We start from the raw sequence: 57,671 nt of genomic DNA, 5'->3' as shown, positions 1-57,671 counted from the left end.
GATCAGAGGCCGAGACCTAATGACGGGTATTCCTAAGGTGATCAAGATTTCATACTCTGAAATTGCCTTCGCGCTAGATAAGTCTGTTTCTAAAATTGAAGAGGCAGTCCTTAAAGCCCTAGAGATTTCACCGCCAGAACTTTCTGCCGACATTTACGACAGAGGTATTCACCTAACAGGTGGCGGTGCATTATTGAAAGGCTTAGACAAGCGTTTGGCTTTGAAAACCAAACTGCCTATTCACATTGCGGACGATCCGTTAAGAGCGGTAGTGCGTGGTACAGGCGAGGCGCTTAAAAACGTTAATTCATACAAGGCTGTATTAATGATCTGATGATGGATGGGGCAGCTATTAGCGTTTTTATTTAAATACCGTGCATTTATCGTATTTCTGTTTTTAGAAGTGCTCTGTATTTGGATGATCGTTGGCAACAACGATTATCAACGCACAGCTTTCATCAATGGCGCATCGGGTTTTATCGGTTCGGTAAACAAAACATCGCGCAATATTGGCGACTACTTTGAGCTTAGCAGGGTAAACGAAGAACTGGCTACAGAAAACGCGCGTTTAAGAGCGTTGCTTTTGAGCCAAATGGCCTCGGAGGTCACGCTAGACTCTACTGAGCAGGTGAGCATTGTAGCCGATACTACCGACACCGTTCAGTATGTTTTGCGCCAAGCCGAAATTGTTCAAAACAGCATTCGAAATGCCAACAACTTCTTTATGATTAATAAAGGAAGCAGGGATAGCATAAAGCCGAATATGGGAGTAATGAACTCCTTTGGTGTGGTTGGAAAAATTCGCTCGGTTTCAGAGCGGTATGCCGAAGGGGTTTCTGTTTTGAACACTAAAAACCCAGTTTCCGTAAAGCATGTGCCATCGGGCAGGGTTGGTACGCTCCAGTGGGGCGGCACAAACCCTAAAGTTTCGGACCTATTTTACATTACACCCGATGTAACCGTGCAAGAAGGCGACACCATTGTTACCTCTAGCTACAACGCCATTTTTCCTAAGGAAGTAATGGTGGGCACTGTAGCATCCGTTACGGAAGATGCTAACAAAACTTACCTTCAGATTAAAGTAAAACTTAGCGTAGACTACGGAAAGCTGTCGTACGTGTACGTAATTGAAAATTTGCATAAGGCAGAGCAAGATTCTTTGGTAGAAACCAACCCAATAGATCAGCAATGAACAGGAGCTTAATTCGTATCATATTCACTTTTGCGCTACTATTACCATTACAGGTTTTGGTATTCCGCAACTTTGTGGTCTTTGGTACAGGTTTCTCATTCATTTACCTGCTATGCCTGCTTATGCTACCGGTAGAAATGAGCGTAATTACCGGAATGATAGTGGCGCTCTTTACAGGCTTGGCTGTAGACCTGTTTTACCACACATTGGGTATTCATGCAGCAGCAAGCGTTTTTCTAATGTTTTTGCGCTACCATTGGTTAAGAATGAATGGTCCGCGCAGTGGCTATGAAGTAAACCACCTGCCTTTGCTTAGCAATTATGGCCTTGGCTGGTTTATAGGTTATGCGTTGCCACTTATCTTTGTACACAGCTTGGTGGTGTTCTTTGTAGAGGCTGGTAATGTTGCCTTGTTTTGGCAAAGTACGTTTAGAGCCTTGATAACCACTATAATAAGCCTCATATTTATAGTCATTTCGCAATATTTTCTGTACCCTAGGGAGCAATAAATATGTTTGAAAACAGACGATATATCATTCAAGCCATATTCATCGGAGTTGGGCTAGTGTTTTTGGTAAAGCTATTTGCCTTGCAAGTGGCCGATGATACCTATCACATTAAAGCCGAAAGGAATATTATTCATAGAATTATTGAATATCCTTTTAGGGGTTTGATGTATGATAGGAATGATGAACTAATTGTTTACAACGAACCTATTTATGACCTAATGGTGGTTCCGCGCGATGTGTACATTGCCGATACTGCCGACTTTTGCAACCTCTTTAAAATTACCGAAGAAGACTTTTTAGCCCGAATGCAAAAGGCCAGAAAGTATTCTTCCGTTAAGCCTTCGGCTTTTTTGCAGAAGATTTCGCACGAAGAGTTTGCGCTTATTCAAGATCACTTATATAAGTTCAATGGCTTTTACGCCAACCCAAGAACAATTCGAAAATACAGCCAACCCCTTTTGGCAAACGAAATCGGCTACACGGGAGAAATTAGCCCAAAAGAACTGGAAAGAGACACTACAGGCTACTACAAATCGGGAGACTACGTAGGTGTAACCGGTCTTGAAAAGTACTATGAAGAACAACTTCGTGGTGTGCGTGGTGTTAGCAGAAAAGTCGTAAACGTAAATGGCATTGAAAAAGGCTCTTTCAAAAATGGCGAGTACGACACTGCTGCTGTTCCGGGCAAAAACCTTATCACCACAATTGACCTAAAATTACAAGCCTATGCCGAAAAACTGCTGGCTGGAAAAAGAGGCAGTGTGGTGGCAATTGAACCCTCTACTGGTGAAGTACTGGTAATGGCTTCGGCACCAAGCTACGACCCTAATTTGCTTACGGGTAGAGAGTTTGGCAAAAACTTTAAAAAGATTGAATCGGATACTACTTCTCCACTTTTCAATCGGGCTATTCAGGCGCAGTACCCTCCTGGCTCTATTTTTAAAACAGTACAAGCTTTAATTGCTTTGGATGAAGGCGTGATATCTGCGGATGAAGCCATTATGGTTTACAACATTCATATGGGTGACCACGCCCCTTCTGGTAAATACGATGTGACACGAGGCATAGAAAACTCTTCGAACAACTACTTCTATGAAGTGATGAGAAGAACCGTTAACCAAGGGCTCTCATCAAGTATATTTACCGATACCCATTTAGGCATGGAAAAATGGGCCAGAGCAGTTGAAGGCTTCGGTTTTGGCAGTCCACTAGGTATAGATATTAAGGGTGAGGCGCCCGGCCTTGTACCTGACACTGAGTTCTACCATAAAATGTACCCTAAGGAAAAGGGCAGCTGGGCTTATAGCACTATTTACTCCCTTTCCATTGGGCAAGGAGAGTTGCTGGTTACACCACTACAAGTAGCCAACTTGGCTGCAACCATTGCCAACCGAGGCTATTACATTAAACCGCACCTGGTTAGTGGATTTAAAGAGAACGGTGTAGTTACGCCAATAGAATACGAAAAACACTACACGGGCAAAGGTGACGAATACTATCCCGCCATTATTGAAGGCATGAAGCTAGCCGTGGAGAAGACGGCAAAAAGAGCAGTAATCAAAGACATTCCTATAGCGGGCAAAACGGGTACTGCCGAAAATGGCGTGAAAAACGAATCGCTAGACCACTCGGTGTTTATGGCCTTTGCCCCTGCTGACGACCCTAAAATTGCCATAGCAGTTTACACCGAAAATGCCGGTTGGGGAGGTGGTGCCTCTGCATCCATTGCCAGTTTGATTATAGAAAAATACATTAGAGGGGAAATCAAAAAGACTTGGTGGAACCGCGAGGAATATGTCTTGAAGAAGTTGTACCTGAAGGGGCTTGAAGGAGTTGAGAATTGAGAAAAGAAGGAAGTCTTTTTGGTAGCATAGATTGGCTTATTGTCATTATTTATTTTACCCTAGTTGTACTGGGTTGGTTCAATATTTTCGCTTCGGTTTACGATCCCGTAGCCAACCAGAGCATTCTCGATATGAACCTAAACAGCGGTAGGCAGCTAGTTTTTATTGGTGTTGCACTAGTACCCATTTTAGTGATACTCCTCCTCGATTTCCGCATTTACGAATCCTTTGCCCCGCTTTTTTATGGTATTATGATACTGCTGCTAGCGGGGGTACTCGTATTTGGGCGAGAGGTAAACGGTGCTAAGGCTTGGTTCGAAATTGGCGCATTTAGATTTCAGCCTGCCGAATTCACCAAAATGGCTACAGCCATGCTGCTGGCAAGATATGTTTCTTCTACCGGGGTTAAGCTAACCGATTTCAGCTCACAGCTCAAAGTATTTCTAATTCTTGGGCTTCCCATTGGGCTTATTATGCTCCAGCCAGACTTTGGTTCGGTAATTATATTTGCCTCGCTCATTATCCCAATGTATCGCGAAGGCTTTCCTTCCATTTACCTGATTCTTGGGCTTACCATCGGGGTGCTTTTTGTACTCACTTTGCTGGTACCTCAAAACTACCTGTTCATTGGCATTGGTGCCGTTACGCTTATCGCGGCTATTATGCAGTGGAAAAAACCAAAGCGACTTATTCCCGTGGCGCTTATTGCCATTGGTATAACTTGCTTTGTGCTGGCCACAGATTTTATTCTGAACGAAGTGATATATGAGTATCAGAAAAAGCGTGTGGAAGCCATTTTCCGCCCTGAACTGGTAGACCCACAAGCCGAAGGATGGAACCTAGAACAGTCTAAGATTGCCATTGGCTCGGGTGGCTTTGCCGGCAAGGGCTTTTTGGAAGGCACCCAAACCAAGTTTGGTTATGTGCCCGAACAAAGTACTGACTTTATCTTTTCTACCCTAGCCGAAGAACATGGTTGGATAGGGAGTTTGGTACTTGTAACACTATTTATTGCGCTAATTTTACGGGTGATATTTATTGCAGAAAGGCAAAAGTCAAAGTTCGCGCGGGTGTATGGCTACAGTGTGGCTTCTATACTGTTCTTCCACTTTTCTATTAACATCGCCATGACGATTGGGCTCTTCCCAGTAGTAGGCATTCCATTGCCGTTCTTTAGCTATGGTGGTTCATCGCTTTGGTCATTCACCATTATGCTCTTTATTCTGCTAAAGATAGACATGCACCGCTCACAGGTGTTGATGAGGTTTTAAGTTGAATATGGACCTAAACCTTGGGTTAGGATCCGAGATATTCGAGCAAGACTTCATCTAGTCGTTCTCCTTCTGGTCCGGGCGCATTATCCTCAATCACTTTGCCTTCACTATTTAGAATAATGTAGCGGGGTATGAAGTCTATCTTTAGGTCTTTGATAAACTGCTGCGCTTCAGGGTTAATCAATAGGTAACTGTGCTCATATGTTTCTAGGTGATGGCTTAATGAGGCGGTCTCCCATTTTTGCTTATCTCTATCCATAGAAAGATAAATGAACTTTACCCCCTTATCTTCGAACAAGGCGCGCTTTTCTTCAGAGAATGGCATGGCCTGTCTACACGGAGCACACCAGCTTGCCCAAAAGTCCACATAGTATAATTGTGTTGAATCGGAAGCTTCCTTCACCAATTCAGACAAGGTGAGCATCGAACCAGCGTTTGACATCAGCATTAAATCTGCTGTTGAATTTATCTCCGCATCGTAAGCCAACAAGTACCTTTCTTCAAATGAGGCTACAAATGCAGAGTCTTGGTGATCGACCAGAAATTTGGACAGGTACTTCCTTACGTTTATGTTGCTCTCTTCGAAAGACACCATTTGTTCAAGACAAATTTTACGCGCATACGCTAACAAATCACCTTCCAAATAATCCGGCAACTTATCATAGGCCTCTTTGTAATTGATGTATGATTTGTTTGTTGACCTATCCTCCTCCCCATTGAGCACAAGCTTTATAATCAAGTAACTCAAATAACCACGGACAAAAGGACTCTTTACAAAAATGTCGGTCTGATAAAGGTTAGAATTGAATATCTGATCATAAATTTCTGGTTTATCGAACTGACTGGCAAGAAAACTCAACCTCAAATATGCCTCTCTACGATCAATTTCATACTTCAAACCCTGAATTGCTTCTAACTCTGGGCTACTGATTTCCAGCAGAGGTGTAGGTGTGGCTTCCAATTGATAGATAAGTTTTTCCACCAACTTATCATAAAGCTCAGGATTACTCTCTAGGAGCGGTTTGTTAATAGATAAACCATATACTTTCGAAACGCTCAAACCATAATCGACACCCTTGAAGGCTAAACTAGAGTCTACAGCTATTAGTAGATTAAAGAGTGAATCCGTCTCCGATAATATTTTACTTCTTTCTTCCACAATCTTTTGTGCATCCAGCCTATCAGTGGATCTCACATTCATTTTAGTAGAATCCAGGTCTATTCTTAGTGTATCTCCCCTCGAAATGAACTTGGTTTGACGGTAGTCAACCAATGAGTGAACAGTGGCTCTGGCAGGATGATTTAGTTTTAAAGCAATGGTATCGACACTATTATAATTTACAATCCAATTATCTGGCCGATGCGCTATGGAATCGAGCAATTCAATTGAAATTGGAGAATCTGTAGAGTTGCTAATAATCACCACAGCCTCATTAGGCTGCTTTTCAGCACTGGGTTCTAAAAGCGTGTTTTCCGCCTCTGTATTACAGGCTACAATAAGGATAAGGACTAGAAAAAGTAATGACTTGTTATTCATGTGTATTTATGAATAACAGTATAACTAATTTCTTAGTACAAAGCTAGAGAAGCCTCAAATATCTAATTAACACTACTAGGCTGAACTCCATTGAAAGACTTTAAAAACCCTTCTCCTAACCTGAGGTTATGAGAACCGCTTCTCCAGCACAGCCATTAGCGCCTCAACTTCCTCGCTTTCCATATCCCAGCCATTGTTATATTCATTGGCTTTGGCTAAGGCATCTTTTAAGTCGCTGGCATGGTCTATGGCCTGAAATGCCGCCTTCATTTTAGCCGCATCTCCTCCAAACAAATTGTTCTGAAACATGAATTTCTCATTGAGGGTTAAGCTGGCCTCAATGGATTTTTTCATGCTTTTCTGTAGCTTTTCTGCAAGCGTTAGGCTTTTTCCTTCTTTGTGAAACTGATCGTTAAGCGTAGCTGGCCCTTCGTGTTTGGACGCTTCGGTAGGTGTGGCAGCAGGGGCTGGAGCCGCAACCTTTGGAGCTTCCTGAACTGGCGTGGGAGTTGGTTCCGCTACTGGTGCTGGCTTAGGTGGCTCTATCTTTTCGAAAGCGCCTGCCAATAAAGCCGAAGCATTCAGCTTATCCATAAATTCGGTGGCATCAACTTCCTCAAACTTATCGGCACTTACCTGATCGAATGCGGCCAGCACAGAAGCCTTAGTATCGAAAGCACCAATGGCATCAACCACCTGCTTAAAAGCATCGCGGTTGGTTTTTATGTATTTGAATTGCTTGTTAAAATCTTGCGGCTTTTCCGAACGATCAAGTACACCTTCCAAAAACAGTTTGGGTGCAAAGGCAATCAAAAAAGCATCTGCTATGGCCTGAACCAACAACGGCTCTAAATGTGCTCTATCTATACTTATGTGGTTAGAAAGCACATTCATAAAGTCTTTGAGCGCCTCTTTTACCTTCTCATGCTTAAAATCGAAATAAGGACTCTCTAATTTTTCTATCTCTTTTTTCCACTGATTAAACAGCGAACGAATAAGAAAAGAATTAACCTGCCTTGAATTTGTAAGAGAAATCAGTCGCTCACCATCAATTTTTACATCACTTACAAATGCATTTGCTAGTAATTGTTGACCAATTTGCTGACTTATTTTACTTACAGAGTCTGCCTTAAGCTTGTAGGACATTGCTTATTTCTTTTGATTTGTAAATTGAGAATTATGCCTAGAATCCTGATTAGAAATCTGAACGACAAGGTAGTTACTGCTAAAGATAACTCCACAAGCATTCTAAATATTATTCATGAAAGCGGAATAGATTGGATGCACGCTTGCGGAGCCAAAGGCAGATGCACTAGCTGTAAAATGATTGTGCATGAAGGCTTGGACAAAATGGGCGAAGATAGTGAAGCGGAAAAACGCTTTAGGGCCATGGGGCGTTTAAAGGACAACCAACGATTGGCCTGCCAAAACCAACTAACGGCCGATTTGGAGGTAAGTGTAGCAGAGGAGAACAAGTTTCCCCATATGAATTATTCAGAGTAAAATGTTTTTAGAACCACAGTCGTACATATCGGGAGAACACACCACAGGAAGCATCGAAGTGGTTTGCGGTTGCATGTTTTCGGGAAAAACCGAAGAGCTGATTCGCAGACTTAGACGGGCAAAAATTGCCAAACAGCATGTGGAAATATTCAAACCGGCTGTTGATACGCGCTATCACGAGGAAGATGTGGTGTCTCATAATAGTACGGCCATCCGTTCCACTCCGGTACAATTCGCCTCAGACATACTCCTTCTGGCCGGTGACAGCGATGTAGTGGGCATAGACGAAGCCCAATTCTTCGATCAGGAAATTGTAAAAGTTTGCAGAACACTGGCCAACCAAGGCAAGCGTGTAATTGTAGCGGGCCTCGATATGGACGCCAATGGAGAGCCATTCGGCCCAATGCCGCAACTGCTGGCTATTGCCGAATTCGTTACAAAATTACATGCCATTTGCGCCATAAGTGGCTCATTGGCTTCGTTCTCTTTCAAGCTCTCCGACTCTGAAAAAACGGTGGAGTTAGGCGAATCGGAATTATACCAAGCCCGCAACAGAAAATACTTTTATGAAGGCCAAAAAGCCAAGGCTAAAGAAAAAGCTAAAAAGAGTGAATAGAACGCTGCTTTTTGTTGCATCACTATTGCTTTGTGTTTCGCTTTCGGCACAAAACATTCCCGTTTTTGGGTGGAAAACCCAGTTTAGCTATTACAACATTCAAGAAGTAACTACCGGTGCTAGTCAGCTATTCGCCCGCACCGACAATGCGCTTTACTATTACGACTTAGCAGACAACAGCATAAATTTGCTGAATAAGAACACGGGGCTTTCTGAGGTGGGAATTGGCGCCATTGCTTATTCCGAACAGCACCAAATGCTCGCCATTGGCTACAGCAATGGCAACCTCGACTTATGGTCTGAAAGCAGTTTTCGCAATATTTCGGAGATCAAAAGCTCCTCAAACTTGCAGCAAAAGGCCTTTCGAAAACTCCGTTTTAAAGACAATGAACTTTGGGGTGCCACAGACTTTGGTATGGTGCGCTATTCGCTCGAAAAGCTCGAGTTTGTTGAGGCTTATCAAAATATTGGCACTAACGGTGAAAGGCTTGCGGTTAATGACATGGCGTTTACCGCGGACAGGGTTTTTGCAGCTACTGAAGACGGTATAATTGACGCAAGCCTTGCCGATGACACGAATAGGCAAGACTTTAACTTTTGGAACCGCACGCTTACAGGCATCAACTTTGAACACATTATTTCAGTTGACAACACACTTTTTGCTGCGGCATCAAACGACCTGTTTCGCTATGAAAATGGCACCTGGAATTTTCACTCCAATTTTAGTGAACCAATTCAAGCCTTAGAAAGCAATCAAACACTATACATCATCACAGATAAGCACATCTATTCGCTTGAAGGTGATGCTTTGACCACGCTTTACACTGCCCCAACTGGCGAAACACTAAACGACATTAGCTTTCTCAACAATGAGTTTTGGCTTGGCTCTAACGAACTTGGTTTGCTGCGTTTTCAAGACTTGTCGGTTGAGCACACCACGCTAATTCCCGATGGTCCAGCAAATGATGTCTTGCTGTCATCAAGCTTTAAAGAGCACACACAATATTGGGTTTCGGAAAACTCCATTTCCGTAAAAACACCTAGTGAATCTTGGGAAAACTTAGCGGTAAGAGATCAAAGTAACAGACTCATTTCAGACCTGAACGATATTGATTTAGGCTTGAACCAATTAGCGGTGAGCAGCTACAGTAACGGGGTTTTTCTACAAACTGAAAATGGATTTGAAAACCTGGTTGACTTAAACCCAAATCACTTATTGAAAACCACCAATGCCAATGCTTATAATATTCCGGCCATTGCTACGGATACTGAGGCAACCCTTTGGATTGTACAGCGGCAACTTGGTCAACCCATTTCGTTCTACAATGAGGCTGCGAATGTTTGGGGAACGGTAACCATTTATAATCCGCGGGGCGAATATGCCAACGATATTTTTGTAGCGAGTAATGGCGACAAATGGCTGAGCATAGACGACAGCCAAGGCGGTGGGATTTTGGTATTTAATGAGGAAGATAATGCCGAACGCTATCTAAATATAAACGGTGGCCAAGGTGGTTTGCCTGGCAGCCTAGTAACCGATATAGCGCAAGATCAAGACTTATACATTTGGATAGCCACAGACGAAGGGGTTTGCTTTTTCCCCAACCAAAACGCCATACTCGCCAACACCTCGTTAACCGCCAGCGTGCCTATTTTTGAAAACCGCCTACTTCTTCGCGATGAGCACTTAACGGCCATTGCAGTGGACCCCGCTAACCGCAAATGGATTGGCACTTTGGACAACGGCATTTGGCTTTTTTCTGAAACTGGCGAAGAATTAATCTTCCACTTTACCACGGAAAACAGCCCATTGCCTTCAAATGAAATTACTGCTGTAAACATTACTCCAAGCACGGGCGAAGTATTCATTGCTACACCAAAAGGTTTGGTAACTTTTAAAGGCGATGCCACAGCAGGCACTGCCCAGCATGAAAACGTAAAGATTTATCCGAACCCGGTTGCCCCTAACTTTAACCGCAATATTGTAATTGAAGGCTTGGTGAATAATGCCAAACTGAAAATTACCGATGCCAGCGGCAACCTTGTGCGCGAAGTAAATGCCAATGGCAGCACGGCCATTTGGAATGGCCGCACTATCAATGGCGATCGCGTTTCTAGTGGCGTTTATCTGGTCTTCAGTACCAACTTTGATGGCACCGAAACCTTTGTAGGCAAAATAGTGGTAATCTGATGCTGAGCCATACCCGCGGAATCGTGCTGGGAAGCATTAAGTATAAAGAGACTTCCATAATTGTGAGAATTTTTACCGAGAAGTACGGCACACAAGCCTATGTGGTAAACGGGGTACGAAGTGCGAGGGCCAAGGGAAAATCTGCACTTTATCAACCCATGACTTTGCTCGATTTGGTGGTTTACTACAAAGAAGGCAAAGACATTCATCGCTTATCAGAAACCAAAATGGCCATGGTTTTTGGCGAAATTCCATTCTCCCCAATTAAGCGTGCCATTGGCATGTTTCTTTCCGAATTCCTATCAAAAGTATTGCGAGAAGAAAGCCCGAACGAATCACTTTTTCAGTTTTTATATCATTCAATCGAACTTTTCGATCATTTAAAAGAGGGTATAAATAACTATCATTTGCAGCTTTTGCTTAAGTCTGCAAACCATTTGGGCTACGGCCCTCAAGGCGATCAAGACTTTTTGCATCAACTATTGGAAGCAGGTATGCGCGTGCAGCCATTTGAAGATGAGCGCTCGGTCATTCAGCAACTAATAGAGCAACCTTATGGGGCTGCCATTCCAATCGGCAATTCGCACCGCAGAGAATTACTCGACCAAATCATTAAGTTCTATGCCATTCACATGCATGGAAACCTAGAAATCAAGTCGCTCGATGTGCTGAAAAGCGTTTTATCTGCCTAAAATCTGATTCAGAATTATTAATTTCGAACAAATTGATAATCATGAGTCAGAAATTATATGATGAGATTCCTTCATTAGATTTAGCAGATTTCACGTCTGGTGATCAGGAAAAGAAAGACAAGTTCGTACAAGCACTTGGTGCAGCTTATAACGACATCGGTTTTGTGGCCATTAAAAACCACGGCTTAACCGATGAAATGACTCAGAAACTATACAGTACGATTCAGGCCTTTTTTGCTTTGCCAGACGATGTAAAGCAGCAATACGAAGTACCTGAATTGGCCGGACAACGCGGTTACATTGGCAAGGGTAAAGAACATGCCAAAGGACGCAAAACCGGTGACCTAAAAGAGTTCTACCATGTGGGACAAGATGTAACCGATAACGACCCAATCAAAGAACAATACCCTGACAACATTTGGCCAAAAGAGCTTCCTGAAATGGAAGAAGTTGGCCTTACTGTTTACAAAACACTAGAAACAGCGGGCATAAAAATGCTACAAGCCATTGCGCTTTATCTTGGCTTGGAAGAGCATTACTTCGATAAGAAAGTACATAACGGAAACAGTATTCTGCGTCCTATTCACTACTTCCCAATTGAAAATCCGGATGAAGTGCCAGAAGATGCAGTGCGTGCCGCAGAGCATGGAGACATTAACCTTATTACGCTGCTAATGGGCGCCAGTGCCGATGGCTTGCAGGTACTCAGAAGAGACAATGAGTGGATTCCGATCACAGCGCTTCCTGACCAAATTGTGGTGAATGTGGGCGACATGCTTTCGCGTTTAACCAACAACAAACTTAAGTCTACGATTCACCGCGTGGTAAATCCGCCAAAAGAAGAAATGAAGAACTCCAGGTTCTCAATTCCATTCTTTATGCATCCACGTTCTGAAATGGACTTGACTTGCCTAGAAAACTGCATTGATGCAGACCACCCTAAGTTGTATGAAGATATTACTGCGGGTGAGTTTTTAGAACAACGTTTAGCAGAAATCGGGCTTCGTAAGAAGTAATATCGGGCATGGCGGTTAAACGCATTCGATATTATATCTTTCTAAAAGACGTACTGATTATCGCCATAAGTGCTTTTGGAGGGCCACAGGCACATATGGCGATGTTCATTAATATTCTCGTTAAAAAACGGGCATACATTACTGAAGAAGAGCTGATGGAGCTTTATGCGCTCTGCCAGATTCTTCCCGGCCCTACTTCTACCCAAACTATTACAGCCATCGGTTTTCGTATTGGGCGAGCTGGTTTGGCCTACCTTACCCTACTGGTTTGGATGCTGCCAGCGGTTGCTATAATGACCACAGCAGCTATTCTCATCAACTCGCACCAAGCCAAAAACTTCGACTTGGAGTTCACCAGATTCATTCAGCCCATGGCCGTTGGCTTTATTAGCTATGGTGCCTATGTAGTGGCTTCACGCGTAGTGAATACCAGAACTGCCGGAGGATTAATGGCACTATCGGCCATTGTAACCTACTTTATTAACAAACCGGCCGCGTTGCCCATAGTGTTGGTATTTGCTGGAGCACTCACTGCATTTAAATATAAAAAGCATGAAAAAGAGGAAATTGAAAAGGTAAAGATCAAGTGGGGTAATTTCACGCTCTGGGGCTTAGTTTTGGTAGCTGCCGCTTTGCTGGGTGGCTTTACACAAGATCGCTTTGTGCTGCTATTTGAGAATTTTTACCGAAATGGCTCGCTCATCTTTGGCGGAGGGCAGGTGCTTATTCCCTTTCTCAATACAGAATTTGTAGAAGCTAAAGGTTACCTCAGTTCAGAAGAGTTTCTCTCTGGCTTAGCCATGGTACAAGCCGTACCTGGACCAGTGTTTTCAGTAAGCTCATTTGTTGGGGCATTGTCTGTGCGCGACCTCGGGCTAGGCGGACAAATATTGGCTGGCTTTATCTCAGCCTGTGGCATATTTTTGCCTGGCACCTTCCTTATCTTCTTTGTTATTCGCTTTTGGGATAGCCTGAAAAAGTACCGAGTAGTACGTGCCTCATTGGAAGGTATTCATGCAGCGAGTGCAGGCATGGTAGCAGCCGCGGCCTTTGTACTCTTTGAACCAATCGACAATTCAGTACTGAATGTTTCTGTGGTAATTGGCACGTTTTTACTGCTCACTTATACCAAAGTGCCACCTCCATTTATTATTCTGGCCGGGTTGATTGCTGGTTTTTTGATTTGATTTTGATCTAATTCAGCCTTGGAGAGACGCTGAAGACTAGTTGAGACATCTCCTTTTTTAAAGCAAATACCCAATCTCTAACCTATCTTTCAAAAACTGAACCTTAGCATTTCTACCAATGCACAAAGGTAAGTTTTGATTTTCATGACCGGCCATTAAGCCATAAGCAATCGGTATGTTTAAATGGCTGAAATAGCTGCTCACTAACTCTTCGACCGTTTCAGAAAAGTAGTTATTGGCATTACCAATGTTGCTAAAGCTACCAATGATAAGCCCCCTGCAACCATCCAGTTTGCCGCAACGCCTTAGCTTATTCAGCATTCTATCAATGCTGTACATCTGCTCACCAACCTCTTCCAGAAAGAGTATTTTCCCTTCCAAGTCAATCTCATTTTCCGAGCCGATTGATTCCGCAACAAGGCATAAATTGCCTCCAGTAATTGGAGCTTGAATGGTAACCTCTTGCGTTACGGCACTTAGAGTATAATTAAAGCTCGTCTCTCCAAAAAGCAGCTCCTTAAGCGTATTATCAGAAGCATCGTCCCTTCCTATAGAGGCAAGCATTGGCCCGTGAACACCAGCAATACCCAAGTTTTCAAGCTGCAGTAAAAGGCTGGTTAAGTCGCTAAAACCTACCAACCATTTGGGGTTACTTTTTAGGGCTGCGTAATCCACCCCATCCAAAATTCTGGTGGTGCCATAGCCTCCACGCAGAAAAATGATAGCCTTTATTTCTGCATAGTTCAAAGCCCAATTCAGATCTTCTAATTTCTGCTCATCTGTTCCGGCAAAGTAGCCATGGTTTGCTAGCGTATGCTGCCCAAAAACAGGCACCAAACCCCAAGCTTTTACTATCTCAATGGCTTGCTCTATTTCACTTTCGAGTCGCTTGGCGGTGGCTACAATGGCAATTTTATCGCCTGGGTTTAAATGGGCAGGAATTAGCATGGGCTCAAAATAAAAAAACCTCTTCAGTTGAAGAGGTTTTCGTACTTAATATCTTTTAAGGTTTAGTTGCCTTCGCCAGTACCAGCAGTAGCTGGGTTGTCAGCAGGGGCAGCTGGCATTGGTACGCCAAGCTTAGCAAAAACCTTCTCTGTAATGTTCAACTCTTCGTCAGACGCCAGTACAATACCACCAACACCTGCAATTTGCGAGTTAAGGATCATTGCGAAGCCACCTTCTTTTCTCACTTCTTCAATAGCGTTCTGAACCTTTTCATAAACAGGGTTCATTTTTTCGCCTTCTTTAGCTCTTAATGCTTGCTCTGCCTGTGCAGCAAATTGCTGAGCTTCTCCTTGTAACTTTTGGAATTCGTTTTGCTTTTCTTGAAGCACAACTGTGTTTGGGTTAGGCTGTTGCGCCAATTGTTGCAATTCTTGGTACTTAGCCTGAAGGTTTGTTTGCTTAGCCTGAACTTGTTGGCCTAGCTGCTTCTCATAAGTGGCTAATTCTGATTGAATTCCTTCTAACTCAGGCATGTTGTACACGATGTAATCGATGTTCGTGTAACCAATCTTTGTACCTTGAGCTTGCGATGCTACAGCAACCAAAATTAAAGCTGCAGCCATTAAAAACTTGCGTTTCATCTTTCCTACTTTATTGTTTAATTTCTCTCTATTTTAAGTCCTAACTCCTCCATCACAAATTCAGTGTAATCGTGTGTAGGGTTAGAGTAAATTATGCCTATACTCGAAGCTTTGTCCAAAATATAGTCTAAACCATGTCTTTTAGCCACGGCTTCGGCTGCCAAAGAGACTTTTTCTCTTAACGGCTTTACCAGTTCATCTACTTTCTTGTAGTACAGGCCATCATTTCCAAAAAGCTCGGTATACCTTTTTAATGCTTCTTGTTCCTTCGCCTCAATTGCTTTCTGACGATCTGCTTTCATTGCGGCAGTCAACAAAACCTCATCGGCCCTTAGTGCTGCTCGCATCTTTTCTACCTCACCATACAAACTCCGTACCTCTTTGTCGTACGTGCTTGCTAGCTCTTCCAATTCCTTGATCTTCTCGTCATACTCAGGCATTTGTTCCAGTACGTATTCTGAGTCCAAATGACCTATTTTTTGAGCCTGTACCGTATTAGCAGGCGCAAAGTTAAAGATTAATATGGAGAATACTATGGTACTGAAAAAGTTACGCATGGCTACCTAAGTTGCTGCCCAATAGTAAAGTGAATTTGAGAACCAGCTGTAATACCAAGATCCAAGTCTGAATCGAAACCATAAGCCCAGTCGATACCCAACAAACCAAATGCTGGTAAGAATACTCTTGCACCAAAACCTGCCGATCTGAACAAGTTCCTTGGGGTGTATTCAGAGAATTTATTCCAAGCGTTACCTGCCTCAGCAAAGGTTAATAAGTAAATGGTACTTGTTGGCGCCAATGACACTGGGTATCTCAACTCAGCCACAAACTTGTTATATACTATACCACCTCTAAATCCGGTTACCGGGTCAACAGGTACAATACTGTTATCGTCATAACCTCTCAAGCCAATAATATCCTGACCAATTACGAAGTTGTTTGCACCATTCAAACCACTACCTCCTAAGAAGAATCGCTCAAATGGCCCTGAGTCTGTTCTGTCTGTATAAGAACCTATAAAGCCCATGTGCGCTCTGGCATTAACCACAAACTTTTTGTTCAGCGGAATGAACATTGAAAGGTCCATCATCCACTTATGGTATTCGATAAACTTATATCGTTTCTCTTCAGAAATTGGGTTGCCCTCACCATCTGGCTCAAAGTAATCCGGCATAAGTGCCGACCATGGCGGTGTAGCATTAATGGCCAACGTAAACTGCGTACCTAACTTCGGATATTGCGGGTTGTCAATGTTACTTCTTGAAATAACTGTGTTGAATGTTAAACTATTCGACTGACCGGTTTCGAAACCAAGCGTTTGCCCAAAGTTGTACACATTATAGAACTGATACGAAATTGAGTTCTGGATTTGGAAGTAATCATCTGGCCAACGCAACCTTCTACCCAAACCAACTGTAATACCAGACGATTTAAGGTAACCGTATAGCTCGTTGTTATTATAAGGATCTAAGCTTCGGTTGGCCGTTCTGTTTAAGCTTACCGTAAAGTTGTTCGGCTTTTTACCACCCAACCATGGCTCAGAGAAAATAAGGCTATAACTCTGGAATCTTCTACCGTTTGACTGTAACTGCAACGACAGCTTTTGACCATCGCCCGATGGGTAAGGTCTCCACTTGTCCCAGTTACCAATATTCTTTATAGAGAAGTTGTTCAATGAAAGCCCTACGGTACCCACAAAACCAAATGGCCCACCAAAACCACCTGAAAGCTGTATTTGGTCTGAAGACTTTTCTACCAATGTAAACATGATGTCTACTGTTCCGTCTTGTAGGTTCGGAATTGGTTGTGGGTTGATCTGCTCTGGATCGAAGTAACCCAACTGCCCCAATTCTCTAATAGTTCTGATAAGTTCTTTACGGCTGTATTTTTGACCTGGTAAAGTCCTGATTTCACGCAATACTACGTGATCACTCGTACGATCGTTTCCTTTAAGGATAATACGCTTAATGGTGGCTTGCTCACCCTCACTCATACGCATTTCCAAATCGATGGAATCATTTTCAGCCCTTACTTCCACAACATCTAAACGGAAGAACAGGTACCCATCGTCTGAATAAAGCGAGTTAATATCATCTCCATTCTGACCATCAAAATTTGTGCGCTGCTCTATTCGCTCGCGGTTGTAAACATCCCCTTTTTCAATGCCCAGTTTTTCAGTCAAAAATGCATCGGTGTATTTGTAGTTTCCTACCCACTCAATGTTTCTTATGTAGTATTTATTCCCTTCGTCTACCTTGATTTTAACATCAATATATTCATCATCAATCTTCTCCACTTCGTCCGAAACAATCTCGGCATCGCGGTAACCCTTAGAGTTATAGAAGTTAATTAGAGACTTTTTGTCTTCTTCGAAATCGGCCGCAATGAATTTAGACGACTTAAGAATGTTCAGCTTAACATTATCGTTTATAAACTGCTTAACCTCTCCTGTGGCTACGGTATCTGACTGCGCAAAGTAGCGAACAGCAGACTTAGGCCTAGTTTTAAATACTTGGTCGAAAAGGTGAGCAAAAAGCCAAAATCTAGCTTTTTCGTTCGTGTTTTTAAGTGGCCCCTTCAGTCTTCCATCTTCAAAAGCTTCGTTGCCTTCAAAGTGAATTTTTCTGATTTTCACTTTCTCGTTTTTATCTACTTCAAAAGTAAGGCTAGTACCATCTACCAAAACAGAATCGCCAGACTGAACGGTTTTAACCGTTGTGTTCAGGTAACCTTTCTCTTCGAAATATTTCTTTACTAAAAGCTCTGAGTTCTTAATTAGCGGAGAGCTGGCAACTTTACCAATAATATTGATTTGGTCTTTCAGGTCAGACTCTTGTGTAGAGGTAACACCCGTAATATTGTATCGGAGAATTCTTGGGCGCTCAGTAAGTTTTACTTCGATCCAAGCCCTGTCGCCTTCGGTTTTGGTAAGCCAAAACTGTACATCGGCAATAATTCCTTGACCCCACAAACGCTTAATCGCATCTGAAATCTCCTGACCTGGAATAGGAATTCTATCACCAACTTTAATTCCAGCAAACGAGGTTAGTGCTCGCTCGTCTAGAATTCTCAGCCCTGTATATTTGATTTCGGCAATCTCAAAAACCTTTGGGTTAGAATAGTCAATCTGAACCCCTTGGCCTGTATTAATTCCGTAACGCTCTTGCGACAAAGCCGCAAAGGCTACGAAACAAAGCCCCATCACCAAAAAAATCTTACGCATTACTAAGCTCAACCCTTTATTTGTTCACTCGTTTTTCCGAATCTTCTTTCTCTATCCTGATAAGCCAAAATGGCTTTGTGCAATTCTTCTCTTCTGAAATCGGGCCATAATATATCGGTGATATAAAATTCCGTATAGGCCATTTGCCATAAGAGAAAGTTGCTAATCCTTTGCTCTCCACTTGTTCTTATCAACAACTCAGGATCAGGAATGCCTGATGTGACCAAGTAAGAGTCTACGGTTTCTTGATTAATATTTTCAGCTTGAAGTTTGCCTGCCGAAACGTCTGTGGCTATGCGCTGCATGGCTTGGGTAATGTCCCATCGACCACTATAGCTAAGTGCCAAAACCAGCGTCATGCGCGAGTTATTAGCAGTTTTTGCTTTTGCCTCAGCCAGTTCTCTTTGGCACCTTGGCGGTAGGCTGTCTACATCGCCAATGCTTTCCAAACGAATGTTGTTATCCTGCAAAGTTTTGATTTCTGAATTCAAGGTACTCACCAACAATTCCATTAAAGCCAAAACCTCATGCTTTGGGCGGTTCCAGTTTTCGGTAGAAAACGCATAAAGCGTTAGGTATTCTACGCCCAACTCGGCACAACCTTCGGTAACCTCTCGAACGGCCTTAATTGCATTCTTGTGGCCAAACACGCGTGCAGCACCTTTTCCCTTGGCCCAACGACCATTGCCGTCCATAATTACGGCTATGTGCTTAGGAAGTGATTCAGGCTTAATGAGTTCCTTCATTTCGTGAATTTGGAAAAAACAGCCACGAAGGTACGAAATTGGATTTTTTAAATTAAGCGTTAAGGGAACTCTTTCCGCTTTTACTTAAACCAACCCTCTGGGCAAACAATTTTGTGGAAGGTAAAGCTGAGTGAAATTGCCGTGTAAAACATCCAGTCATCATCATTAGGATTACCTCCGCTGTAGTCTTTAATGTTGGGAGTTCCTGCCGATACGTTATCAATTTCGTCAGAGTTAGTTTTTATTGCACTGGTTGAAACGGCCAAAATCCAGCGTTTATTAAAGCGGTATTTTATGCCCACCCCAACAGGAACTCTAAATTTTATGCCTGTATTGTATTCGTTAGAAAACCCGTCATCGCCCTGCATTCGGTACAGCCCTAAGCCAAAAAACACATAGGGTGTCCAAAACTGTTCTAGTCTATCGTTCCGATAATTGAGAAAGTGATACTCCAACAAAAAATCGGAATTGATAAAACTGCCTTCAAAAGAGGCGCTTCTGTTTGCTGAAAATACGTCAAAAGCTTCGTCATCTACTGCCGAAAGTTTGCCAGCACCAAGCGAAACTCGGTAGCTAAGGGCATCGTTAAGGTTTCTTCTGACAAAGAATTGGCCACCCAAGGAATAATCCGATATACTAAACTTTCGGTTTACATCGCCTAAGTAAGTGTAGCCGCCAAGTTCCATTCCCAGTTCAGAGTCTTGCCCAAACGCAGTGGTTTGAGAAAGAAACACAACCAATGTAAGTAGAAAGAACCTTGTGACCACTTTGGCCAGTTTATCCGTATGATATGCTCGCAAGCTAGAGAACATCTGTAAAATCTTAATGAATGGCTGGGTTAAATATTGTTAACTCAATTTCGGGCATCTAGACCCCAATTCAATTTGTTTCGCAAAGTGTCGAAATAATTGCTATCCCCAAAACGGACGAGCTTTGCCTCAAATTGCTCGCGCTGTACACTTATTTCAACGGTGTCGTCTACCGTGAGCGAGCGCGAATCTAGTGAAATCATAAATTCACGAGACCTTCCCTCCACCTCAAAAGTGATTTTGCTTTGGTCGCTTACAATGATTGGGCGAACCGCCAGATTGTGCGGACTAACTGGGGAAATGATGAAATTCTTTTGTGTAGGGTGCACTAGTGGACCGCCAGAACTAAGCGAATAACCGGTAGAACCTGTGGGCGTTGAAATGATTAATCCATCGGCCCAATAGGAGTTCAAATATTCGCCATCTACATAAGTGTGTACCACAATCATAGATGAGGTTTCCTTTTTGGTGATGGTCAACTCATTCAGCCCAAAATTGAATGGTTCGAAAAGCCCTTGGTTTGAATCGACATGAATAAGCGAACGCGATTCGATTTTATAATCTCCAGCATTGAGCTTTTGTACCACCTCATTCACGGCCTCGCGCGGGGTGGTAGCCAAGAAACCTAAGCGGCCAAGGTTAATACCTACTATTGGCAGCTCGCTCTCTTTGGTAAAAGTGATGGTGTCCAAAATGGTACCATCGCCACCAAGGCTAATAATAAAATCGTAATTACTCAGGTCATCGGACCTATCGAAGGTTTGCTCAATCTTAGGATGAAAGTCTTTCTCTGCTAGGTCGTTTTTGTATTCTGATGATATGGCCAAAAACGCATCAACATCGGCTAGGCATTGCAGTAAATCAGAAATGCAAGCCTGTGCTTCGGGGCCAGTACTTTTACCGTGGATGGCAATTCTCATAGAGGTGAGTTATATGTTGAGGTAGCGCATCAGCATATCGAAACGCTCTTGGTCGTTCGATTTAATTTCTTCTTCCTGAAAGCGCCCGATAATTTTATACCCAAAACGCTCTAAAGAAGCCGTAATGTGCGATACTTCTGTAATATTTAGTTTTAGTGTTACGCGCAACATCGAGTGATCTTTGGCATCGGAATTTACAGTGCTACTCAAAATTTTGGCGTTTTCCGATTCAATCAATCGGCTAATTTCTGCCAGCGAATAATCCCGCTGATTCATTAAAAGCACTAGAATTGCCCCAGGTTCTTGCACTGCGGTAGATTCGGCAAAGGCCTGAATGGTATCTTCTATGGCTATTACTCCCTCAAAATTACCGTGGCTATTAATTACCGTTACCATCTGCAACTCATGCAGAGAGGCCACTCTAATTACATCATAAAAATGCTGGTCTTCAGTTACAAAACACTCCTGCCCTTCCAATTCATATTCGCTAATTGGAATAGAAGAATCATTTTCTTCCAAAATAATCTCCTCGGTAATAAACCCTTTGAACTTACCGCGTTCAATCACCGGTAGTTGATTCACGCGCAATTCTTCCATCCACACAATGGCCTTGTGCCCATTGTCTGTTGGTTTTAATGGCGGAATCATATGATTTATTAACTCTGTTGCTGTCATAACTAAAGCTTAAACCTTAGAAAGATCAATAAGGTTCTAATGCTGAATTAAGCAATATTATAAAAAGTCACCCAATTTCTAAGCATTTCCAAACCGTATTCAGTTAATACGGCCTCTGGGTGAAACTGCAAACCATGTACCTGATAATCAAGCGACTCGAAAGCCATAAGCTCACCTGCCTGTGTAAAGGCTGTTTTCTTGAGTGTTTTTGGTAAATCTTTAATCACCAACGAATGGTAGCGTACAATATCAATACTACGCGGAATGTTTTGAAAAAGTACGGCACCCAGATTATCAATTTTTGAAATCTTACCGTGCATTGGCTTAATGGCTTTTACTAAGGATCCACCAAAGTGCATAGCAATGGCCTGATGGCCCAAACAAACACCTAGCATTGGTATTTTGCCCACAAAAGCTTCAATTATCGGCATCAAGTTACCGGCCTTACGGGGTTCTTCTGGGCCAGGCGAAAGCACCAAGCCTTTGTACTTGGCCAAATCTATTTCTGTAGGGTCAACATCATTCCGCAACACCTCCACTTGGGCACCGGCTTGCTCAAAATAGTCCACCAAATTATAGGTGAACGAATCGTAATTATCAATCAGGAGAATCAAACTGGAGCAACTAGATCTTGAATAGACTCGAGCATTTCTTGGGCAAAAGGCATAATCACATCGAGCTTGGCAATTATGTTAGGGCCAAGTTCTGCCAAGAATGGGTAAAGCACCAAATCTTCATCTGATTGACCTGGCAGCTCAATTCCAAAATTGAGCATAAGCCAAAGGATTATACTCACACCAATGGCCCACTTAAGTATGCCCACCACTGCTCCGGCAAAGCTGTCGAGACCACCAAGCAAGGTTAGGTCAATCATCTTTTTGAGCAATTTACCCAGCATGTTTATGAGCAAAATGATGGCTAGAAAAATAATAATGAAGGAAATGAACGGTAGCAGATTGTCCATTCCATCAATATATTCAGCAAGGTAGGTCATGCCCACCTCCATTAGTTTAAACCCACCTATAATGGCTAGCACAAAAGCCAAAATGCCAATGATTTCTAGCAGCAGTCCTTTGCGAAAGCCAAGCACCGCACCAAAAATCAATGGCACCAATAATATTATATCGAGGGTTTTCAAATTTGTTTAGCCTACTAAAAGCGACTTTACAATGGTAGAAATGGTTTTTCCATCGGCTTTACCAGCTAGCGCTTTGGTGGCCACACCCATTACTTTACCCATGTCTTGAGGGCCAGTAGCACCTACTTGGGCAATTACCTTTTCCAACTCTGCTTTTACTTCTTCTTCAGAAAGCTGTTTTGGTAAATAACGCTCAATTATCTCTGCTTCGCCTATTTCAACAGCATAAAGGTCTTCTCTACCTTGCTCCTTATATATAGCTGCCGAGTCTTTTCTTTGCTTTACCGCTTTCATCAACAACTTCATTTCGTCATCAGCAGAAATTTCGGTGCCTTTACTTTTTTCAGTTTCAGCCAGCATAATCATAGACTTAACCGAACGAAGCGCTTTAAGCTCTTCCTTCTCCTTAGCCAGCATGGCTTTCTTTATATCTGCTTCAATTTGTTGTTTTAAACTCATTGGGAAATATTTTCAATTTTCGAAATCATTAACTTGCGGGCAAAGTTATGCAATAAAGCATTTATCAATGACAAAGCTGAGCGTTAACATAAACAAGATCGCTACCATTCGCAATGCACGCGGTGGAAACAACCCCAATGTGGTACAAGTGGCCAAAGATGCCGAGCAGTTTGGTGCTCAAGGCATTACGGTGCACCCACGCCCTGACGAACGACATATCACTACCCAAGATGTATACGATTTGAAAGAAGTGGTAACCACAGAGTACAATATTGAGGGCTATCCTGATGAGCGATATTTAAAGCTAATTGAAGAAGTAAGGCCAGCGCAAGCCACGCTTGTGCCAGACCCTCCGCACGTGCTTACATCCAACGCAGGTTGGGACACGCAAAAGCACGAAGGCTTTTTAAAGGAGGTTATTTCACATATTAATTCGCTTGGGGTTAGAAGCTCGATTTTTGTAGAGCCGAACGAAAAACATGTGGAAGGCGCCAAAGAAGTAGGCACCAACCGCATTGAACTGTACACCGAAATGTATGCCACCGGCTACGAAAGTTCGCCTGAAAAAGCCATTGCCGATTACAAAGCAGCCGCTGCCAAAGCGAATGCCTTAGGCTTAGGCATAAATGCGGGCCACGACCTTGACTTAACTAATCTGAAATATTTGGTGCAGGAAATTCCGTATATCGATGAGGTATCCATTGGCCATGCGCTAGTTTGCGATGCCCTTTATTACGGTCTGGAAAACACCATTCAACTATACTTGAGAGAACTGAGATAATGCCACAACTGAGCTATAAAACCTTTGGAGAAGGTGAACCCCTTATTATTCTTCACGGCCTTTTTGGCTCACTAGATAACTGGATTACGCTAGCCAAAAAGTTTGCCGACAACTACAAAGTATACATTGTGGATCAAAGAAACCACGGGCTGTCCTTTCATGATGATGCCTGGGATTACGATCTAATGGCGGAAGACCTATGTGAGTTTATGTCGACCGAGCAGCTTGACAAAGCTCACCTGATTGGCCACTCTATGGGAGGAAAAACGGTGATGAATTTTGCCGTAAAGTACCCTGAAAAAGTTGACAAATTGATTGTAGCTGACATTGGCCCAAAATACTATCCTGTTCACCATACCACCATTATAAAAGCCCTTTATAGCATAGACGTAAATGCCTTGAGTTCTCGCAATGAAGCTGACGAGCAAATGCAAAAGCTCATTTCAGAATTTGGCGTTCGCCAGTTCTTGCTGAAAAACTTACAGCGCGATGGTGACAGTTTCCGTTGGAAAATGAACCTTGATGTAATCGCTAAAAACATCGAAGAAGTGGGCAAAGCGCTCAATCAAAATGCTACTTATGCCCAGCCTACGCTGTTCATTCGAGGTGGAAAATCAGATTATATTCAAGATGGAGACTTCAACACCATCCATTCTATTTTCCCAAAAAGTAAAATTGAAACGATAGCTGGTGCTGGCCATTGGCTGCATGCCGAAAAGCCTGCGGAGTTCTTTCAATTGGTAACCGAATTTTTAGCAAATGAATAACCCTGGTCAAGTTTTTCTGATCCCCAATGTAATTGCTGAAGGCACGCAAGAAGCTGTAATTCCTCAACACGTAAAATCAGCCATTCTAGCTTGCGACTTCTTTTTAGTTGAAAACCTGCGCACAGCTCGCAGGTACATTAGTAGCCTAAAGCTAGGCCTTACTATTGAAGAACTGGAGTTTCAAATTCTTGATAAAAAAACCAGCTACGAAGACTGCTTTGAGCTGCTTCAACCTGTTTTGAACGGCAAAAATGTCGGAATCATTTCGGAGTCTGGCTGCCCGGGCGTTGCCGATCCAGGTGCTCGTCTAGTGCATATGGCACACCAATTCAGGGTAAAGGTGAACCCTTTGGTGGGGCCGTCTTCTATTCTATTAGCATTAATGGCCAGCGGGTTCAACGGCCAGTCTTTCGCCTTCCATGGCTATTTGCCCATCGATAAAAAGGACCGACAATTGGCTATCAGAAATCTGGAAAAATCGTCTAAAGAATTGAACCAGACGCAAATATTTATGGACACTCCATACAGAAATGAGCAACTTTTGGCCGATGTAATAAAAACCTGCCGAAAGGACACTTATCTCTGTGTTGCCAGAGATATTTCAGGAAAAGAAGAACTCATTCTCTCTAAACCAGTTGAAAAATGGAAAGCGAATGAGGTCAAACTCAAGAAGATTCCGACAATCTTCATTATATACTCTACTTAATTAGTAGGGTGATGCTTTTTTAATTGAATCGATAACCCTAATTTTGCCGCCCTAAATAATAACTTATGCCATACCTATTTACTTCAGAGTCAGTATCGGAAGGACATCCGGATAAAGTTGCAGATCAGATTTCTGATGCGTTGATTGACAACTTTTTGGCCTTCGATCCAGATTCAAAAGTGGCTTGCGAAACCTTGGTAACTACCGGCCAGGTGGTACTTGCAGGCGAAGTAAAATCTAATACTTACTTAGATGTGCAGCGCATTGCCCGCGAAACCATCGAGAAAATTGGTTATACCAAAGCCGAATATCAATTCGACAGCAAATCTTGTGGTGTGCTTTCTGCCATTCACGAGCAGTCTGACGATATCAACCGCGGTGTAGACAGGGCTTCTAAAGAAGAACAAGGTGCTGGCGACCAAGGTATGATGTTTGGTTACGCCACCAACGAAACCGACAATTACATGCCGTTGGCATTAGACATCTCTCACAAAATTCTTCAAGTATTGGCCGATTTGAGAAGAGAGTCGAAAGAAATTACTTACCTAAGGCCAGACGCAAAGTCGCAGGTAACCATTGAATACTCTGATGACAATGTGCCTCAGCGTATTGATGCAATTGTTGTTTCTACACAGCACGATGATTTTGATGCTGAAGATGCTATGCTTGCCAAGATCAAGGAAGATATTGTTGCTATTCTCATCCCAAGGGTGAAAGCGTTGCTACCTGACCACATTCAGAAACTGTTCAACGATGATATTAAATACCACATCAACCCAACGGGTAAATTCGTAATTGGTGGCCCGCATGGCGACACCGGCTTAACTGGTCGTAAAATTATAGTGGATACTTACGGAGGAAAAGGTGCACACGGTGGTGGCGCATTCTCTGGCAAAGATCCTTCAAAAGTTGACCGTTCTGCGGCTTATGCCACAAGACACATTGCCAAAAACTTGGTGGCTGCTGGCGTTGCAGACGAAGTGCTTGTGCAAGTATCTTACGCCATTGGTGTGGTAGAGCCAATGGGTATTTACATCAACACTTATGGTACAGCCAAAGTAGGAATGAACGATGGCGAAATTGCCAAAAAAGTATCTGAGCTATTCGATATGCGCCCTTACGCTATCGAAACAAGGCTTAAGCTACGCAGCCCTATGTATTCAGAAACTGCCGCTTACGGCCACATGGGTAGAGAAAACAAGGTGGTGAAGAAAACCTTCATCAATTCAAGCAATCAGCCTAAAGAGTTTGAAGTGGAGCTATTCACATGGGAAAAACTTGACTTTGTAGATAAGGTAAAAGCGGCTTTCGGTTTATAATCGTTAGTTAAACAAGGCATAAAAAAACCCGAATCGTTTGATTCGGGTTTTTTCGTTTTAATGAGCAAGGACTTTCTCCTTGTGCTTCTTTATCTGTCTTCGCAGCGCCTCAGTACAGTGGTCGGTAGCTGCTTCAAACGATCCGTTGGTTTTGTGTGCAAACAACTGCTCACCCGGAACGTTCAGTTTTATTTCCACAGTTTTATTTTGAATCCCTTCATTGTTCAGTCTTAAAATTACTTCTGCATCAATGGTCCTATCATAAAAGGTATCTAGCTTATCCAGTTTCTTTTGAATAAAATCGATCAACTTAGCATCTGCATCGAAGTGAACTGATTGAACTTGTACTTTCATGTTGTTAAAATTTAAAGGGTTAAACTTATGCCTTTGGATGCGCCTGATCGAAAGCCGATTTCAGTCGCTCCAAAGAATTATGTGTATAAACTTGCGTTGCTGCCAAACTACTATGCCCCAACAAGTCTTTTACTGCATTGAGATCGGCACCTTTGTTTAAAAGGTGCGTTGCAAAAGAATGGCGCAGCGCATGAGGGCTCTTTTTATCGAGAGAAGGAACTTGATTTAAATACTTTTTCACTACTCTGTAAACTAACATCGGATATGCTTGCCCTCCGTCTTTATTAACGATTAAATATCCATTAGGATTGGAAAATTGCCCATGACTTTTGTCATGTATGTAACTTTTTATCAGTGCGGCTAATGGTCTGGAAAGTGGAATTATTCTTTCCTTGTTTCGCTTTCCAAGCACTTTAATACTGCAATCGCCTTGTGCAAAGTCACTTACCTTTAATTGTAGCAATTCAGACAGACGAATACCAGTACCATAAAGGAGCTCTATAATAATTTGGTCTTGCGGATTGTCAAATTCAACATTGTCCAACCAAATACTAAACTCGTTCTCATCGGCAAAGCCAGGCAACTCTTTTTGCGTCTTTAGTGCCTTTACCTTATCAGTAGGATTCTTGCTTATGGCTTCGCGCTTAATTAAGAATTTATAAAAACTCCTAAGCGTAGCCAACTTACGATTCACCGATCTCGGGTTCATGCCAGAATCCATCAGGCTCAACACCCACGAACGGATCATAAGTTGAGTAGCCTCTTCTAACGAAGTGGTTGAAAATTTTTCAGAAGTAAATGCTTGAAATTGCTTGAGGTCGTTTTCGTATGACTGTACGGTATGCTGGGAGTACCTCTTTTCGTAAGCAATATATTTAAGGAAGGAATTTACCATGCTAGCACTGCGTCAATCAACACAGTACTAACATAGTAATTTATAAAGAGATTCGGAATACCTTAGTAGTTTTCCTTAGCGTACATTTTTTGCTTGTATGCCGCTTTAATCTTTTCAGTTCTTCTAGAAATAGAAGGTTTTTCAAAGTGCTGTCTAGATCTAAGCTCTCTTAGAACACCAGTTCTTTCGAATTTCTTCTTAAAACGCTTTAGCGCTTTATCAATCGATTCGTTTTCTTTTACGTTAATGATAATCATTCGTGAAACACCTCCTTTCAATTCGGAGGGCAAAGGTAAGTATTAAATATTGATTTAGTGAAAGTTATGCTAAAATCTTTTTAGTGCTTTAATAGCTCCCTTGCAATCACAAGTTTCTGAATTTCAGATGTACCCTCGCCTATCGTACACAGTTTAGAGTCGCGATAGAATTTTTCTACGGGGTAATCCTTGGTGTAACCATAACCACCGAAAATCTGAACGGCCTCAGTAGCACAATGCACGGCACACTCCGATGCATGGTACTTAGCCATTGCTGATTCGCGGGTTACTTTTTGGCCGTTATTCTTTAACTCTGCAGCGCGATGCGTTAATAGTTTGGCCGCTTCTAGCTGTGTGGCCATATCAGCCAGCTTAAAAGAAATACCCTGAAAGTTAAAAATTGGCTGATTGAACTGGTGTCTTTCTTGCGAATAAGCTAAAGCAGCCTCGAAAGCCCCCTCGGCAATTCCTAAACTCAAAGCAGCAATGGAAATTCTACCGCCATCCAGCACTTTCATAGATTGAATAAAGCCTTCACCTACTTTGCCCAAAATATTTTCAGCCGGAATTCGACAGTCTTCAAAAATCATTTCGGCAGTTTCAGAAGTACGCATGCCTAGCTTATCCTCTTTTTTACCTGCTTTGAATCCTGGCGTACCTCTTTCCACCACAAAGGCCGTCATTCCATGTGAGTCGCCTACTTCTCCAGTTCTGGCAATTACCACTGCAATATCGCCAGATTTACCGTGGGTAATCCAGTTTTTTGCCCCATTCAACACCCACGAATCGCCATCTTGCTTGGCAACGGTTTTCATATTACCGGCATCGGAGCCCGTGTTTGGCTCTGTTAAACCCCACGCACCAATCCATTCGGCAGTAGCCAACTTAGGCAGCCATTTCTGCTTTTGCTCTTCACTACCAAACTGAAGAATATGCCCCGTACACAATGAATTATGCGCAGCAAGTGAAAGACCTATTCCCGGATCGAGCTTGGCCACTTCGCTTATAGCCGTAATGTACTCATGATAACCAAAGCCAGAGCCTCCATACTCAGCTGGCACCAACACGCCCATTAAACCTAACGCTCCGAATTTCTTAAATACTTCAATGGGAAATTTCTGTTCATCATCCCAAGCATTTCTAAAAGGAGTAATTTCCTTTTCACCAAAGTCTCTGATCATTTGGGCGATCATGCTTTGGTTCTCATTCATTCCAATTTCCATTTCTAAATAGTTTGCGAGAAGATAAGTAAATCGAACAACCTAACAAACGATTGTTAGGCAAATATGTTCAGCGACAAATCGGGTGCTTTCATCGCCCATTCACAACATTTCACCGAAGCATAATATGAATGACCACTGAGCTTATTAGATTTGAGAAAATTACTTAGCATGAAAAAGCTTTTGATTACCGGAGGAGCAGGTTTTATAGGTAGCCATGTGGTACGGTTGATGGTCAACAAATATGCTGACTATCAGATTTTCAACCTTGATGCCCTTACCTATGCCGGCAACCTGGAAAACCTAAAAGACATTGAAGACAAGCCTAACTATACCTTTGTAAAAGGCGACATTACCGATGCTGCTTTTTTGAACGAGCTGTTTGCCCAGCATCAGTTTGACGGGGTGATTCACTTAGCTGCCGAGTCGCATGTTGACCGCTCAATCTCTGATCCATTGGCATTTGTAAACACCAATGTGATTGGCACCGTAAACTTACTGAATGCAGCCAAAGCCTCTTGGACATCCTTCGAAAGCAAGCGCTTTTATCATGTTTCTACCGATGAGGTTTATGGCTCTTTGGGCGAAACTGGCTTCTTCTTAGAAACTACCAGTTACGATCCTCAGTCCCCATATTCTGCTTCAAAAGCTAGTTCTGATCATTTCGTTCGGGCATACGCCAACACTTATAAGTTGCCAGTGGTTATTACAAACTGCTCTAATAACTACGGCCCAAATCAGTTCCCAGAGAAATTATTGCCATTGTGCATCAATAATATAAAGCATAACAAGCCGCTGCCTATTTATGGCAAAGGCGAGAACATTCGCGATTGGCTATATGTAATCGATCATGCGCGTGCTATTGATGTGGTTTACCACAATGGTGTGCTAGGTGAGACATACAATATTGGTGGTTTTAACGAGTGGAAAAACATTGACATCGTACGCCTGCTATGCGACATTATGGACAGAAAGCTTGGCCGTACTGAAGGCGAGTCTCAAAAGCTCATCACCTTTGTGAAAGACCGTGCCGGCCATGATATGCGCTACGCCATTGATGCCACAAGAATTAAAGATGAACTTGGTTGGGAGCCTTCACTTCAGTTTGAAGAAGGTTTGGAAAAAACTGTAGATTGGTACCTAGCCAATGAAGAGTGGCTGCAAAATGTTACCTCAGGAAATTACCAAGACTATTACCAAAATCAATATCAATAATGAAAGGCATAATACTAGCAGGAGGATCGGGAACTAGGCTTCATCCATTAACCATTGCCATAAGCAAACAGCTTATGCCAGTGTATGACAAGCCGATGATTTATTATCCGCTTTCCATTTTAATGTTAGCGGGCATCAAAGACATTCTCATTATTTCTACCCCGCACGATTTGCCTTTGTTCGAAAAGCTTTTGGGCGATGGCTCTCGCATTGGCTGTAAATTTAGCTATGCCGAACAGCCCGAACCAGAAGGATTAGCTCAGGCATTTATTATTGGCGAAGAATTTATAGGCAACGATAAAGTAGCCTTGATTCTAGGAGACAACATCTTCTACGGCTCTGGTTTACCAAAATTGCTTAGGTCGAACATTGACCCCGATGGCGGTATTGTTTATGCTTACCGTGTTCACGATCCGGAACGCTACGGTGTGGTGGATTTTGATGAAAACATGAACGCACTTTCTATCGAAGAAAAGCCAGCCAACCCAAAATCTAATTGGGCTGTGCCAGGGCTATACTTTTACGACAACGATGTGGTAGAAATAGCCAAGAACTTAAAACCAAGTCCTAGAGGTGAGCTGGAGATTACTGATGTAAATAAAGTGTACCTTGAAAGAGGCAAACTGAAAGTAAGCACGATGGACCGCGGTACGGCTTGGCTAGATACCGGAACCATTAAGTCATTGATGCAGGCTGGGCAGTTCGTGCAAATCTTAGAGGAAAGGCAAGGCATCAAAATATCTTGTATTGAAGAGATTGCTTACACCATGGGCTTTATTGACAAAGCACAATTAAAAGAAATAGCCAAACCTCTGGAGAAGTCTGGCTATGGCACATATCTTAAAAGACTTGTAGAGTAAATCTACTCATTATATAAGGTGGTAAGCACAACTTGTGTTACCGCCTTTAAAGTCTCTTTACTAATCACATCCATGTTATCGGCCTGTGTATGGTGGTAATCACCAAAGAAATTATCTGGGCGATAATCCAAGATATCAATCATTGGTATCTTGGCGTACTTGTTTACAAAAACATGGTCATCCATAAGACCAGTAGCTCCTAAGGACTTCTTGAAAAAGTTTTGATACCCCAGTCTATGGGCGGTATTCCAAACCTTCGACATCACTCTACCAGCATTCTGTTGAGAAACCGAGTCATAGTAAAACGTAGCATCACTTGCCCCTACCATATCGAGTAAAATTCCATAGTATGCCGTGTAACCTGCTTTGTGCTTGTTTTTGCTCCAATACTGAGAGCCCAAACACCACCAGCTCTCTTTACCTGCTGGCAAATCAACCTGACCCATATCTTGGTGCTCACCCCAATCTTCACCATCAAATAAGATAATATCTACCCCTACGTTTGGTGCATTATTAGTGCTCAACACACGCGCAATCTCCAACAACACTGCAACCCCGCTGCCTCCATCATTAGCACCATCTATTGGAGCTTGCTTATTCTCGCTGTCTTTGTCAGCAAATGGTCTGGTATCCCAGTGCGCTGCCAATAATATTCTCTTCTTTTTCTCAGGATAAAACGAAGCAATCACATTCTTCAGGTTAACCTTAGTACCATCGTAAACATTGTCTTCAAACTCCTGAACCATTACATTGGCTCCATAAGACTCAAACTTATTCACAAACCAATCAGCAGCTTGCGTATGGGCATCAGTATTAGGCACCCTTGGGCCAAAAGCGATCTGCTTTTCAACAAAAGCATATAGAGAGTCTGCACTAGATTGTGGAGCTGCTTTCAAAGGCTGGGTATTAACAGTTTCTTTGTTAGAGCTGCCGCCCCCACAGGCACTTACTAAAACAACCAATGCGAGGAGAAAAAAAGTGTTTTTGAAATTCATGCGCATAAATTCTAAGCCTAAATTAAAGAGCCTTTTAACTAAAAACAGGGACTAATACATAAATATTTGATAAGAAATAAAAAAGCGCTAATTTTGTAGCGCTTACGATGATTAACCAGAGGGGACACCATAAGTCCCCTCTTTCTTTATCTCTACGATGGGTTTGACAGAAAAGATTAAGGAGACGGCAGAGAAATACTTAAAAGATGACAGCTATTTTATTGTAGATGTGATCTCGAAAGGTACTGCGGGTCGTACAAAAGTTCTGGTTTTGTTAGATGCCGATGAGGGTGTTAACATTGACGATTGTGCTGAATTAAGCAGAGCCCTTGGCAACGATATTGAAGAGAACGAGATCATAGAAGATGCTTACATTTTGGAGGTCTCTTCTCCTGGGCTCGATCATCCACTAAGCATGAAGAGGCAGTTTGCCAAAAATGTTGGCAGAAGCTTGAGGATACTCCTGAAAGATGGAGGTGAAATTAGAGGTAAATTTACAGCCATGGAAAACGATGAGTTGACCATTATAAAAGAAGAAGCCTCTAAGAAGAACAAGAAAAAAAGTACCGAAGGCGAAACCGTAAAGATTCCCTTTGGCAGCATAGAAAAAGCGAATGTGTTAGTGTCATTTAAGTAAACAAAATGGACAGTGCAGTTTTAATAGAATCATTTGCAGAGTTTGCAAAGCATAAAAATGTCGATAGACCTACCATGATCAGAATTCTGGAAGATGTTTTCAGAACCATGATCAGAAGAAAATTTGAAGTAGATGATAACTTCGATATCGTTATAAACGCAGACAAAGGTGACCTCGAAATCTGGAGGTTCCGTGAAATTGTTGACGATAACTCAGAAGATATTTGGGACTACGACAAAATCAGCCTTTCTGATGCCAGAAAAATTGAGCCTGATTTCGAAATAGGAGAAGAAGTTGCAGAGGAAATTAAACTGATTGACTTCGGTAGACGTGCCGTAATGACTGCGCGCCAAACACTTATTCAAAGAATTAAAGACTTAGAAAAAGACATTCTTTACCAAAAGTACAAAGACTTGGTTGGTGAAATCATCAACGCAGAAGTTTACCAAGTACTAGGTAGAGAAGTACTTTTAGTAGATGGAGAAGGCAACGAGCTTTCTCTGCCAAAATACGAGCAAATTTCAAAAGACCGATTCAGAAAAGGCGAGTCAGTTCGCGCTATTGTGGATCGTGTAGAAATGGTAAATGGTAACCCTAAGATTATTCTTTCAAGAACTTCTGGAGAATTCCTTGAAAGACTATTCGAAAGCGAAGTACCTGAAGTTTACGATGGTTTAATCACCATTAAGAAAGTAGTTCGTGAGCCAGGAGAAAGAGCCAAAGTGGCGGTAGAATCTTACGATGACCGTATCGATCCGGTAGGAGCATGTGTAGGTATGAAAGGTTCACGTATTCACAGCATTGTTCGCGAGTTGCAGAATGAGAACATTGATGTGATCAACTTTACCGATAACATGGAGCTTTACATTGCCCGTGCGCTAAGCCCAGCCAAAATCACAAGCATGAAGATTTTGAATGAAGACGGCCGCGTAGCTGTGTACCTAAAGCCAGACCAAGTGTCGCTTGCCATTGGTAAGGGAGGTCAAAACATTAAGCTTGCTTCCAAACTAGTAGGGTTGGAAATAGACGTCTTCAGAGAACTTTCTGAGTTTGAGGAAGAGGATGTAGATCTTGATGAATTCGTAGACGAAATCGATGACTGGATTATCGATGAGTTGAAACGAATCGGTTTGGATACTGCAAAGAGTGTATTGAGTTTGAACCCAGAAGATATTGTTCGTAGAACCGAACTTGAGGAAGAAACTGTAAAACACCTATTCAGTATTCTACAGCAAGAGTTCGAAAAGTAATACGTATTAAGAAAAAAACAGGGATATTTGAGCATGTCTGAAGAAAAAACGATGAGATTGAGCCAGGTGGCCAGGAAATTGAATGTTGGTAGAAATACCATCGTTGATTTTTTGGCTAACAAAGGCCATGAAGTAGACAGTAGTCCGAACGCCAAAATTTCTGGCGATCAGTACTCCATGCTTGCCAAGGAGTTCGCTGCTTCAGCCTCTGAAAAAGAGGAAGCTTCTCATCTAACAATTGGGACCAAACACGTAGAAGATCAGGTAATTGACTCTAGCGGAGTTTCTACTGAACCTACTAAAAGTCCTGAAACTCCTCCTGCCAAGGAGGAACCAAAGCCGGAACCTGCTCCGGAGGCTCCTAAAAAAGAAGAGCCAAAGCAACAACCAGAAGCCGAAAAGCCAGCGCCTAAAAAAGAGGAACCAAAGCCGGTAGAAGAAAAACCAGCCGAACCTAAACCAGCGCCTAAAAAGGAAGAGCCAGTTGCTGAAAAACCAGCACCTGAAGCACCTAAGAAAGAAGAGGCTCCTAAAAAGCAGGAAGAAAAGAAAGAAGAGCCAAAGAGCGGTCTTAAAGTACTAGGCAAAATTGACCTAGCACCTAAAAAGAAACCTGCTCCTGCTCCAGCCAAAGAGGTTAAAAAGGAAGCTCCTAAAAAGCAGGAAGAAAAACCTGCTGCCAAAAAAGAGGAGAAACCAGCTATTGACCCATCTTCAAACAAAGTTATCGAAGCCAAAGCCGACTCTTTAAGAGGACTTAAAGTGCTTGGTAAAATTGAATTGCCTAAAGCTCCGGCCAAGAAAAAGCCAGAGGATAAGAAGCAAGGCGGAAATACCGATGACAAGAAGAAACGTCCGCGTAAGCGCATTCAGAAAGCGCGCGTTGAACGTGCCGGAGGCGGAAACAAATTTGGTGGCGACAACAGACGTGGCGGTGGCAATCGCAACGATAAAAAACGTGTTCCTAAAGAAGAATTGACCGATAAGGAAATTCAGGAACAAATTAAAGAAACGCTTGCTCGCCTTAGTGGCGGTGGCAAAGGCGGAGGTAAAAACCGTTCTAAATACAGAAAAGAGAAGAGAAGTGCTGCTGCTGAAGCTGCCGAAGAGCAAATGCTTAAGGAGCAACAGGAAAGCAAAATTCTTAAGGTAACAGAGTTTATCTCTGCCAGCGATTTGGCCTCTCTAATGAACGTTTCTGTAAACGAAGTTATCTCGGCTTGTATGTCGCTTGGTATGTTCGTTTCTATTAACCAGCGTTTGGATGCCGAAGCAATCACCATTATTGCCGATGAATTTGGCTACGATGTAAGCTTCACTTCTACCGAAGAAGAAACCGAGGTAATTGAAGAAGAAGACAATCCAGACGATCTTACCGATAGAGCACCTATCGTTACCATTATGGGTCACGTTGACCACGGTAAAACATCCCTACTAGATTACATTCGCGATGCGAACGTAACTGCAGGTGAGGCCGGTGGTATTACCCAGCACATTGGTGCCTACGATGTAGAGACCAAAGATGGTAAGCGTATTGCATTCCTAGATACACCGGGTCACGAAGCCTTTACGGCCATGCGTGCTCGTGGTGCTAAAATTACTGACGTTGCCATTATTGTAGTAGCAGCAGACGATAACGTGATGCCTCAAACAAAAGAGGCCATTAACCACGCCCAAGTGGCCGAAGTGCCAATCGTAATTGCTATTAACAAAATAGATAAGCCAGCTGCCAACGCAGATAAAATCCGCGAAGAACTGGCCAACCTTAACATTTTGGTAGAAGACTGGGGTGGTAAATACCAGTGCCAGGAAGTATCTGCCAAAACAGGACAAGGTATTGACGAGCTACTTGAAAAAGTATTGCTAGAAGCCGAACTACTTGAATTAAAAGCCAATGCCGATAAAAAAGGTTTGGGTACAGTAGTAGAAGCATCACTAGACAAAGGTCGTGGATACTTGGCTACGCTAATGGTTCAGTCTGGTAAAATGAAGATTGGAGATGTGGTACTAGCCGGACCTCACTATGGTAAGGTAAAAGCCATGTTTGACCATAGAGGTAATCGCCTGCAAGAGGTTGGCCCTTCAACACCAGTGCAAATGCTTGGTTTAGATGGTGCTCCGCAAGCTGGTGACCGCTTTAATGTAATGGAATCGGAGCGTGAAGCACGTGAAATTGCTAACAAACGTGAGCAAATTCTTCGTGAACAAAGCGTTCGTACTAAGAAGCACATTACCCTTGACGAGATTGGTAGACGATTGGCCGTGGGTAACTTTAAGGAGCTTAACGTTATTGTAAAAGGTGACGTGGACGGTTCTATCGAGGCCTTGAGTGATTCACTATTGAAACTTTCTACTGAAGAGGTTCAGGTAAACATTATACACAAAGGTGTAGGTCAGATTTCTGAGTCTGATGTATTACTTGCTAGTGCCTCTGATGCCATTATCATCGGTTTCCAGGTACGTCCTTCAGGTGGTGCCAGAAGAATTGCCGAAAACGAAGAAATCGAAATCAGACTATACTCTATCATCTACGATGCGATCAACGAGATCAAAGATGCGATGGAAGGTCTACTCGAGCCTACAGAGAAAGAAGTTATCACAGGTAACATTGAGGTTCGCGAAACCTTCAAAATCTCTAAAGTGGGTACCGTTGCCGGGTGTTTCGTTACGGATGGTTTCGTGAAACGTCAGAACCAAATTCGTTTGATTCGCGATGGTATTGTTACCTACACGGGCGACATTGGCCAATTGAAGCGTTTCAAAGATGATGTAAATGAAGTGAAGTCGGGCTACGAATGTGGTTTGAGTATTAAGAACTTCAACGACATTAAGGTGGGTGATATCATCGAAGGATTCGAAATTCAAGAAGTAAAACGAACACTGTAAGCTTCGTAAAAACATAAATAAAAAACCTGATGCTGGAAACAACATCAGGTTTTTTTATACCCAATACCTTCGCTAGTTATTACTATTTGACTGGTTTCCAGTCTAGTAATTCTAAAAGGTCATCAACCTTTTGTTCTAAATCTTTCAGACTTTGTGGTGCACCATCGTAATCAACTATGGTTTTCTCTTCACCATCCTGTTTAAAAGAAATAGTAGTTGTAGGTAAATCTGTCTTGTTCGATTTGTAAGAATCCCTATAACTAAAAAAATCATTCGACTCAAACGCCTCCATTAATGAAGCAAACTGATCATCTGTTAGCTTAGCGTTGAAAGTACCCTCCATTCCTACATGCTCTCTGGCATTTAACACTACATTACCATTAGAAAATATAGAGATGTCATAGTTAGGGCAAGTACCCATGCAAGGTGTCTTTTTCATGTAAACAACGCGTGCATCCTCAGTGTTAACCTGAGCCGCCTTGCACCCAAAAAACAAAACCATAAGAATGATTGAAGCTTTTTTCATATCGAAATTCATTTGCTTGTTAACTTATGCAAAATATGCTCTTTATTTAAGCATTTGACTTAGCTTGTATATGAATTTCTGTTAAAATGAACGATTTTGCTCGTCATTTGCTCCAAAAAGTCAAACATTCACTTAGTTAAGAGAAGACCAGTGTTATGAAAAAACTACTACTGCTAATTATCCTTGCTGCCTTCTGTACACCTTCATTTTCACAAAAAATGGAAAGGCTGGACAAAGAGGTTAAAATTATCTGCTATGCTTCTGAAGAAAGCCCTGGAACCAGATATTTTGGGCGCTTTGAACATAAGCCAAGCATTTCTAAATACGCTGAATTCAGCACAACGGCAGAACAAGCTGGTGGCGCTACTATTGAAGTAACCTATAACGGCTTTAGCGAAGAGGCCCAAGAGGCTTTTCAAAAGGCAATCGACATCTGGTCACAGCTAATATCTTCTGATGTAGTAATTAGAGTAAATGCTACTTGGTCGCAATTAGATGAAGGAACTTTAGGGTCAGCAATTTGGAACACTGCCTACAGAAACTTTGATGGAGCTAAAGAATTAGATGTTTGGTACCCAGTAGCCCTAGCTGAAAAAATGGCTGGCGTGGACCTAAACGGAACAGATGAAGCCGACATTGTTGCCAATTTTAACAAAGGAGCCAACTGGTATTTGGGCACCGATGGAAACCCAGCCTTAGATCAATACGACTTAGTTTCGGTAGTGCTCCACGAACTTGGCCATGGTTTGGGCTTTGTAGATAGTTTCGATTACTCAGAGGATTCTGAGGAAGGCTCTTTTGGCATAAATGACTTTCCTTTTATATATGACTTAAGCGTAGAAAATGCACAGGGCCAACCGTTGGTAGAGCTTGTTAATGAGCCAGCTGATCTTGGAACTGCCCTTACCAGCAACAGCGTGTTTTTCAATTCCCTGACAGCAGTTGCCAATGATGGTGTACGTCCTAAACTATATGCCCCAGCCACTTGGAGCGGAGGCTCCAGTATAGCCCACTTAAACGAAGGCACCTACCCTTCTGGCTCTGCAAACTCTCTAATGACCCCACAGATTGGCGCAAATGAGGTTATTCACGACCCAGGGCCAATTACACTTAATATGTTCGGGGATATGGGCTGGGAAACCACATATATTGACAACATAACACGCCCTAATACTGAAAATTCTCAAGCAGATACTTATACCATTACTGCAGAGGTTGTAAGTGATGTAGGATATAATCCAGAAGGCGTTCAGCTATACTATAGCACCGATGCTTTTGCTAATGACACAACTGTTGTACAAATGACAGCAACAGGCAACGGTAATGAGTTTACTGCAGAAATCAACTCAACAAAGACTGAAGGTCAAGTGTACACTTATTTCTTTAAAGTAGAAGACATTAAGGAGCGTATATTCAATTCTCCAAGTTTACTTTTGGCCGACCGGTATTATTCATTCAGTACAGGCAGCGACACAGAGGCACCGGTAATTACCCATGTTGCTCCAAACTTTATTAGAACTACTGACACGCAGCTAAAACTAGAAGCAACAGTTACAGACTTTTTACCAGTAGAAGTTAGCCTTGAGTATTTTGTGAATAGCGAACCATCTCAAACTGCAGACTTCATCCTTTCTGATGCAGATGCAAATCTATTTTCCACACAAATAGATTTATCAAACTTCAACTTACAGGAGGGTAGCACATTTAGTTACAAAATAACCGCTACCGATGAGTCTAACAATCAGAATACTGCTACTAACCCAGAGACAGGTTTTACAGAACTGAATGTAGTATCAACTCCCGACCCTGCATCATTCTTTTTTACTGACTTTAATGATATAACTGCTGCTGCAGATGAGTTTTTTAATAGTGCCAATTTCACTGTTAAAGAAGAGTCAGGTTTTTCTAACGGTGCACTACACTCAGACCACCCATATGCTGATGGTACCGGGGCCAATGATGAGAGCAATTATACCATAGAGCTTAAAACGCCTATAATTTTGAACGATGGAGAAGCGATCATAAGCTTTGATGAGGTCGTACTCGTTGAGCCGGGCGAGGCTACTTCTGAATTTGGAGATAGTGGTTACTATGACTACGTAATTGTTGAAGGTTCTAAAGATGGTGGTAGCACTTGGTTACCATTGGCCGATGGCTATGATTCAAGAGCTATTACTGCTTGGTCTACCCTATACAACAATAACATAGATGTAGATAATAATTCCACTGCGGTAGGCGATGAGTCTCTTTACAGAAGCAGAAGCATCGATATGCTTGGCAATGGTAATTTTTCTGCAGGCGATGAGATCTTCATCAGGTTCAGGCTTTTTGCAGATCAGGCCGCTCATGGCTGGGGCTGGGCAATCGACAACTTGAATGTTCAACTTGACTTAGAAGCACCTGTAATTGTTCACAATCACTTAAACTACTTAACATCTCTAGACAACTTAGAAATTAGTGCTACGGTAACCGATAATTTTGACGTAGACAGCGTAGGGCTAAAAGTGTTTGTAAACGATTTGGAGCAACCCAATATTCAAATGACAAACACTGAAAGCAACCAATATCGAGCATTGATCGACATCAGTTCTTTACAAGTAGGTGATGTAATTAGATATAGATTAGCAGCTTTTGACACTAAAGAACCTGAAGCAAATGCTAGCTACATTCCTGGTGAAGACAGCTTTTTAGAGCTACCCATAATAGCCTTTAGCGATGCACAAGCAACGTATTCCAACGACTTTAACACAAGTACGGAAGATTTTGTCGGAAACTTCTTTAGCATAGCAACCCCTTCGGGCTTTAGTGATGGAGCAATTCATAGCACTCACCCCTATCCGCTTGCTTTTGGGTCAAATGGTCGAAGTGCGTTCACGTACATGCTTAAAACACCAATTATAGTAAGTGAAACCAAACCATTGGTTTCTTATGATGAGGTACTACTAATTGATTCTTCGAGCGATTATGCAGCTTTTGAAGCATCTAAGGATGGTGGTGAAACTTGGTTTGAAGTTGAAAGCTATGAAACAAGTGACGAACCGAACCTTTGGCTTCCGGTTTATCAAGCGGGTAACAATGGGGAAGCCGCCTTGCTAAAGAATCGAATTGTACGACTTACCGATTCTCCTCAAATAGCCGTTGGTGATGAAATACTCATAAGATTTAAAATTGATAGAAGAAGTACAGCAGCTGGTTGGGGCTGGGCCATTGACAATCTAGAGGTTCAAACGGAGGTGATTACTTCGTTAGAAGATAATGGGGAGATTAAACTAGCGAACATTTACCCTAACCCAATTAAAAACGGCAACCTTAACATTCAAATTGCCGATGTAGGTGCTACTGCAATTGACTATAGTATTGTGACTATGAGTGGGCAAGAGAAGCTTCAGGGAAACAACTTAACGTTGGATCAAGACCAAAAAGCTTCCATCGATGTATCAACACTTCCTTCAGGCCTATTTATGCTAAAAGTTGTTCACAAAGGCAGAGCAAAAGTTTACAAAGTACTGAAGCAAGACTAGTTTTGGTTACCATTGGAAAGTAACTTTAACCCCGAGTTATCACTCGGGGTTTTTATTTATATGATTACACTAAAATTCTTATTGGCGTTGAGTACATTTTTGCTGCTACTTGGTCTCTACAAACCATGGAGAGTACTGTGGTGGATGAGCGCCAAGAATAGACTTACCGTGCTCAAATACTTTGGTGTACCTTGGCTGATACTTTTGATGTTTTATTTAACCGCTTAGAATTGCTTTTCGCACAGCAAAGCAGTGGGGCCATTAAGCCCAGTAAAGGCAAACACATAATTGGCACCGCCCTCTTTCAGCCCTGTCTTTTTTCTTATTTGCGCCACGCTTTGAGGATAGTTGCGCACCGTAATATTCGCTTTCAAATCAGGAATCGTCTTTTTTAAGTATTTCTTATTCAAAGAAATTTCCGACTTCACTTTAAAAACTCTTCCCGGAAAATCGACCACCGGAACTTCTGAAGTATAGAGATGCGTATTCGCATGCAACTTTTTTAACCCGAACTTCTCTGCAATACTTTTGAAGGCCCCAGCCTTTAAAATACTCGCATTTGGTTCGTACAGAAAGTTTGAATAATCTCCTATGATGGCTTCCCGAAGTTCCTCTCCATTAAGGGAAAACTGGTAATGTTGTGCTTCCGTTTTGGAAAAATTCACACAGTGGATGGTAGGTTCGTTCTCCACCCTATAATCCAATAAAAACAGTAACTCCTTAACTTCATTCTGAACGGCTACTACATGTACCACTGCCACATGGCTGAGCTGCTCAATGGCGAGCTTAATATCGAGCAAAGACGAAACCTTTAGCAAAACCTGTTTTGACTTTTGCTGAAGCAATGGCATTAGCTCCAACACATTCGGAGCATAATCTTTTAGCAACACCACCTTCTTGTTGTGGTCATCTCTTCTGGCCGGATCCAAATAGATCAAATCCACCGGCCCTAATGTTGCCAAATAGTCCTCAGACTGCGCATGAACCACTTCAACATTGGCTCCTAGCACTTTGTAATTATGTGCTGCAATTTGTGTTAGCTGTTCTTGGCGTTCTACATATACCCCTTTTTCAAACGACTTTGACAGAAAGTAGCAGTCGATACCAAAGCCACCAGTTAGGTCAACCATAGACTTACCTTTTACTAAACTAGCTTTGTATGTAGCGGTCCGCTCAGAAGATGCCTGCTCCATAGACAGCGCAGGGGGAAACAAAATACCCTCCTGTTGATACCAAGAGGGTAATTTATGTTTTGCTTTTTGCTTGCTTGCAATTTGCTCCACCACTGCTCGCATGGGTAGCTCAGGGTATTGATCTTTTTTGAGCATTAATGAGGCAGGGTCTTCTGCCAAATGTGCTCTAATAAAAGCCTGAACCTCGGGTGAAGCTAATTGATCAATCAAGCGTTTTCTAATTGCTTTTGAAGATATTGTACAATTTGAACGGCATTGGTAGCAGCTCCTTTTCTTAGGTTGTCAGCCACAATCCACATGTTCAAAGTATTCGCTTGACTCTCATCTCTTCTCAATCGACCAACAAAAACCTCATCCTTTTTATGTGCCGTCAAAGGCATTGGATAAACGTTGTTAGCAGGGTCGTCTTGCACAATAATTCCCTCTGTAGCCTCTAGCAAAGCTTTCACTTCCGCTAAGTCAAAATCTTCCTTAAACTCCACGTTTACCGACTCTGAGTGCCCCCCCATAGTAGGGATTCTTACTGTCGTAGCGGTAACCGCAATGCTCTGATCGTTAAAGATTTTCTTAGTCTCGTTGATCATTTTCATCTCCTCTTTGGTGTATCCATTTTCTTGGAATACATCAATGTGAGGTAACACGTTCATATCGATTTTGTGTGGGTAGCACATGTCTGCGGCTTTACCCTCACGCTCGTTCATCATTTGGTCAACTGCGGCCTTACCCGAACCAGTAACCGACTGATAGGTAGAAACCACAATTCGCTTAATGCCATATCGCTCACGTAACGGCTCCAAAGCTGCTACCATCTGTATGGTAGAGCAATTTGGGTTGGCAATAATTTTATCTTCAGCAGTCAACTCTGAAGCATTGATTTCAGGAACAATCAATTTATGATCAGGACTCATTCTCCATGCCGAAGAGTTATCTACCACAGTAGTGCCTACTTCCGCAAATTTAGGAGCCCACTCCAAAGAGGTGCTTCCTCCCGCTGAGAAAATAGCAAAGTCAGGCGCCTGTTTGACTGCATCTTCCAACGTAATCAATGTGTATTCTTTACTCTTGAATACCTTTTTTTTGCCTGCAGATCGCTCAGACGCGACCAATAGCAAATCATCGAATGGAACATTTCTTTCTTCCAGAACCTCTAGGATTTCCCCTCCTACTAGTCCTGTGGCGCCAACTACAGCTAGTTTCATTTTCTTAATAATTTAAATGTTTTGTGTAAAACACAATTTCCAGCGCAAAATTACTATTTTCGAGTACCTGTACACATAAATGAGGCTTACAATTTCGGTAGTTTTTCTACTGTGGACTAATTTATTGCTGAGCCAAGTCAGCACTTTCCCACACACACAAAATTTCGAGCAGGCTTTTATAGTCGGCACGGACGTAGTTTTTATCCCTAATTACACCGGCAACGAGGTTGCCACCACCAACAGAATCTTTCAAGGTGGCGATGGCCGAAACGAAGGAAGTTCTCTTAATATAACCCCAATTTCATCCTTTAGTGGCCAAATTGACATTTCGGCAAATTTTTCTGGGGTGAATAACCCTAAGATTAATTTCTACGCTTACTCTAAGCAAAATGGTAGCGGCACTTCTACTCGGCCAGTTTTACTGTCCTTTTCCACGTCCATTGATGGTGGAAACACATTTTTAGACGATGTTCAGATTGGTGATGACAGCACTTTTCCCAACGATAACCTAACGAGCTATACCGAATATGAATACGAACTGCCAGTTTCGGCTTCAGGTGAGTCAAATACGGTGATTAGAATTACAGCCAGCCGAGGTAGTGGATCTGGTTCGGCTGCCGAATTGGTGATTGACGATTTGAGTATTGAAGAACAGATTTTACCATTGGCGATTAGCGGGGTGAGCGCTACTGCTGCTACGGAAGTTGTTGTAACCTTTAACCAAGATGTAAGCCAAGCAACCGCTGAGAATGCCGCAAACTACACCCTCAATAATGGTATTTCCGTAAGCAGCGCAAGTCTATCAGCATCGAAACAAGTGACATTGACCACCACTAACATGCCGAACAACAACTATGAGTTAACGGTAAACAATGTAGAAGACCTAGCCTCTAACACTCCTGCAAACAATCTTCAAGGCACTTTTTCTTACATAGAAGCTCTAAGCATTTCCAACCTTTCGGTACTATCTAAAAGCAGTCTAGAAGTCACTTTTAACCTCGATTTGGATGAAACATCTGCTGAGACCCTAAGCAACTATACAGTTGACAACGCCATTGGCAACCCAAGCAGCGCCACATTGAATGCCACAGAAAACAACAAAGTAATGCTCACCTTTTCAACAGGTTTTACGGAGAACACATTTGAGCTTACGGTAAATGGTGTAACGGACGAATCGACACTTGCGAATACCGCAAACCTTACAGAAGACTTTAGCTATTTGCCTTTAGCCATTAATTCAGCCTTGGCAGTTTCAGCCACGGAAATAGTACTTGTTTTCAACCAAGACTTAGACAACACCAGTGCCGAAACAGCTTCGAATTACACCATAGATTTTGGCCGTGGCAGCCCAACCAGCGTTATGCTCGATGGTAGTGATGCCTCCAAAGTAACGCTTACCATAGCCAATGCCATGGTGAATAACATCTACACAGTATCTGTAAACAATGTGAAGAATCTTGCAGGTAATACAACCGCAGCAAATCTTACAACCGAGGTTGACTATGAAACGGCCACTTTCTCCAGACAGATAGTGATTAACGAGCTGTTTGCCGATCCAACGGGTGACAACGCACCAGTGCCGGCTGTTTTACCAACGGGGTCTAGCGAAGAATTTGTTGAGCTGTATAATACTACCGATGAGGCCATTGATATTACAGGATTTTCTCTTTCTGGAGGCACAATCGGAAACTTTGTATTAGGTGCGGATAGCTATGTAATATTGACCTCTACGAGTAATTTAGCCACATATCAAGGTTTTGGAGATGCGGTGGCTGTGTCATCTTGGAACAGTTTGACGAATGGAGGAGAACAACTGTTATTAACAGATAACCTTGGTAATTTGGTAGACAGCCTGACCTATAATACGGAATGGTATGGGGACGAATCTAAGGCAGATGGCGGCTGGACTTTGGAACAAATCAATCCAGCACTGGCCTGTAGCGACATTAACAATTGGTCTGCTTCAACCAGTGCCAACGGTGGAACGCCTGGATTGCAAAACAGTATTTACGACATCACCCCAGACACTGAAGGGCCAAATTTGGTGTCCGTTACCATCAGTACACCACAAGAAATTGTGGTGACCTTTGATGAGATTATGGATGCCGCGAGTCTCGGCAACGGTACTTACACGTTGAACAACGGAGCCAACGTAAATAGCACTAGCCCTAACAGCCCTAGTCTTCGTTCGGTTACACTGGCATTGGTAGTACCAATGGTTTCAGGCACCATTTACACCCTGAATATTAGCGGACAAACAGACTGTGCGGGCAATGCAGCAGAGACCACCACAATAGACTTTCTGTTCGATAATGAAGCGCCAGTTTTTGAGCGCTTTGTGCTAAAAGACTCTGTAACACTAGATTTAATATTTGATGAAGCCTTGGCCAAAACCATTGCCGAAACTGAGGCTAACTTCTCCATTAACGCAGGTATTGGTAGCCCAAAAACTGCAAAACTCAACGATTCACAAGCCAATAGAGTACACCTAACACTGGACAATCCGCTGAGTATTGGTAGTAATTATACCCTGACCTATCAGCAGCTTACCGACACGCTTGGCAACACGGTTTCTACAAGCAATGAAAGCTTCTCCTTCATTAATCAAATCGATACGGTGATTGTAATCTCAGAACAGCTTTTGGATGTCTATTTTGAAGCAGCGGTGAATGAAGCAAACGCAGAAAACCTGTTCGCATATCAAGTAGATGAAAGCATCGGCTCGCCAGCAACGGCCACTTTAGATGCAGGAAATGACAAATTGGTTCACCTTGTTTTTGGCACTTCATTTCCTGAAAATGACGAACTGATAATTGCCTTCGAGGGCATTCAAGATGCCTCTTTGAGCTACTTACAGCTACTAAATACCGAGTTTATTTATGACACGGACGATCCTGATTTGGACACCATTATAGTAATTGATGAGAATAGTATTGAGCTCTTCTTTGATGAGCCACTGGGACTTACATCGGCCGAAAGCATTAACCATTACACAGTAAACAATGGACACGGTAACCCAAGTACGGCCACACTTCAACCTGGACAAAAATCCGTTGTGCTAGATTTTGCCACTAACTTTGAGCAAGAGGTTGAAAACCGTATTACCTACACAAGCATTGCTGATTTGTCTGGGAATGCCATTTCGACCAATCGAGGATATAATTTTACCTACGATAGGCTGGCGCCAAGGCTTAACAGTATCAAACTTACCTCGCCCAATACTTTAAGGGTTGAATTTTCCGAAGAGGTGGCTAAATCAATTGCTGAAAATCCGGCTAACTATTCTGTGAGTAACGGCCTTGGCAACCCAACTCAAGCCTTACGTTCCGAAGAGTTTACCAATGTAGTTACACTTACGTTTGCTGACCTCGGCAACTATGCCGAAAACACACTTACCATTAGCAACATTGCCGATTTATTCACCAACGATTTGGCAACCACGCTTTCGGCCTCCTTTTCTACACTTACCCCGAACTTTGGCACTTTTACCATACTAACCGACACCAGCATTCAGGTGCAATTTACCAAGCCGCTTACCCAAGCTTCTGCAGAAGAAGTGGAAAACTACGGGTTTGATAAAGGCATTGGCACATTCTCCCTAGAGCACGACTCTAGTGACCCTTCAATTGTCAGATTGTATTTAACCATACCATTAAAGCCAGAGATTAGCTACAGAATGGTAGTGGACAGACTTGAAGATCTGGATGGGAATTTAATGCCTCCAACTCATCATGATTTCACGTACGATTCGCAACTGGACGATGTGAATATTTTAAACGAGCACACTTTAGTACTCAATTTTAGTACAAATGTAGATGAAAACGCAGCCGAAGCACTCACTAACTTCAGCCTAAACAATGGCATTGGCAACCCAATTTCGGCCGTGAGAAGCACCAACGACAGTAGCCAAGTTACATTGCTGTTTGCGCAGGACTTTCAGGAATCTTCCACATATACCCTTTCCGTTTTTAACCAAAAGACCATTTTCGGAGGTGTTATTCCTGGCTCTAGAACTACGCTAGATTATGATGTAACTGCTCCAGTGATACTGGCTGTTAACTCATATTACACCAACCAGATTGAAGTAGTTTTTAACGAAACGCTGAAACGCACTACCGCCCAAACACTCAATCACTACTCGCTGAATAATGCTATTGGCCAACCTACTGCAGCCTATCTGCAAGCAGATGGAAAATCGGTACTTTTAACTTTTGCCAACGCCTTGAGCGATGCAACGGTTTACCAGCTTAGCTCCGAAAGAGTAGAAGATAGCCAAGGAAAGGCAATGACAGCGAACACCTTCGACTTTACGTTTACGGCTCCTGTTAAGCCAAACTTTAGAGACATTGTAATTAATGAAATCTACTTCGATAACGACTTCAAATCTGCTATTCCGAACTACGAGTTTGTAGAGCTCTACAACCGTAGTGCGTCAAACATCAACTTGCGCGAATTCTATCTTACCGATAAAAATGACACCGCGCATTTTGGCAATGTTACACTGAATACTGGAGAGTTTTTAATCGTATCGGGTACCACTGCCGGCTCACTCTTTCAAGCTTATGGCAATGCAGTCGGCCTTGCTAACTTCCCCTCGCTTAACAATGCTGGAGAAACCATTCTACTGCTCGATAGAGATCTCAATGTTGTTGATTCAATCGCTTACAATACGAGCTATTATAATGACGAAGAAAAAGCTGATGGTGGCTTTACCGTAGAATTGATTAATCCTGAAAAACCGTGCTTCGATGTGAGCAATTACGCGGCCTCAACGCATCCAGATGGGGGAACACCAGGCACTCAAAACTCCGTTTTCGATAACTCCGCAGACAATATAGCCCCTACGCTCGAAAGCTTAACCGTTTTGTCCACTACCGCACTTCAACTTACTTTTAATGAGTCTATGGACATTTCCACACTCATTTCTGGCAATTTTTCGCTTACAGGAACAAGTACCGTAGCCTCTGTAACGGTTAATGAAACCTTCGGAACAGATGTAACCTTAACACTCTCCTCTGCTTTTGAAACCGGCCTAAACCATACACTTACCATTAGCGGAATTACTGACTGCAGCGGGAACGCACTGACCACCACCGCAAGCTTTTCAAAAGGAGCAACACCTCAGGTAGAAGACTTTTTAATTACCGAAATAATGGCAACCCCGGCACCTAGTAATGGCCTGCCGGAAAGAGAGTACATCGAGATTTTTAACAACTCAAATAAAATTCTTTCTACAGAAGATCTATTCTTGAAGGATGACAAAGCAGCCGCAAGCATTGGGAGTTATGACGTAGCGCCACAAACCTATGTAATACTCACAAGCACGACAGGTAGCACCGAAATGGCCGCTTACGGAACAACCATTGGCATTAGCTCCTTCCCTAACTACACCATTGATGATGAAGTAAGTTTAGAAAGGGCCGATGGAACGACCATTTTCAGTGTAGACTATGACAAAACTTACTATCGAGACGAGAGCAAAGAAGATGGCGGCTACAGCATGGAAATGGTTAACCTAGCCCCGGCTTGTTTCGATCAAGGGAACTGGGGTGCCTCCTCTGCTGCATTGGGCGGTACGCCTGGCTCACAAAACAGTATTTTCGATGATAGCCCAGATGTTACCGCACCGACCGTTACTTCATTTGAAGTTATTGATCAATCGAATTTTGCCTTTACTTTTAGCGAGTCGATGAATTTAGCCACCTTAATTCCGGCTAACTTCGATGCATCAGGAGGCCTAACAGTGAGCGAGGTAAATTGGGTTGACGATTTTGGCCAAGCAATTACGGTTAGCTTAACCTCCCCATTTACAGATGGTACTGAGTTCACAATCAGCATATCTGGAGTCGAAGATTGCGCTGGTATTAGTATGGCCACCGAAACCTTCCGCTTTGCCTCGGGCGATGAACCACAACTCTTCGACTTGCTGATTACAGAAATAATGGCCAACCCTACGCCATCTGCCGGACTGCCAGAAGCGGAGTATGTAGAAATTTACAATGCATCGAACAAAATACTTTCGCTAAATGGAGTTGTGCTTGCCGACAAAGTAAGCGCCAGTTATTTGGCCAATAGTACCATTAAGCCAGGCGAGTATCTGATCCTCACCCCAAGTGCCAACGCCAGTAGTTTTGAAGCTTATGGAGATGTGATGACACTGCTGACTTGGCCCAATTTGAATAATGACAGTGACAAACTTTCCCTTTACAACAAATCGGGAGACGAAATATTCACGCTTACCTACGCGCAAAGTTGGTACAGAAGCCAGTCGAAAAGTGCAGGTGGTTACTCACTAGAAATGATTGACTTGAACTACCCATGCGTGGAAGAAGGCAATTGGACAGCTACCGAAAGCACCAATGGTGGTACACCAAGCACACAAAATGCTGTTTATGGCAATAATCCGGATAATGCCGGACCCGAATTAGTACAGGCAGTATCAGTAGACGAAAGCACCATTCTGTTAACTTTTAATGAAAAACTTGGTGAGAGCAGCATTGATTTAACCGATTTCTCCGCCAACCAAGGCTTAAGCTTTATTGCCTATCAGCTAAATGAAGACCACAAGTCGATTCAGCTTACAACGGCAAGCGATTTACAGGCCAGCACGGTTTACCAAATTGCTGTGCAAAACCTCACAGACTGCACCGGAAACCTAATATCAGCAACAAATAACAGCGATGAAATTGTAGTAGCCAGCGAGGCAAGCCCATTAGACATTGTTGTTAATGAAGTACTTTTCAACCCCAATAGTGGCGGTGCAAGATTTGTAGAGTGCTACAATCAATCCAACAAATACATCAACTTAAAAGGCTGGAAAATTGCGGGGAAAGGCAATACCAAAACTATTGTTACTGAAGACTACATTCTAGCACCAGCACAATACTTTGTAGTAACCAACGATGCGGATGTACTGGCATCGGAATATAGTGGCACGGTTCGCAGCAACATAATTGAAATTAGCAGCATGCCAACCATGGCCGATGATAATGGTGCGGCCATTTTGCTCAATGCCAACACGGAGGAAATTGACCGTTTCGATTATGACGAATCATATCATTCGCCATTGTTAGACGATAACGAAGGAGTTTCATTGGAAAGGATCAGGTTTAGTGGAGAAAGCAACGATCCGAACAACTGGTACTCAGCCTCTTCAGGGGTGGACTATGCTACACCTGGCTACGTAAATTCGCAATCTAGAGGCACCAATCAAGCAGTGGCTACAGTTGCATTAGACCCGCCAACTTTTGCCCCCGAATTAGCCGGTGTGGCCAACTTTACAACCATTAATTACAACTTCAAAAGCCAAGGCAATATGTTGAATGTTTCCATTTACGATGCCAACGGCAACCTCATAAAGCGAATAGCTCAAAATAAGCTGGTTGGTAACCAGCCATTCTTTACATGGGATGGCACCACTGAGCAAGGCGGAAAGGCCAGAGTAGGCTATTATTTGGTCCTAACAGAAGTTATATCAGCCGATGGAAAAGTTGACTATTTAAAGGAAAAGGTTGCTATCGGTAGCCGATTTTAGACAAAAAACAGGCTCTAAAGCCCAAATTACTGCCTTGAATTATTCCATTCAATCAGAAATTAATCTTGTGTTTTACTAAGAATTCAAGATATAATTCTGTACCTTCAATTGACTTAGAACTCAACTTAACCTATTGGAATCTATGAACTGTATTATTAACGACACCATTGCCCGGTACTGGAAAAAAGGCATAAACCCCGATGTTTTAGCGCGTTACATCGCAATTAAGCATCGAATTTCTGTTGACAAAAGCACCATTTTTCGCAGAATCGAAGCAATGAATTTAAACTTTTAAGCTCCTAACAGGAGCTTTGCTGCTTTTCAGCCATTCGCATCTAAACAAAATTATATTCTGTTTATTGTCCTATTCATTCCAAAAGGCTTTTAAAAGCCCTTCGGAAAAAACTTCTATTGTTTTGTAAATGATGGCCAGAGGTTTATTTTAGCGCAACTTTATTCATCCTAATTGCGAACACATGAGCCAGGAAGTTAAAACAAGATATTCGGAGAGTGAACTGAAAGAATTCGAAGCGCTCATCTTAGATAAAATTGAAAAGGCCAAGAACGAGCTGAACGAGCTTAAGAAAAGCCTTACTAAAAGTGGTGACTCAGGAGACGACATCACGAATAACTCAACCAAAGTGCTAGAAGATGGTGCCGACACTTTGGAAAAAGAGAATCTAAACCAATTGGCAGCACGCCAGCAAAAGTTTATCAACAATTTAGAGAACGCCCTTATCCGAATTAAAAACGGAACCTACGGTATTTGTATCGATACAGGTAAACTCATTTCGAAAGAAAGACTAAAGGCTGTACCGCATACTATGCACTCTATAGAAGCCAAGCTTTCTCAGCGTAAGTAATGGACTTTCTGGGGAATCATATTGAAGCCCTAATTTTCTGTGCTCAAAAACCTATTAAGGTAGACGAAATTAGAAACTGCCTCAGCGAAATGTTTGAGGCAGACGTGCCTGTAAAGGACATTGAAACCACCATTGAAAAAGTAAGTGAGAAATATGCTTCGGATGAATATGCTTTCGAAATCATTCATTCAGGTGGCGGCTACCAGTTTCTTACCAAACCTGCTTACCAAGCCAGCATTGGCATTTTATTAAAACATCAATCCAAAAAAAGGCTTTCTACCTCAGCACTCGAAACCCTTTCGATTATTGCTTACAAACAGCCCGTTACCAAGTCGGAAATGGAGCAAATACGTGGGGTAAACTGCGATTACAGTGTTCAGAAGCTGCTAGAAAAGGAGCTGATTGAGATTAAAGGAAAGTCTGAAGCCATTGGCCGCCCAATGCTCTATGGCACTAGCGACAAGTTTATGGACTACTTTGGCATTAACAGTCTAAAAGACCTGCCAACTCCGAAAGATTTTGCCGAAAATGAAAACGAAATTGGTCCTCAAGAAACTGAGGAAAAAGCTCAGGAATAATCCCTAACTTTGCTGCAAATACAGTAGTGATACTGAATATCTATGCAAAGAAAACAGAACTCCAAAAAGAAATTCGGCACCAACAAACCACAAAACACGCCCGAATCTTCACCCCAAAAATCAGCTGGCTTTGATGAACCTGTAAGGTTGAATCGCTATATCGCAAACTCAGGCGTATGTTCGCGCAGAGAGGCCGATAAGCTAATTGAGGCAGGCGAAATAAAAGTTGATGGTGAAGTAATCAAAGAAATGGGTTACAAGGTGCAGCCCGGCCAAGTAGTAAAATACAATGGCAAAGCCCTTAACCCAGAAACACTGCAATACATATTACTGAACAAGCCAAAAGGCTTTATTACTACCACATCGGACCCGAAAGGACGTAGAACCGTTATGGACTTGGTGAAGAATGCCTGTCCAGAGCAGATCTTCCCCGTTGGTAGGCTTGATCGCGCAACCACCGGCTTATTGCTCTTTACAAACGATGGCGACTTAGCCCGCAAACTCACTCACCCATCCAAACAAATTCTGAAAGTGTACCAAGTTACGCTCGATCAGCCCATAACGCAGGCCGACTTTGACGAGATTGTAAATGGCGTGAAATTAGAAGATGGCCTGGTGGAAGTGAACGATTTGGCCATAGTCTCTTCCGACAAGAAAAACATTGGTATAGAAATCCACATTGGTAAAAACAGAATTGTAAGAAGGCTCTTTGAACACTTTGGTTACAAAGTAGAAAAGCTAGACAGGGTGGTTTTTGCTGGTCTTACCAAAAAGGACCTACCAAGAGGCAAGTGGCGTACCTTAACCGACAAAGAACTTAGAGGATTGAAATAAAAATAGTATGCATGCATACTATTTTTCTCATAGGGTGTTATATTCGCATATGTCATGCAAACGATTTCAACATGTAGCAAATAAAAAACCCCTTCGAAACGAAGAGGTTTTTGTTGCAGTGGTGCTGAGTGGATTCGAACCACCGACTCACGGATTTTCAGTCCGATGCTCTACCAACTGAGCTACAGCACCCTGAATTGGAGGCACAAAAGTATGCAAAATGATATACCGTGCAAAACATTTTTAATAATTTTCAGATAAGAATTAAAAAGCCGCTCAAGACCAAGACATTATGCAGTACATTTCTCAAATAGCTTTTCTAGTGGTAGTGGCCGTTGCCACCTACTTTCTATACAAGCGCATTACCCAAATAAGAAAGAACATCTTACTTGGTAAAGCCGCAGGAAGAAACGACAACCAACCCGACCGTTGGAAAACCATGCTTTTGGTTGCCTTTGGTCAGAAGAAGATGTTTAAGCGCCCATTACCGGCATTTTTGCATTTACTCGTATATGTTGGCTTTTTGGTAATTAACCTAGAAGTGCTCGAATTTGTAATTGACGGAATTGCCGGAACACACAGAATCTTCGCTCCATTTCTTGGTGACTTCTACACGGTGCTCATCAACGTGTTTGAATTCTTAGCGATAGGCGTGCTACTCTCTTGCGTAATCTTTTTAATCAGAAGAAATGTATTGGGCGTAAAACGCTTTAAAGGTTCAGAAATGAAGAAGTGGCCAACCCTGGATGCCAACCTCATTCTGATCACTGAAATCATTTTAATGTTTGCTATTTTAACCATGAATGCGACCGACATGCTCATTCAGGGGCAAGACGAGCATTATGCACAAACAGGCACTTTCTTTTTCAGCCAGTTCTTAATGCCTTTGTTCGAAGGGCTTTCCGTTAGCACCCTCATCTTAGTTGAACGCTTTGCGTGGTGGTTCCACATTGTTGGCATTTTGGGCTTTGCGGTATACGTTACTTATTCCAAGCACCTCCACATTGCTTTGGCCTTTCCAAACACGTGGTATTCTAACCTAAAGCCTAAAGGCGAAATGGAAAACATGGCTGCCATTACCAACGAGGTGAAAATGATGTTGGGCATGCCGGTTGAAAATGCTGAAGAGCCTCCTGCCGAAATTGGTAGGTTTGGTGCTAAAGACGTGAACGATTTGAGTTGGGTAAACATTATGAACGCCTACTCTTGCACAGAATGTGGCCGTTGTACCTCACAATGCCCGGCCAACATAACAGGTAAAAAACTTTCGCCACGAAAAATAATGATGGACACCCGCGACCGTGCCGAAGAAGTAGGCGCTAGCATAGCAGCCGGTGGCAAAGGTTTGGAAGACGGCAAATCACTATTGGGCGATTACATTACCAAAGAAGAAATAAACGCATGTACCAGCTGCAACGCTTGTGTAGAGGCCTGCCCGGTAAACATTGACCCGCTATCAATCATTCTTCAAATGAGAAGATACGTGGCCATGGAAGAATCAGGTAGCCCAGCCTCTTGGAACAGCATGTTCCAAAATGTGGAAACCAGTTTTGCACCATGGAAATTTGCCCCAACCGATCGTTTTAAGTGGGCTGACGAACTAAACAAAGAACCTAACTAAGTTGAATAGAACATGAGTGAAGCAATAAAAGTATCGACCATGGCCGAAATGGCCGCCAAAGGCGAAAGCCCTGAAGTACTCTTTTGGGTTGGCTGTGCCGGTTCGTTTGACGACAGATATAAGAAGGTGACTATAGCCTTCATTAAAATTTTGAACAAAGTGGGCATTTCCTTCGCGGTTTTAGGTGAAGAAGAAACCTGCACAGGCGACCCTGCCAGAAGAGCCGGAAACGAGTTCTTATTCCAAATGCAGGCCATGGCCAATATTCAGGTATTGGACGGTTACAACGTAAAAAAGATAGTAACCGCATGTCCGCACTGTTTCAATACCATTAAAAACGAGTACCCAGAATTAGGCGGCAACTACGAGGTAATTCACCACTCCACTTTCCTACAGCAACTAATTAATGAGGGCAAAGTAGGCCTTAAAGGTGGCGGTGAATTTAAAGGCAAAAAAATCACCTACCATGACTCTTGCTACTTAGGTAGGGCCAACAACATTTATGAAGCACCAAGAGAAGTGCTACAGGCGCTCGATGCAGAATTGGTTGAAATGAAGCGTTGCCGAACCAAAGGCCTATGCTGTGGCGCAGGCGGTGCCCAAATGTTTAAAGATGCCGAACCGGGCAACAAAGAAGTAAACATTGAAAGAACAGAAGATGCCCTAGCTACTGGTGCCAACGTAATTGCTGCGGCATGCCCCTTCTGCATGACGATGATGAAGGATGGCGTAAAGAGCAAGGAAAAAGAAGACTCGGTAGAAGTACTGGATTTGGCTGAGCTGATAGCCAAAAACGAAGGACTATAAAAATGGAAAAGGTGCCCGAAAGAGCACCTTTTTTAAATTCCAAAACTAATTATTTGAGACCGTTTGAAAATACGAACGGCAGATATCAAAAAGGGTTTACTTTTTTCCTGTAAAATTGAAAAATACCCCTAATGAATATGATGGACTGGCCAGTACGCGCCTGCCATAAGGGGCAAAGCCAACGGCAGCCGATATACCCGAAGATTCATTAAAGAAATAATTCACTTCTGGTGTTACCGCCAAATACTCAATGTTATTGGAGAAAATTCCGTTGGAAGGTGTTTCCAAATCGTCTCCATTGTTCAAAGAGTTTACACTGTACAGCTTTAGGGCCGTCAATAACTTAGGAGCAATTCTATACCCGACCTCGGCACCGATTCTAAATTCATCGCTAAAGTTATTTGAGCGATTGTTATAGCCAATCAATGTATTTACATAGCCCTTTCCACCATTAAAAGAGCGACTGGCTTCTATTGTCAGCATTACGTTAAATTCGCCATCGCCAGTTTGTAGCACGCCTGTATCGCCACCTTCAGGGTTTCCCAAGGGTAACCCAAAAGTTATACCGGCACTTACCACAATGGGCTTCCCGGTAATCAACCCATATTTAAAGGTTACATCGGCATCGCCAATAGAGTTTACAGCATCTCCTGGCTGCAGTATCTCCCCTGTGCTAGCCGATTTTTGCTCATTCAATGTAGCTCTGGCAAAAAACGGTAAGTAAACAATTCCTGTTAGCTTGTCCGTTATGCCATGTTCAGCATAAACACTGGTGAGGTAAATACTAGAAGTTGAAATACTAATAATATCCCCATCAGGGTTAAAGTAGTCGTCAGACCGAATAACAAACTGGTTGAATTTAAGGTATGTGCTGCCTTTGGCGGCAGGCCAACCTCCCCCGGCACGAAGCGTGTAAACACAGCTTATCAACGCAATGGTTAAGTATAATTTTCTGTAGTGCTTCATGTCATTAGTTGTCAAATTCCCCATAGCCAAACGGCACACCAAACGGCCTGCAGTAAATATGAACAAAGTCATACTCAAAAAGCTCGGCCCTTTCCTTACTAATAAGATAAGTTTGAGCACCAGAATTAGCCTGTAATTCTCCAACTTCAATTCCACCGCTAACGCCATCAGCATTGTCACTCAAGTACACGTACAAGCCCGGTCCATTAGAAGCTCTAAAGTCGCTACCAAAAACCAGTTCTAGGTTTTCTCCTACCTCCGACATACCAAAGGAACCCTCCACAGTATAGCTACTCTTACCTTGAAACATCCCCACTCTTTCGCTGGTCAACTCAGAAGTTTCTTCCCCTGCCACAACTTTCACAGAATCTTTCCGGCTAGATGCCATTACACGTATGTAAGCAGTTCCTTCCATTTCGGCCATTACCAAGCCCATGCCATCTACCGAGAGTACCGAGTTATCAGAGCTTGACCATGCTATTTCATCGCTGGCCATATCACCCATATTATCGAAAAACACAGCTCTAAACTGAACCGCATCTCCTACCCGAATAGTATCCACAGCTGTAAGAATAGCAAGGCGCTCATCTACAATACCGTCTTCCACTATATCGGTACCAATGCAAGAACTTAGCGCACCCATAGCTAAAAAGCACAGGTAGCTAATAGAAGGTATTACTGCTGACTTACTCATTTAGTTTATAGTTACTTGTCCGGTAGGAATACCAGATTGGTTAACAGTTAAATCGTGAGTTGCAGGCGCTGTT

At 42.7% G+C, this 57,671-nt stretch carries 52 protein-coding genes and 1 tRNA gene (2 of these 53 cut by a window edge); 28 read left to right on the top strand and 25 right to left on the bottom strand.

All coding sequences use genetic code 11. The features are described from left to right. The 5 genes in view from BMW98_RS04610 to rodA are tightly spaced (at most 6 nt apart) and all read left to right on the top strand, a layout consistent with a single transcriptional unit that may run on beyond the window. Nucleotides 1-334, top strand: the 3' portion of a protein-coding gene (locus BMW98_RS04610) for a rod shape-determining protein (protein WP_090257302.1). It extends 695 nt beyond the left edge of the window; only the last 334 of its 1,029 coding nucleotides appear in the window; the start codon falls outside the window, past its left edge; it ends in the stop codon at nucleotides 332-334. A gap of 6 nt (nucleotides 335-340) precedes the next feature. Beyond that, nucleotides 341-1,192, top strand: a complete 852-nt coding sequence (mreC, locus tag BMW98_RS04605) for a rod shape-determining protein MreC (RefSeq protein ID WP_090257300.1) — start codon at nucleotides 341-343, stop codon at nucleotides 1,190-1,192. Then, complete coding sequence (locus BMW98_RS04600; RefSeq protein WP_090257298.1) at nucleotides 1,189-1,701, top strand: hypothetical protein; 513 nt, start codon at nucleotides 1,189-1,191, stop codon at nucleotides 1,699-1,701. Before mreC ends, BMW98_RS04600 begins: the two co-directional genes overlap by 4 nt. Before the next feature lie 2 nt (nucleotides 1,702-1,703). Continuing rightward, entirely contained in the window at nucleotides 1,704-3,545 is a 1,842-nt protein-coding gene (mrdA, locus tag BMW98_RS04595) for a penicillin-binding protein 2 (protein ID WP_090257297.1), read from the top strand. Then, a complete protein-coding gene (rodA, locus tag BMW98_RS04590) occupies nucleotides 3,542-4,816 on the top strand; it encodes a rod shape-determining protein RodA (protein WP_090257295.1) in 1,275 nt (424 codons plus the stop codon). The genes mrdA and rodA overlap by 4 nt, the downstream gene beginning before the upstream one ends. Before the next feature lie 25 nt (nucleotides 4,817-4,841). On the opposite strand, the gene BMW98_RS04585 is transcribed toward rodA, so the two are convergent. Both BMW98_RS04585 and BMW98_RS04580 read right to left on the bottom strand, forming a co-directional pair. After that, nucleotides 4,842-6,356: a thioredoxin-like domain-containing protein gene (locus tag BMW98_RS04585; RefSeq protein ID WP_090257294.1), complete on the bottom strand. Its 1,515-nt coding sequence runs from the start codon at nucleotides 6,354-6,356 to the stop codon at nucleotides 4,842-4,844. A gap of 126 nt (nucleotides 6,357-6,482) precedes the next feature. Continuing rightward, nucleotides 6,483-7,502, bottom strand: coding sequence for a hypothetical protein (locus BMW98_RS04580; RefSeq protein ID WP_090257293.1), 1,020 nt, complete (start codon nucleotides 7,500-7,502; stop codon nucleotides 6,483-6,485). 33 nt (nucleotides 7,503-7,535) lie between these two features. Here BMW98_RS04580 and BMW98_RS04575 point away from each other — a divergent pair, with 33 nt between their 5' ends. From BMW98_RS04575 to chrA, 6 genes are read left to right on the top strand one after another with little or no spacing between them, the layout of a single operon-like run. Next, nucleotides 7,536-7,859 carry a 2Fe-2S iron-sulfur cluster-binding protein gene (locus BMW98_RS04575; protein ID WP_090257291.1) on the top strand — a complete coding sequence of 108 codons (324 nt, stop codon included), beginning with the start codon at nucleotides 7,536-7,538 and terminating at the stop codon, nucleotides 7,857-7,859. Nucleotide 7,860: 1 nt separating this feature from the next. After that, complete coding sequence (locus BMW98_RS04570; RefSeq protein ID WP_090257290.1) at nucleotides 7,861-8,475, top strand: thymidine kinase; 615 nt, start codon at nucleotides 7,861-7,863, stop codon at nucleotides 8,473-8,475. Further along, nucleotides 8,426-10,666 carry a type IX secretion system anionic LPS delivery protein PorZ gene (gene porZ / locus BMW98_RS04565; RefSeq protein WP_090257288.1) on the top strand — a complete coding sequence of 747 codons (2,241 nt, stop codon included), beginning with the start codon at nucleotides 8,426-8,428 and terminating at the stop codon, nucleotides 10,664-10,666. The genes BMW98_RS04570 and porZ overlap by 50 nt, the downstream gene beginning before the upstream one ends. Further along, a complete protein-coding gene (recO, locus tag BMW98_RS04560) occupies nucleotides 10,666-11,358 on the top strand; it encodes a DNA repair protein RecO (RefSeq protein ID WP_090257286.1) in 693 nt (230 codons plus the stop codon). Before porZ ends, recO begins: the two co-directional genes overlap by 1 nt. 41 nt (nucleotides 11,359-11,399) lie before the next feature. Beyond that, the gene (locus BMW98_RS04555; RefSeq protein WP_090257284.1) at nucleotides 11,400-12,374 is read left to right on the top strand and encodes an isopenicillin N synthase family dioxygenase; all 975 of its coding nucleotides are present in this window, start codon (nucleotides 11,400-11,402) and stop codon (nucleotides 12,372-12,374) included. Nucleotides 12,375-12,382: 8 nt separating this feature from the next. Continuing rightward, nucleotides 12,383-13,561: a chromate efflux transporter gene (gene chrA, locus BMW98_RS04550; RefSeq protein WP_090257283.1), complete on the top strand. Its 1,179-nt coding sequence runs from the start codon at nucleotides 12,383-12,385 to the stop codon at nucleotides 13,559-13,561. Between the two features lie 57 nt (nucleotides 13,562-13,618). On the opposite strand, the gene BMW98_RS04545 is transcribed toward chrA, so the two are convergent. The 11 genes from BMW98_RS04545 to BMW98_RS04495 all read right to left on the bottom strand — a co-directional run bounded on the left by BMW98_RS04545 (nucleotide 13,619) and on the right by BMW98_RS04495 (nucleotide 23,120). After that, the gene (locus tag BMW98_RS04545) at nucleotides 13,619-14,509 is read right to left on the bottom strand and encodes a S66 peptidase family protein (protein WP_090257282.1); all 891 of its coding nucleotides are present in this window, start codon (nucleotides 14,507-14,509) and stop codon (nucleotides 13,619-13,621) included. A 62-nt stretch (nucleotides 14,510-14,571) separates the two neighbouring features. Beyond that, entirely contained in the window at nucleotides 14,572-15,150 is a 579-nt protein-coding gene (locus tag BMW98_RS04540) for an OmpH/Skp family outer membrane protein (RefSeq protein WP_090257281.1), read from the bottom strand. Nucleotides 15,151-15,167: 17 nt separating this feature from the next. Further along, the gene (locus tag BMW98_RS04535; RefSeq protein ID WP_090257279.1) at nucleotides 15,168-15,707 is read right to left on the bottom strand and encodes an OmpH/Skp family outer membrane protein; all 540 of its coding nucleotides are present in this window, start codon (nucleotides 15,705-15,707) and stop codon (nucleotides 15,168-15,170) included. Nucleotides 15,708-15,709: 2 nt separating this feature from the next. Then, entirely contained in the window at nucleotides 15,710-18,373 is a 2,664-nt protein-coding gene (locus tag BMW98_RS04530) for a BamA/OMP85 family outer membrane protein (RefSeq protein WP_090257277.1), read from the bottom strand. A gap of 8 nt (nucleotides 18,374-18,381) precedes the next feature. Further along, the gene (locus BMW98_RS04525; RefSeq protein ID WP_090257275.1) at nucleotides 18,382-19,119 is read right to left on the bottom strand and encodes an isoprenyl transferase; all 738 of its coding nucleotides are present in this window, start codon (nucleotides 19,117-19,119) and stop codon (nucleotides 18,382-18,384) included. An 80-nt stretch (nucleotides 19,120-19,199) separates the two neighbouring features. Then, nucleotides 19,200-19,931, bottom strand: a complete 732-nt coding sequence (gene porG, locus BMW98_RS04520) for a type IX secretion system protein PorG (RefSeq protein ID WP_090257273.1) — start codon at nucleotides 19,929-19,931, stop codon at nucleotides 19,200-19,202. 41 nt (nucleotides 19,932-19,972) lie between these two features. After that, complete coding sequence (locus BMW98_RS04515; protein WP_090257272.1) at nucleotides 19,973-20,848, bottom strand: NAD kinase; 876 nt, start codon at nucleotides 20,846-20,848, stop codon at nucleotides 19,973-19,975. A 9-nt stretch (nucleotides 20,849-20,857) separates the two neighbouring features. Further along, on the bottom strand, nucleotides 20,858-21,523 hold the full coding sequence (locus tag BMW98_RS04510; RefSeq protein WP_090257270.1) for a CBS domain-containing protein: 666 nt from the start codon (nucleotides 21,521-21,523) through the stop codon (nucleotides 20,858-20,860). A gap of 47 nt (nucleotides 21,524-21,570) precedes the next feature. After that, a complete protein-coding gene (locus BMW98_RS04505; RefSeq protein WP_090257269.1) occupies nucleotides 21,571-22,137 on the bottom strand; it encodes an anthranilate synthase component II in 567 nt (188 codons plus the stop codon). Continuing rightward, entirely contained in the window at nucleotides 22,134-22,661 is a 528-nt protein-coding gene (locus BMW98_RS04500; RefSeq protein WP_090257267.1) for a CvpA family protein, read from the bottom strand. Before BMW98_RS04500 ends, BMW98_RS04505 begins: the two co-directional genes overlap by 4 nt. Nucleotides 22,662-22,667: 6 nt before the next feature. After that, nucleotides 22,668-23,120 carry a GatB/YqeY domain-containing protein gene (locus BMW98_RS04495; protein WP_090257265.1) on the bottom strand — a complete coding sequence of 151 codons (453 nt, stop codon included), beginning with the start codon at nucleotides 23,118-23,120 and terminating at the stop codon, nucleotides 22,668-22,670. Between the two features lie 67 nt (nucleotides 23,121-23,187). Here BMW98_RS04495 and BMW98_RS04490 point away from each other — a divergent pair, with 67 nt between their 5' ends. The 4 genes from BMW98_RS04490 (at nucleotide 23,188) to metK (ending at nucleotide 26,693) form a co-directional block, all read left to right on the top strand. Then, nucleotides 23,188-23,901 carry a pyridoxine 5'-phosphate synthase gene (locus BMW98_RS04490; protein ID WP_090257263.1) on the top strand — a complete coding sequence of 238 codons (714 nt, stop codon included), beginning with the start codon at nucleotides 23,188-23,190 and terminating at the stop codon, nucleotides 23,899-23,901. Further along, the gene (locus BMW98_RS04485) at nucleotides 23,901-24,668 is read left to right on the top strand and encodes an alpha/beta fold hydrolase (RefSeq protein WP_090257262.1); all 768 of its coding nucleotides are present in this window, start codon (nucleotides 23,901-23,903) and stop codon (nucleotides 24,666-24,668) included. The genes BMW98_RS04490 and BMW98_RS04485 overlap by 1 nt, the downstream gene beginning before the upstream one ends. Next, nucleotides 24,661-25,374, top strand: coding sequence for an SAM-dependent methyltransferase (locus tag BMW98_RS04480; RefSeq protein WP_090257260.1), 714 nt, complete (start codon nucleotides 24,661-24,663; stop codon nucleotides 25,372-25,374). The genes BMW98_RS04485 and BMW98_RS04480 overlap by 8 nt, the downstream gene beginning before the upstream one ends. Nucleotides 25,375-25,439: 65 nt before the next feature. After that, a complete protein-coding gene (gene metK, locus BMW98_RS04475) occupies nucleotides 25,440-26,693 on the top strand; it encodes a methionine adenosyltransferase (RefSeq protein ID WP_090257258.1) in 1,254 nt (417 codons plus the stop codon). Between the two features lie 57 nt (nucleotides 26,694-26,750). Here the strand turns inward: metK and hpf are convergent, their stop codons facing one another. From hpf to BMW98_RS04455, 4 genes are all read right to left on the bottom strand, one after another. Then, nucleotides 26,751-27,047 carry a ribosome hibernation-promoting factor, HPF/YfiA family gene (gene hpf / locus BMW98_RS04470; protein ID WP_090257256.1) on the bottom strand — a complete coding sequence of 99 codons (297 nt, stop codon included), beginning with the start codon at nucleotides 27,045-27,047 and terminating at the stop codon, nucleotides 26,751-26,753. A 25-nt stretch (nucleotides 27,048-27,072) separates the two neighbouring features. Further along, entirely contained in the window at nucleotides 27,073-27,942 is an 870-nt protein-coding gene (locus BMW98_RS04465) for a tyrosine-type recombinase/integrase (RefSeq protein ID WP_090257255.1), read from the bottom strand. A gap of 62 nt (nucleotides 27,943-28,004) precedes the next feature. After that, nucleotides 28,005-28,199 carry a 30S ribosomal protein S21 gene (rpsU, locus tag BMW98_RS04460; protein ID WP_090257253.1) on the bottom strand — a complete coding sequence of 65 codons (195 nt, stop codon included), beginning with the start codon at nucleotides 28,197-28,199 and terminating at the stop codon, nucleotides 28,005-28,007. Nucleotides 28,200-28,279: 80 nt separating this feature from the next. Then, nucleotides 28,280-29,422 carry an acyl-CoA dehydrogenase gene (locus BMW98_RS04455; protein WP_090257251.1) on the bottom strand — a complete coding sequence of 381 codons (1,143 nt, stop codon included), beginning with the start codon at nucleotides 29,420-29,422 and terminating at the stop codon, nucleotides 28,280-28,282. A 168-nt stretch (nucleotides 29,423-29,590) separates the two neighbouring features. Between BMW98_RS04455 and rfbB the strand changes: the two genes are divergently transcribed. Continuing rightward, nucleotides 29,591-30,634, top strand: a complete 1,044-nt coding sequence (gene rfbB, locus BMW98_RS04450; protein WP_090257249.1) for a dTDP-glucose 4,6-dehydratase — start codon at nucleotides 29,591-29,593, stop codon at nucleotides 30,632-30,634. Beyond that, nucleotides 30,634-31,494, top strand: a complete 861-nt coding sequence (gene rfbA, locus BMW98_RS04445; protein WP_090257247.1) for a glucose-1-phosphate thymidylyltransferase RfbA — start codon at nucleotides 30,634-30,636, stop codon at nucleotides 31,492-31,494. Before rfbB ends, rfbA begins: the two co-directional genes overlap by 1 nt. Before the next feature lie 2 nt (nucleotides 31,495-31,496). Here rfbA and BMW98_RS04440 read toward each other — a convergent pair whose 3' ends face one another. After that, nucleotides 31,497-32,489, bottom strand: a complete 993-nt coding sequence (locus tag BMW98_RS04440) for a DUF4910 domain-containing protein (RefSeq protein ID WP_245733482.1) — start codon at nucleotides 32,487-32,489, stop codon at nucleotides 31,497-31,499. A gap of 157 nt (nucleotides 32,490-32,646) precedes the next feature. On the opposite strand from BMW98_RS04440, the gene BMW98_RS04435 reads away from it, so the two are divergent. The 3 genes from BMW98_RS04435 to infB are packed head-to-tail and all read left to right on the top strand — an operon-like array spanning nucleotide 32,647 to nucleotide 37,262. Further along, entirely contained in the window at nucleotides 32,647-33,126 is a 480-nt protein-coding gene (locus BMW98_RS04435; RefSeq protein ID WP_090257243.1) for a ribosome maturation factor RimP, read from the top strand. Between the two features lie 5 nt (nucleotides 33,127-33,131). After that, nucleotides 33,132-34,376, top strand: coding sequence for a transcription termination factor NusA (gene nusA / locus BMW98_RS04430; protein ID WP_090257241.1), 1,245 nt, complete (start codon nucleotides 33,132-33,134; stop codon nucleotides 34,374-34,376). Nucleotides 34,377-34,409: 33 nt separating this feature from the next. After that, nucleotides 34,410-37,262: a translation initiation factor IF-2 gene (gene infB, locus BMW98_RS04425; protein WP_090257239.1), complete on the top strand. Its 2,853-nt coding sequence runs from the start codon at nucleotides 34,410-34,412 to the stop codon at nucleotides 37,260-37,262. Nucleotides 37,263-37,344: 82 nt separating this feature from the next. Here infB and BMW98_RS04420 read toward each other — a convergent pair whose 3' ends face one another. Then, nucleotides 37,345-37,788 (bottom strand): DUF6438 domain-containing protein, encoded by a 444-nt coding sequence (locus BMW98_RS04420; protein WP_139177416.1) that lies wholly within the window; start codon nucleotides 37,786-37,788, stop codon nucleotides 37,345-37,347. Between the two features lie 155 nt (nucleotides 37,789-37,943). Between BMW98_RS04420 and BMW98_RS04415 the strand changes: the two genes are divergently transcribed. Next, entirely contained in the window at nucleotides 37,944-41,309 is a 3,366-nt protein-coding gene (locus BMW98_RS04415; RefSeq protein WP_090257236.1) for a T9SS type A sorting domain-containing protein, read from the top strand. Between the two features lie 224 nt (nucleotides 41,310-41,533). Here BMW98_RS04415 and BMW98_RS04410 read toward each other — a convergent pair whose 3' ends face one another. Both BMW98_RS04410 and BMW98_RS04405 read right to left on the bottom strand, forming a co-directional pair. Further along, complete coding sequence (locus BMW98_RS04410) at nucleotides 41,534-42,712, bottom strand: THUMP-like domain-containing protein (protein WP_245733480.1); 1,179 nt, start codon at nucleotides 42,710-42,712, stop codon at nucleotides 41,534-41,536. Next, nucleotides 42,709-43,701 carry an aspartate-semialdehyde dehydrogenase gene (locus BMW98_RS04405; RefSeq protein ID WP_090257235.1) on the bottom strand — a complete coding sequence of 331 codons (993 nt, stop codon included), beginning with the start codon at nucleotides 43,699-43,701 and terminating at the stop codon, nucleotides 42,709-42,711. The genes BMW98_RS04410 and BMW98_RS04405 overlap by 4 nt, the downstream gene beginning before the upstream one ends. A gap of 79 nt (nucleotides 43,702-43,780) precedes the next feature. On the opposite strand from BMW98_RS04405, the gene BMW98_RS04400 reads away from it, so the two are divergent. From BMW98_RS04400 to BMW98_RS04385, 5 genes are all read left to right on the top strand, one after another. Continuing rightward, nucleotides 43,781-51,235, top strand: a complete 7,455-nt coding sequence (locus tag BMW98_RS04400; RefSeq protein WP_090257233.1) for a lamin tail domain-containing protein — start codon at nucleotides 43,781-43,783, stop codon at nucleotides 51,233-51,235. Between the two features lie 142 nt (nucleotides 51,236-51,377). After that, nucleotides 51,378-51,530 (top strand): hypothetical protein, encoded by a 153-nt coding sequence (locus BMW98_RS20395; protein WP_162844676.1) that lies wholly within the window; start codon nucleotides 51,378-51,380, stop codon nucleotides 51,528-51,530. Nucleotides 51,531-51,711: 181 nt separating this feature from the next. Next, nucleotides 51,712-52,098 carry a TraR/DksA family transcriptional regulator gene (locus BMW98_RS04395; protein ID WP_090257232.1) on the top strand — a complete coding sequence of 129 codons (387 nt, stop codon included), beginning with the start codon at nucleotides 51,712-51,714 and terminating at the stop codon, nucleotides 52,096-52,098. Then, nucleotides 52,098-52,676 carry an SMC-Scp complex subunit ScpB gene (gene scpB / locus BMW98_RS04390; protein ID WP_090257231.1) on the top strand — a complete coding sequence of 193 codons (579 nt, stop codon included), beginning with the start codon at nucleotides 52,098-52,100 and terminating at the stop codon, nucleotides 52,674-52,676. Before BMW98_RS04395 ends, scpB begins: the two co-directional genes overlap by 1 nt. 42 nt (nucleotides 52,677-52,718) lie before the next feature. Further along, nucleotides 52,719-53,510 carry a pseudouridine synthase gene (locus BMW98_RS04385; protein ID WP_090257229.1) on the top strand — a complete coding sequence of 264 codons (792 nt, stop codon included), beginning with the start codon at nucleotides 52,719-52,721 and terminating at the stop codon, nucleotides 53,508-53,510. Nucleotides 53,511-53,629: 119 nt separating this feature from the next. Here BMW98_RS04385 and BMW98_RS04380 read toward each other — a convergent pair. Then, nucleotides 53,630-53,702, bottom strand: a tRNA-Phe gene (locus tag BMW98_RS04380). 100 nt (nucleotides 53,703-53,802) lie between these two features. Here BMW98_RS04380 and BMW98_RS04375 point away from each other — a divergent pair. Next, nucleotides 53,803-55,131, top strand: a complete 1,329-nt coding sequence (locus tag BMW98_RS04375; protein ID WP_090257228.1) for a 4Fe-4S dicluster domain-containing protein — start codon at nucleotides 53,803-53,805, stop codon at nucleotides 55,129-55,131. Between the two features lie 12 nt (nucleotides 55,132-55,143). Next, complete coding sequence (locus BMW98_RS04370) at nucleotides 55,144-55,938, top strand: (Fe-S)-binding protein (protein ID WP_170836505.1); 795 nt, start codon at nucleotides 55,144-55,146, stop codon at nucleotides 55,936-55,938. A gap of 96 nt (nucleotides 55,939-56,034) precedes the next feature. Here the strand turns inward: BMW98_RS04370 and BMW98_RS04365 are convergent, their stop codons facing one another. The 3 genes in view from BMW98_RS04365 to BMW98_RS04355 are tightly spaced (at most 4 nt apart) and all read right to left on the bottom strand, a layout consistent with a single transcriptional unit that may run on beyond the window. Beyond that, complete coding sequence (locus BMW98_RS04365) at nucleotides 56,035-56,904, bottom strand: hypothetical protein (RefSeq protein WP_139177414.1); 870 nt, start codon at nucleotides 56,902-56,904, stop codon at nucleotides 56,035-56,037. A gap of 4 nt (nucleotides 56,905-56,908) precedes the next feature. Then, entirely contained in the window at nucleotides 56,909-57,598 is a 690-nt protein-coding gene (locus BMW98_RS04360; RefSeq protein WP_090257225.1) for a DM13 domain-containing protein, read from the bottom strand. Further along, nucleotides 57,599-57,671: the 3' end of an anti-sigma factor gene (locus BMW98_RS04355; RefSeq protein WP_222843601.1), read on the bottom strand. 815 nt of this gene lie beyond the right edge of the window; 73 of the gene's 888 nt are visible here — the last part of the coding sequence; the start codon falls outside the window, past its right edge — the gene reads right to left on this strand; its stop codon occupies nucleotides 57,599-57,601.

Source organism: Roseivirga pacifica (genome assembly GCF_900111145.1).
GTDB classification, from domain to species: Bacteria; Bacteroidota; Bacteroidia; order Cytophagales; family Cyclobacteriaceae; genus Roseivirga; species Roseivirga pacifica.
Note: the sequence above shows the minus strand (reverse complement) of the source record. Positions and strands in the feature narration are given on the sequence as shown.

Coding starts and splice junctions, on each gene's coding strand:
- mreC (WP_090257300.1), top strand. CDS start 341: ATGGGGCAGCTATTAGCGTTTTTATTTAAATACCGTGCATTTATCGTA.
- BMW98_RS04600 (WP_090257298.1), top strand. CDS start 1,189: ATGAACAGGAGCTTAATTCGTATCATATTCACTTTTGCGCTACTATTA.
- mrdA (WP_090257297.1), top strand. CDS start 1,704: ATGTTTGAAAACAGACGATATATCATTCAAGCCATATTCATCGGAGTT.
- BMW98_RS04585 (WP_090257294.1), bottom strand. CDS start 6,356: ATGAATAACAAGTCATTACTTTTTCTAGTCCTTATCCTTATTGTAGCC.
- BMW98_RS04580 (WP_090257293.1), bottom strand. CDS start 7,502: ATGTCCTACAAGCTTAAGGCAGACTCTGTAAGTAAAATAAGTCAGCAA.
- BMW98_RS04575 (WP_090257291.1), top strand. CDS start 7,536: ATGCCTAGAATCCTGATTAGAAATCTGAACGACAAGGTAGTTACTGCT.
- BMW98_RS04570 (WP_090257290.1), top strand. CDS start 7,861: ATGTTTTTAGAACCACAGTCGTACATATCGGGAGAACACACCACAGGA.
- porZ (WP_090257288.1), top strand. CDS start 8,426: ATGAAGGCCAAAAAGCCAAGGCTAAAGAAAAAGCTAAAAAGAGTGAAT.
- recO (WP_090257286.1), top strand. CDS start 10,666: ATGCTGAGCCATACCCGCGGAATCGTGCTGGGAAGCATTAAGTATAAA.
- BMW98_RS04555 (WP_090257284.1), top strand. CDS start 11,400: ATGAGTCAGAAATTATATGATGAGATTCCTTCATTAGATTTAGCAGAT.
- chrA (WP_090257283.1), top strand. CDS start 12,383: ATGGCGGTTAAACGCATTCGATATTATATCTTTCTAAAAGACGTACTG.
- BMW98_RS04545 (WP_090257282.1), bottom strand. CDS start 14,509: ATGCTAATTCCTGCCCATTTAAACCCAGGCGATAAAATTGCCATTGTA.
- BMW98_RS04540 (WP_090257281.1), bottom strand. CDS start 15,150: ATGAAACGCAAGTTTTTAATGGCTGCAGCTTTAATTTTGGTTGCTGTA.
- BMW98_RS04535 (WP_090257279.1), bottom strand. CDS start 15,707: ATGCGTAACTTTTTCAGTACCATAGTATTCTCCATATTAATCTTTAAC.
- BMW98_RS04530 (WP_090257277.1), bottom strand. CDS start 18,373: ATGCGTAAGATTTTTTTGGTGATGGGGCTTTGTTTCGTAGCCTTTGCG.
- BMW98_RS04525 (WP_090257275.1), bottom strand. CDS start 19,119: ATGAAGGAACTCATTAAGCCTGAATCACTTCCTAAGCACATAGCCGTA.
- porG (WP_090257273.1), bottom strand. CDS start 19,931: ATGTTCTCTAGCTTGCGAGCATATCATACGGATAAACTGGCCAAAGTG.
- BMW98_RS04515 (WP_090257272.1), bottom strand. CDS start 20,848: ATGAGAATTGCCATCCACGGTAAAAGTACTGGCCCCGAAGCACAGGCT.
- BMW98_RS04510 (WP_090257270.1), bottom strand. CDS start 21,523: ATGACAGCAACAGAGTTAATAAATCATATGATTCCGCCATTAAAACCA.
- BMW98_RS04495 (WP_090257265.1), bottom strand. CDS start 23,120: ATGAGTTTAAAACAACAAATTGAAGCAGATATAAAGAAAGCCATGCTG.
- BMW98_RS04490 (WP_090257263.1), top strand. CDS start 23,188: ATGACAAAGCTGAGCGTTAACATAAACAAGATCGCTACCATTCGCAAT.
- BMW98_RS04485 (WP_090257262.1), top strand. CDS start 23,901: ATGCCACAACTGAGCTATAAAACCTTTGGAGAAGGTGAACCCCTTATT.
- BMW98_RS04480 (WP_090257260.1), top strand. CDS start 24,661: ATGAATAACCCTGGTCAAGTTTTTCTGATCCCCAATGTAATTGCTGAA.
- metK (WP_090257258.1), top strand. CDS start 25,440: ATGCCATACCTATTTACTTCAGAGTCAGTATCGGAAGGACATCCGGAT.
- hpf (WP_090257256.1), bottom strand. CDS start 27,047: ATGAAAGTACAAGTTCAATCAGTTCACTTCGATGCAGATGCTAAGTTG.
- BMW98_RS04465 (WP_090257255.1), bottom strand. CDS start 27,942: ATGGTAAATTCCTTCCTTAAATATATTGCTTACGAAAAGAGGTACTCC.
- rpsU (WP_090257253.1), bottom strand. CDS start 28,199: ATGATTATCATTAACGTAAAAGAAAACGAATCGATTGATAAAGCGCTA.
- BMW98_RS04455 (WP_090257251.1), bottom strand. CDS start 29,422: ATGGAAATTGGAATGAATGAGAACCAAAGCATGATCGCCCAAATGATC.
- rfbB (WP_090257249.1), top strand. CDS start 29,591: ATGAAAAAGCTTTTGATTACCGGAGGAGCAGGTTTTATAGGTAGCCAT.
- rfbA (WP_090257247.1), top strand. CDS start 30,634: ATGAAAGGCATAATACTAGCAGGAGGATCGGGAACTAGGCTTCATCCA.
- BMW98_RS04440 (WP_245733482.1), bottom strand. CDS start 32,489: ATGAATTTCAAAAACACTTTTTTTCTCCTCGCATTGGTTGTTTTAGTA.
- BMW98_RS04435 (WP_090257243.1), top strand. CDS start 32,647: ATGGGTTTGACAGAAAAGATTAAGGAGACGGCAGAGAAATACTTAAAA.
- nusA (WP_090257241.1), top strand. CDS start 33,132: ATGGACAGTGCAGTTTTAATAGAATCATTTGCAGAGTTTGCAAAGCAT.
- infB (WP_090257239.1), top strand. CDS start 34,410: ATGTCTGAAGAAAAAACGATGAGATTGAGCCAGGTGGCCAGGAAATTG.
- BMW98_RS04420 (WP_139177416.1), bottom strand. CDS start 37,788: ATGAAAAAAGCTTCAATCATTCTTATGGTTTTGTTTTTTGGGTGCAAG.
- BMW98_RS04415 (WP_090257236.1), top strand. CDS start 37,944: ATGAAAAAACTACTACTGCTAATTATCCTTGCTGCCTTCTGTACACCT.
- BMW98_RS04405 (WP_090257235.1), bottom strand. CDS start 43,701: ATGAAACTAGCTGTAGTTGGCGCCACAGGACTAGTAGGAGGGGAAATC.
- BMW98_RS04400 (WP_090257233.1), top strand. CDS start 43,781: ATGAGGCTTACAATTTCGGTAGTTTTTCTACTGTGGACTAATTTATTG.
- BMW98_RS20395 (WP_162844676.1), top strand. CDS start 51,378: ATGAACTGTATTATTAACGACACCATTGCCCGGTACTGGAAAAAAGGC.
- BMW98_RS04395 (WP_090257232.1), top strand. CDS start 51,712: ATGAGCCAGGAAGTTAAAACAAGATATTCGGAGAGTGAACTGAAAGAA.
- scpB (WP_090257231.1), top strand. CDS start 52,098: ATGGACTTTCTGGGGAATCATATTGAAGCCCTAATTTTCTGTGCTCAA.
- BMW98_RS04385 (WP_090257229.1), top strand. CDS start 52,719: ATGCAAAGAAAACAGAACTCCAAAAAGAAATTCGGCACCAACAAACCA.
- BMW98_RS04375 (WP_090257228.1), top strand. CDS start 53,803: ATGCAGTACATTTCTCAAATAGCTTTTCTAGTGGTAGTGGCCGTTGCC.
- BMW98_RS04370 (WP_170836505.1), top strand. CDS start 55,144: ATGAGTGAAGCAATAAAAGTATCGACCATGGCCGAAATGGCCGCCAAA.
- BMW98_RS04365 (WP_139177414.1), bottom strand. CDS start 56,904: ATGAAGCACTACAGAAAATTATACTTAACCATTGCGTTGATAAGCTGT.
- BMW98_RS04360 (WP_090257225.1), bottom strand. CDS start 57,598: ATGAGTAAGTCAGCAGTAATACCTTCTATTAGCTACCTGTGCTTTTTA.